This is a genomic window from Chryseobacterium aquifrigidense (genome assembly GCF_006716485.1).
GTDB lineage: Bacteria > Bacteroidota > Bacteroidia > Flavobacteriales > Weeksellaceae > Chryseobacterium > Chryseobacterium vietnamense.
On the sequence record NZ_VFPD01000001.1, the window covers coordinates 3,252,095 to 3,309,765 of the forward strand.

A 57,671-nucleotide genomic window follows, 5' to 3' on the forward strand; every position below is an offset into this window, starting at 1 on the left:
AATCGATCACAAAATAGGTGGACTGGTCATTATTATATTTAAAATATGAGGCACCATTCATGCCTGTTGTCTGCAAAGGTTCTGTTTCTGAACCTGTAAACCTGTAACTCGAAGTAGTGGAAACAGAATTCTGTATCTCTGCTCCGAAATCTAAACGGTTTTCAAAATCTTTAAACTCGTTCTTTAATGTAAAAGTTGAACGCAGCCCTACATTCGGGGAACTTGTAATTCCATATGCTCCTGCTGAAACACTTTCCGTATTGGCATTGTAATAAAACAGGGTTGTATAGTTTCTTAAATTAGAAGTAAGACTTACAGTATTACCCAATCCTATTCTTGTTGATTTTATTTTTGTTCCTGCATTTTTTCTGATATAAGCCGCATTTCCATTATCGATTCCTGCATAGTAATCATCGTATGAAATTTGTCCTGAAGTGTGTTCGTAAGAGTAAGCCTGACTTGCAAAGAAACTTAACTGATCTTTTTTGCTTACTTTCACCGTACCATTTACATTGAAAAAATTTTTCAGTCCTCCTCCATTAGGTCTGTATCCATCTGTTTCAAGATGCCCATATGCAGCACTTACTGAATAATTATCGTCCGCAACATTCAGCTGTGTTCTTGACTGAAAGGTTTTAAACGCGCCGAACATCGCATTTTCTGAAACAGATGCTCCTTTTGTAAAATCCGGACGGGTATAAAAACGAACTGCTCCACCTACACCTCCGCCATACATTGTTGCGGCAGGCCCTTTGATCACCTCAACATTAGTTACATATGCAAAGTCGACATCATCCAGAACCGTAACCCCTTCAGCGTTGGTTAAAGGCATATTATTCCAGTAAGCTTTTACTCCCCAGTTATTAAATTTCTGATCATTCCCGTACCCTCTCAATACCAGTCTCTGACCTCCAAAATTCGTCCGTTTATCTACCTGAAGCCCTGGCATTGTAGATAAGGTCTGATCGATTGCTGCAGGATTATTTCTGTTAAGGTCTTCTTCAGAAAGGGTTTCTACAGATTGGCCGTGTCTCTTAAATTCTGCACGTTCCTGTTTAATTTTTTTTCTGCCAAGGATATTAATTTCATCTATTGATCCTTCCTGATTCTGCTGTGCATGCGCAATAGTACAACCTAACAAAGCTGCCATGCATATATATTTATTCATTGTTCAAAATTTGTGTTACCATTACTATAATATTCATACCTGTTTTGATGTATCATACATTTCAGGAGGCGGAGGATTAATGGATATATAGGATATAATTGCTGATGGAAAATGGTAGCCCGGGTATGTTCTGAAATCTAAATTGTCAGAAACAGAATATTCTTTACGAGAAATAACTGCTAAAAAAAGAGAAATTTTATATCCAATTTTACAATGCAAAGGGAAATCAAAATGCTTGTGTATATCGATATTTCGTACAGCCAGCTTTTCTGAAAAGTCAACAAGAGAATTGATGATGATATCTTTTTTATCTCTGTAACAGAAAATCTTTTTTTCACCATTAATAATCCGTGTTTGGATGATATCATAAGAATATCCGTTAAGAATAAACTCATTCTTTTCTTTCCACCGGACACCTGCAATATCTGCTTCTGAAAAGCATATGGTTTCTGAATTCTTGAATTTATTTCTCGCAATATTGCATTGCGTTTTTCTATAAAACTCTTTTTTCAGACAAACCATGCCGGAATAAATCATATTATTACACAATATGACGACCGTAAAACATAGAAGAATAAAAAACAGTTTTTTGTACAAATGAAAATATTTAAGGGATGAATTCTCCGGAAGATTCAGTTTCCGTAAATTTTGAAATATTTATTTTATACAAGACCTTCGATCCCTGGGCAGTATATTCTACCCAATTGTCTTTTGGATTTAATTTTTGCGGAACAGAGTTTTCCAGAGGTGCTCCAGCCGTCATTTGATCTGCTGTCTTTGTATTTTCATCATTTTTGTAAGGAAGATTTCCTCTTATTACTATTGTGTTGCCTATGATATTTTGAACAAACGGAATGGTATTTCCTTCCACTCTAAATTTTTTTACGGTGATGACACTATTATTTTTATTTTTCAGTTTAACAGTATATACCACTCCTCGTACCCCTGCTCTTCCACCTATCCACTCTGATTTTTCAGCAGAGATCACAGATAGTGTCTTATCCTGATATAAAGAGGATACCGGCATCCCACAGGAAGCCAGCATCCAAAATACTACTACATACAATTGATTATTCATTTTTAATCATTATCACCTCCGGTACGTCCCAGCACCAGGAAGTTACCACTATATACGATTTCACCTTTAGACTCCGCTTTCAAAATATAATTTCCAGGGACAAGATTTTGTCCGAATTCTTCATCAGACTTCACATTTTTCTTACTGTACACCAATCTGCCCGAGCCATCCACGATGCTTATATCCACACTGCTGTATTTGGCAGTGTCAAATCTCAAATGGGAAATTCCTTTTGAAGGGTTCGGATATATAATGTTCAGATCTCTTTTAGATTTGGTTTCAGCTGTTGACAAAGCAGGCAATGTATTTTGAGTGGTCCATGCTCCTCTGCCATAAGTGGAAACTAATACTGTTTTGGTAGTGGGTCTGTAATCCAGATTAGTAATTCTTATATTTCCGATATTCCCTGTTACAGAAGACCATTCAGGAGTTGTTGCCAGGAAATTGGTAGTTCCCCAAACTCCCATTTCTGTTCCTATTATGACTTCATTTGGATTGTCTGGATTTCTTAAAACTGTTCTTACCGGCATATCAGGAAGGTTTCCTTCTTTATTCTGCCAGGTTGTTCCTCCATCTGTAGAATAGAAAACACTGGTGAGGTTATAGTTAGAAAAAGTAATGATTATTTCATTCTCATTCGCGCCAAATTCTATATCAGAAACAGTACCTGCTATGGGTGATGTCAGCAGGGTGGCTGCGTATGCTGTGGTGTTGGCATTTGCTACTTTAAAGATTCTTCCCAGGTTGGTTCCTACAAAAAGAGTGGTGGAAGCAGTTGTATAAGGAGATACTTTCATCCATGAAATCTGCTCTCCAGACTGTGCTGTTCCTACAGTAACCACATTATTAGTGAATGATGTAGCTGTTGCAGAAAGTCCGCTTGTTCTGAAAAGTGTAAGCCCGGAACGATAAGAATAAAAGACATCATTGATCCTATCTAATGCAATTTCATTTGTAAAATGCCCTAAGTTTGCATTGGTACCAGCTATAAGATTATACACATTGCTAGCCAATAAATAATGATTGTTATTAGTATAGCTCGAAATTTCATAAGTATCAAGATCATCATACTCTGTATACATACCATCTCCCCCTGTACCAGCAAACTTGGAAAGAAAGTTATTGGATTGTGGCACACCATAAAGCCACCATGAACCATTATCCTGAGCCCCGGCCAATAATTCTTCATCTACCGGAGTTTTTGTAGGATTAAGCATTGCTGTGTAGAACTGTGTTACATTATACCTGGTATTTCTTGCCGAAAATGCTCCCGCTGTTCCTATATTCGTTTTATCAGGGACAAAGTAAACTCCTCCGTCATTTCCAAACATCATCTCCTTACTGGCATAATTATTAAAGGGGTTGAATACTATTGCATGTTGGTCAGCATGAACTGTAGAAACCTGCAGACTGGCCATATTGTTATTATCGGACCATTTTGAAATCTGGCTCCATGTACCTCCTCCGTTCGTAGATTTATACAGATCAACACCTCCGATATACACTGTATTGTCATCTTGAGGATCTGCTGCGATCACAAGATCATAAAAAGATTGCCCTCTGGTGAAATCATTAGCAGGAATACTGGTATCTGTAGCCGCAGGCAATGTCAAAACAGGTGCTGCATTATTGGTAGCCTGCCATGTTACCCCTCCGTCCGCAGAACGTGCAATTCGGATTGGTTCTGTAGTTGTGGAGCTTCCCTGCATAAAAGCATAGATTTTATTAGGGTCTGTTTTAGAAAGACAAAAATTGACTCTTGCTCCTGCATTTCCTACATTGTATACCTGATTAAAAGTATTTCCGTCTGCAGATTTAAAAATCCTGCCTCCCGAATCTATATTAGAAAATCTTGCAGTTCTGGTAGAAACCCAAACAGAATTATCTGTGCCAATTTCTATTTGCTGAATAGAATATCCTGTTGTACTGGTTGTATTTGTTGTTGTATCTAAAGCCAGTAAATTGGTATTTTTGGTAAATGTAGCCCCTCCATCAGTAGATTTGTATAAACCAGCCTGATTTAATCCCTGCCATCCGGCATTAAAAGAAGGGGTGGCTACATATGTCCCACTTACCCCTGCATATACTTCTGAGACTCCGTTGTTATTTCTTACTTTAACATCATTAATATAAAAATTTCCATTTCCTATTCCATTCGAATAGGTTACCGGTATTGTAAATATCTGTATCCAGGTTGCACCTCCATCCGTTGATTTCCATATTCCGGATCCTTTAGCATCACCTGTTTCAGTTTCCCCTGTACCAACATAAAATACCTGTGGATTATTTGGGTCATAAGTAATACATGAAACCGAAGTATTGGCCCAGAATGTACTGAGAGGCTGCCATTCATTGGTAATTACGGAAGGATCCTGGTTAACCCAAAGCCCACCGGAAATTCCGCCGGCAAATACTCTTTTGCCGGTAGGATCATTAGGGTCATACATAATGGCCCGTGTTCTTCCCCCTACGTCATAAGGACCTCTTTCAATCCACGGCTCATTCACAATTTTACGGCTAGCAGAGCTATTATAACTGGAAATAAAAGACATCGGTTGTGCAGCTTTATATTTCCCCGCGATAATATCCTCATTTACCTTTACAAGGCCTTCAAAATTGGTTCTCCCTGTGACAGGATCCATTGTTCTCTTGTAATCTTCTTCATAATACTCATTAGGGGGTATTCCAGTTGCCTTAGCAGCTTTATGCAGCTGTTTAAGGTTTCTGTCATATTGGGCATATAATTTCTGTAAATGTTTTTGATTGTTTTTGAGCGTATTATGCTGTGCATTCATATAAGTGCAAAGCAATACCGCCGCAACAGGGTAGATTTTCAGTTTCATTTGTTTTTTTTACGAATATACTTAAATAAATATCATAAATTCAAAACAAATCAATAAATACTGTTGATTTAAAAATAAAAACAACAAAATAATATCAAATACCTATTTGTGCGTTTTTTTATTTTTTAATTAAAAGATTGTTTTTTTTAATTAAAAAACAAAAAGCCCCGGATAAATCCGGGGCAATTATATGATTATAAAAGAAATCTTACGCTTGAACGTTGTTTCCTCCTAATACGAAAGGCTCAACTTCTTTGATTTCTCCGAACTGCTGCTCGTAGTTAGCGATGTTCTGTTGAAGAGCGTTTAATACTCTTTTAGCGTGAAGTGGAGCAAGAATTACTCTTGATCTTACTTTAGCTTGCTGAACACCTGGCATCAACTGAATAAAGTCTACTACAAATTCAGATGGAGAGTGGTTTACTAAAGCTAGGTTAGCATAGATACCAGCAGCTACCATTTCGTTTAATTCGATGTTGATGTTTCCGTCTTGTGGATTTTGATTGTTGTCCATTGTTATAAATTATGTTTTTAAAATTCGAAATTTGAGATTGTGAAAATATAAAAATAATTTCAAATCCCAAATTTCAAATCATTAATTTTAGTTAAGGTCTTCGAATTCTTTCTTAGAACCAACAATAACGTTCTGATACTCTTTCAGACCTGTACCTGCAGGGATTCTGTGACCTACAATTACATTTTCTTTAAGACCGTTAAGATCGTCTATCTTACCAGCAACTGCTGCTTCGTTAAGAACTTTAGTTGTTTCCTGGAATGATGCTGCAGACATGAATGACTTAGTCTGAAGGGCAGCTCTTGTAATACCTTGCAGTACAGGAGTTGCAGTAGCAGGAAGAGCTTCTCTTACTTCTACCAATGCTAAATCTTCACGCTTCAACTTAGAGTTTTCGTCTCTTAATTCTCTTGCAGTAATCATCTGACCTGGTTTGAATTCTTTAGAATCCCCAGCATCTACTACTACTTTAAGACCGAATACTCTGTTGTTTTCTTCCAAGAAATCAAACTTGTGCTCAAGAGCTCCTTCAAGGAATTGAGTATCACCTCCATCTACGATAGATACTTTCGTCATCATCTGTCTTACGATAATTTCGAAGTGCTTGTCGTCGATTTTTACCCCCTGTAGACGGTAAACTTCCTGAATTTCGTTTACTAAGTATTCCTGAACAGCTGTTGGACCTTTGATTCTTAAGATATCTTCCGGTGTGATAGAACCGTCAGAAAGTGGAGAACCAGCTCTTACGAAGTCATTCTCCTGAACAAGAATCTGGTTAGAAAGTTTTACTAAGTAAATTTTTCTTTCTCCAGTTTTAGCCTCAACAATAAGTTCACGGTTACCTCTTTTAATTTTTCCGTAAGAAACTACCCCGTCGATTTCAGTAACGACTGCTGGGTTTGAAGGGTTTCTTGCTTCGAATAATTCGGTAACTCTCGGAAGACCTCCGGTGATATCCCCTGCTTTTGCAGATTTTCTTGGGATCTTGATTAAAACTTTACCAGCCTTAATTTTTTCACCATCGTTAACCATTAAGTGGGCTCCTACCGGTAAGTTGTAAGCTTTTTGCTCAACTCCCTTAGAGTCTACTACTTTTAAGGTAGGTACGGCTTTCTTATTTCTAGATTCAGAGATTACTTTCTCTTCGAATCCTGTTTGTTCGTCAATTTCAAGTTGGAATGAAATACCCTGGATGATATCCTCGTATTCTACCTTACCTGAAGTTTCAGCAATGATAACTGCGTTATACGGATCCCATCTACAGATTGTATCTCCTTTCTTCACTTTATCACCTGGTTTCACAGATAAGATAGATCCGTAAGGTACGTTAGCTACCATTAATGGAGTTCTGGACTCATTATCAGCAACTAATCTGAATTCTGTTGAACGAGACACTACAACCTCAGCTGTATTACCGTTTTCATCTTCAGAAGTAATAGTTCTTACTTCATCCATTTCTACGATACCATCTCTTCTTGCAACGATAGATGGGTTTTCTGATACGTTACCTGCAGTACCCCCTTGGTGGAAGGTTCTCAACGTAAGCTGAGTACCTGGTTCCCCAATTGACTGTGCTGCAATTACACCTACCGCTTCACCCATGTGGATCACTTTACCTGTTGCCAAGTTTCTACCGTAACATTTCGCACAGATACCTTTCTTAGCTTCACAAGTTAATGGTGAACGAACCTCCACAGCTTCTAATCCTGCTTCTTCGATTCTCTTCGCCAAAGATTCAATGATCACCTGATCTGCACTTGCAATAAGCTCGTCAGTTTCAGGATCGTAAATATTATGAAGGGATACTCTACCTAAGATTCTTTCAGAGATTCTTTCAACGATCTCGTCATTTTTCTTAAGTGCAGTAACTTCTGTACCTCTCAATGTTCCACAGTCGTCCTCTGTAACGATAACATCCTGTGCAACGTCTACCAATCTTCTCGTTAAGTAACCAGCATCGGCTGTCTTAAGAGCGGTATCCGCAAGACCCTTACGGGCACCGTGGGTAGAGATAAAGTACTCTAGAATCGAAAGACCTTCCTTAAAGTTGGCAAGGATCGGGTTTTCGATGATCTCCGCTCCGGTTGAACCGGCTTTCTGCGGTTTTGCCATCAAACCTCTCATCCCTGATAACTGACGGATCTGTTCTTTAGAACCCCTCGCTCCAGAGTCAAGCATCATATATACAGAGTTGAAACCACCTTGATCAGTTTTCATTCTGCTCATGATCATTTCAGTTAATCCTGCGTTGGTATTTGTCCAAACGTCGATTACCTGGTTATAACGTTCTGTATCGGTAATTAGACCCATGTTATAGTTAGCTCTAATTTCGTCTACAGTTTCGATTGATTGTGCAATCATCTGTTTTTTCTCAACAGGAACTACGATATCCCCTAATGAGAAAGAAAGACCTCCTTTGAATGCGTTTGAATACCCTAGGTCTTTCATTGCATCAAGGAACTTCACAGTGGTAGGGAAATCTGTATCAGCAAGGATCTTACCGATAACGTTTCTCAATGATTTCTTAGTCAGAAGTTCATTGATATATCCTACCTGCTTAGGTACAATCTGGTTGAATAGGATTCTACCTACAGAAGTTTCGATCAGTCTTGTAACGATTTCTCCATCTTCTTTGATAGGAAGTCTACATCTTACTTTAGCATTTAAAGATACTCTTCCTTCAGCATAAGCAATTTCTGCTTCTTCAGGAGAGTAGAATGCAAGACCTTCTCCTTTTACTTTCATGGTCTCAGTAGAGCTTAATTCTTTAGTCATGAAATAAAGACCAAGAACCATGTCTTGAGATGGTACTGTAATAGGAGAACCGTTTGCAGGGTTCAAGATGTTCTGAGAACCTAACATCAATAACTGAGCTTCAAGGATTGCTTCTGGTCCTAACGGCAAGTGTACTGCCATCTGGTCACCATCGAAATCGGCGTTGAAGGCCGTAGTTACCAACGGGTGTAGCTGGATTGCCTTACCTTCGATCATCTTAGGTTGGAAAGCCTGAATACCCAGTCTGTGAAGCGTAGGTGCTCTGTTCAACAGAACAGGGTGACCTTTCATCACGTTTTCAAGGATATCATAAACTACCGGTTCTTTTCTGTCGATAATTCTCTTCGCAGATTTTACTGTTTTTACAATACCTCTTTCAATTAGTTTTCTAATGATGAACGGTTTGTAAAGTTCAGCTGCCATATCTTTAGGAATACCACATTCGTGAAGCTGTAAGTTTGGACCTACAACAATTACCGAACGCGCAGAGTAGTCAACCCTTTTCCCTAGTAGGTTCTGACGGAAACGACCTTGCTTACCTTTCAATGAATCAGAAAGTGATTTCAATGGTCTGTTTGATTCAGATTTTACTGCAGAAGATTTTCTTGTGTTATCGAATAATGAATCTACTGATTCCTGAAGCATACGCTTCTCGTTTCTCAAGATTACTTCAGGAGCTTTGATCTCCAATAATCTCTTCAAACGGTTATTTCTGATAATAACTCTTCTATAAAGGTCATTTAAGTCAGAAGTAGCGAAACGTCCTCCATCCAATGGAACCAATGGTCTTAGTTCTGGTGGGATAACAGGAAGTACACGCATGATCATCCACTCTGGTCTGTTGATCATTCTTGTATTAGCACCTCTTAATGCTTCTACAACGTTCAATCTTTTCAGAGCTTCAGTTCTTCTTTGTTTTGAACCTTCGTTGTGAGCTTTGTGTCTCAAATCGAAAGACAATGCATCAAGATCGATTCTTTTTAACAGATCTTCTACAGCTTCAGCACCCATTCTGGCAATGAATTTGTTTGGATCAGAATCATCAAGATACTGGTTTTCTACAGGAAGAGTTTCCATGATATCAAGGTACTCTTCTTCTGTAAGGAATTCCATATTTTCAAAATCAGAACCGTCTAATTTTTTAGCAATACCCTGCTGAATCACTACATATCTTTCGTAGTAGATGATCATGTCTAATTTCTTAGAAGGAATTCCTAAAAGGTATCCGATTTTGTTTGGTAATGAACGGAAATACCAGATGTGCGCAATTGGAACTACAAGGTTGATGTGCCCGATTCTCTCTCTTCTTACTTTTTTCTCAGTAACTTCTACTCCACAACGGTCACAAACGATCCCTTTGTAACGAATTCTCTTGTATTTACCACAAGCACATTCGTAATCCTTTACAGGACCAAAGATTTTCTCACAGAATAGCCCGTCTCTTTCAGGCTTGTGAGTTCTGTAGTTAATAGTTTCCGGCTTTAAAACCTCCCCTCTTGAGTCTTGTAAAATAGACTCCGGTGAAGCTAAACCGATGGTTATTTTATTAAATCTACTTGATTTATTTTTATTTGACATAATTTTTTTTAGATTTTAGATTTCAGATTTCAGATTTCAGAAGAAATCATCATTCCAAATTCAAGGATTATAAAATTCTTAGAGTGTCATAGTCTGACATCCTGTGTCTGACATCTGATATCTTACTCCTCCAATCTTACGTCTAATCCAAGACCTTGTAACTCGTGAAGTAATACGTTGAATGATTCCGGAATACCTGGTTCAGGCATAGATTCACCTTTTGCAATTGCTTCATAAGTTTTTGCTCTACCAATCACGTCATCCGACTTCACAGTAAGGATCTCTCTCAGGATATTAGATGCACCGAATGCTTCAAGTGCCCAAACCTCCATCTCTCCGAATCTCTGACCTCCGAACTGAGCTTTACCTCCTAACGGCTGCTGAGTAATCAATGAGTAAGGACCAATAGAACGTGCGTGCATCTTATCATCTACCATGTGTCCTAGTTTCAACATGTAAATGATACCTACTGTTGCAGCCTGAGTAAATCTTTCTCCGGTACCACCATCATAAAGGTAAGTGTGACCGAATTTAGGAAGACCTGCTTTCTCAGTGTATTCAGTAATCTGATCAAGAGTTGCTCCGTCAAAGATTGGCGTAGCGAACTTCATACCCAGTTTCTGACCAGCCCATCCAAGAACTGTTTCATAGATCTGACCGATGTTCATACGGGAAGGTACCCCAAGTGGATTCAATACGATATCTACTGGTGTTCCGTCTTCAAGGAATGGCATATCTTCTTCACGAACGATTCTTGAAACGATACCTTTGTTACCGTGACGTCCTGCCATTTTATCTCCTACATTCAGTTTACGTTTCTTAGCGATGTAAACTTTAGCCAGCTTCATGATCCCTGCCGGAAGCTCATCTCCGATTGAAATTGCAAATTTCTCACGGTTTTTAACTCCCTGAATGTCGTTATATTTGATTTTGTAATTGTGAATCAATTGTTTGATCAATTCATTCTTATCAGCGTCTACTGTCCAGTCTGAACCGCTAACGTTTACATAATCTTCAACTGAAGTTAATAGCTTGTGAGTAAATTTCACACCTTTACCGATGATTTCTTCATCAAGGTCATTTTGTACCCCTTGAGATGTTTTACCGCTTACCAGTGTATTTAATTTTTCAATTAACGTATTTCTCAACTCGTCAAACTTAGCCTTGTAAGTGTTTTCAATCTCTTCAAGTTTAAGTTTTTCTTCAGTTCTTTTCTTTTTGTCTTTGATGTTTCTTGAGAACAGTTTCTTGTTGATAACCACTCCTCTTAATGAAGAGTCAGCTTTCAATGAAGCATCTTTCACATCACCAGCTTTATCACCGAAGATTGCTCTAAGAAGTTTTTCTTCTGGAGTCGGGTCAGATTCACCTTTTGGAGTAATTTTACCAATCATGATATCTCCAGGCTTCACTTCAGCACCGATTCTGATCATACCGTTCTCGTCAAGATCTTTAGTAGCTTCTTCAGATACGTTTGGAATATCTGCTGTAAGCTCTTCCATACCTAATTTAGTATCACGAACTTCAAGAGAATATTCATCTACGTGGATTGAAGTAAACCAGTCTTCACGTACAACTTTTTCGTTGATTACGATTGCATCCTCGAAGTTGTATCCTTTCCAAGGCATGAACGCTACCACTAAGTTTCTACCAAGAGCTAATTCTCCTTTTTCAGTAGCATAACCGTCGCAAAGTACCTGTCCTTTTTCCACTACATCACCTACTCTTACGTTTGGTCTTAGGGTAATCGTTGTACTCTGGTTAGTTTTTCTAAACTTAGTAAGGTTGTATGTTTTAGTAGCAGACTCGAATTGTACTAAATCTTCGTCTTCGCTTCTTTCGTATTTGATAACGATTCTGTCAGCATCTACGTACTGTACTGTACCTGTACCTTCAGCGTTAATTAAGATTCTTGAATCTCTTGCAACTTGTTGCTCAAGCCCTGTACCAACGATTGGAGCCTGTGGCTTCAATAGAGGAACGGCCTGACGCATCATGTTGGATCCCATCAATGCACGGTTCGCATCATCATGCTCCAGGAAAGGAATCAATGAAGCGGAAATACCGGAAATCTGGTTAGGTGCAACGTCGATAAGATTAACCTGTGCAGGCTCCACTACCGGGTAGTCACCATCCAATCTTGCAATAATTCTATCCGTTAAGAACTCACCGTTATCACTTAATTCAACGTTTGCCTGAGCAATTACTTTATCTTCTTCATCTTCTGCATTTAAGTAGATAGGATCTGCGTTAAGTTCAATCTTACCATCTTCAACTTTTCTATATGGAGTTTCGATGAAACCTAGTCTGTTGATTTTAGCATAGATCCCCAGAGATGAAATCAAACCGATGTTTGGTCCTTCCGGAGTTTCAATCGGACAAATTCTTCCGTAGTGAGTATGGTGAACGTCTCGAACCTCGAAACCTGCTCTTTCTCTTGATAAACCACCAGGCCCTAGTGCAGATAATCTTCTCTTGTGAGTGATCTCTGATAGAGGGTTGGTTTGGTCCATGAACTGAGAAAGCTGGTTGGTACCAAAGAATGAGTTGATTACCGATGTTAATGTCTTTGCATTGACAAGGTCAAGCGGAGTAAAGATTTCGTTATCTCTAACGTTCATTCTTTCCTTGATTGTTCTTGCAATTCTTGAAAGACCTACTCCAAACTGTCCTGCTAATTGCTCACCAACAGTTTTAATTCTTCTGTTTGATAAGTGGTCAATATCATCAACCTCCGCTTTAGAGTTGACAAGCTCGATTAAGTGTCTTACGATCGCAATGATATCTTCTTTGGTAAGAACCTCAGTGGTAGTTGGAATATTAAGACCTAACTTTTTGTTCAATCTGTAACGTCCTACTTCACCTAATGAATATCTTTGCTCAGAGAAGAATAATTTTTCAATGATTCCTCTTGCAGTTTCCTCATCTGGTGGATCTGCATTTCTTAACTGACGATAAATATACTCTACTGCTTCTTTTTCAGAGTTAGTAGGGTCTTTTTGTAATGTATTCTGGATGATAGAGAATTCATTGCTGTTTTCTTTGTGAATCAGGATTGATTTCACACCAGCATCAAGAATAAGATCTAAATGTTCTTTTTCAAGAATAGTTTCTCTATCCAGGATGATTTCGTTTCTTTCGATAGAAACTACTTCACCTGTATCTTCGTCTACGAAATCTTCGAACCAAGTGTTCAATACTCTCGCAGCCAATGTTCTCCCTTCTACTTTTTTAAGGGCAGCTTTAGAAACTTTCACTTCTTCAGCAAGGTCAAAGATCTGAAGGATATCCTTATCAGATTCATAACCGATCGCTCTTAATAGAGTTGTTAATGGTAATTTTTTCTTACGGTCGATATACGCGTACATTACGCTGTTGATATCTGTTGTAAATTCCATCCAAGATCCTTTGAAAGGAATAATTCTTGAATAGTAAAGTTTGGTTCCGTTTGCGTGGTAAGTTTGTCCGAAGAATACACCAGGTGAACGGTGAAGCTGCGTAACAATAACTCTTTCAGCACCATTGATGATAAAAGAACCACTTGGCGTCATATAAGGAACCGGACCTAAGTATACATCCTGAACCACTGTTTGGAAATCTTCGTGTTCCGGGTCAGTACAGTACAGTTTAAGTCTAGCTTTTAGAGGAACTGAATAAGTAAGTCCTCTTTCCACACACTCATCGATTGAATAACGTGGAGAATCTACCAGGTAGTCTAAGAATTCTAATACGAATTGGTTTCTTGAATCCGTAATTGGGAAATTCTCTTGGAAAGTCTTGTAAAGAGCTTCTGTCTTTCTGGCTTCAGGAAGTGTATCAAGCTGGAAAAATTCTCTGAAAGACTCAATTTGGATATCCAAAAAGTCCGGAGTGATGATTTTTCCTTTCGCTGATGAGAAATTAATTCTCGGATTTCCTTGAGTTGTTGATTTTGTTTTACTCATAAAACTTTTAAGAAAGGGTTAAAAAATATTTTGATTCATTAAAAAATATCAGAAAAGAACAAAAAACAAGATAAAAGTAAAAGGTAAAAGTGTTTTTGGCGCTCACAAAGGACCTTAAGCTCTTTTAAACGTTGTACTTGGTTCTTTCTAACTGCAACACTGGTATATCTTTTCACAGCGTAATGCAAAATATTTTTATTACTTTTGAGGCAGTATTACCGCAGTATTTATATACACGAAATCCCTTCCATGTTTTACACAATGAAAGAGTTGATTTTCAGTATTTTATAAATTTACAAACAATTTTTCGCGCCAAAAGAAGGGCAAAGATACAAAAAGTTATCCACAATAACAAATAAATCATCTCATTTTGAGACTCTTAAAACAAGAGAGGCTGCCCAAATATGAGCAACCCCTCCACAACACAAGCTAATCCTATGATTATTTCACAATAACCTTATAAGATTTATTTTTACTGGTTTCGCTACCAAACAAATATAAATACCTACCTGAGCGACTTCCGGGAACTTATTGATTATTAATAGAATGATCGCTAATAATTTGTTTTTCACTCTAATTTTGTTTCATGTTAATGTATTTTTCTAGAAAAAATTCTCTTACATACTGTATGATTCATAAATAAAATAACAGTTTATACAATTACCTACGATTGCAAAATGTTACCGAATTATGAGCAATTCTGTCCCCTTCCATATGGCAGAACACGTATTATCTCTGGGAAATATATTTCAGGGATTATTGTTTTTAAAAAAGGAAGATTATCTCGGAAAGTTTTTTTATAAAATAAACAATTTTCTTTTTGATCAGCAGACCCGCTATAGACCACTCTCAAATGACAATCTGTTTCAGCATGCAAGTGAACAGAAACATCAGCCAAACAATTCCGCAGATGATTATTAACAGCCGTACAATATGACAATTCAAACTTTGTCTTTATTACAGATACTAGCTTAGTGCTTGGTTTTCCTATAATTGCCAAAAGCTTCAGAATCCTATGGCTACAGAAAAGAAAGTAATTTCTATCCAATTATTGTGTTTTTTCGGTACAAATATAATATTTTTTCAATCAAAACAATACTTTATTAATAAAAATTCACGCAAAACAAACAAATAACAAAATACAACTAAAATATTATGTTAATATTTACGAAATATTTAATCGTAAAAAGATATATCCAAATTAGAAATAATAATATTAAAATACGATTACAAATTAAAAAGCATACTTACAAAGACTTACATACAAAAAAAGCCCGGGCAAATGCCCGGGCTTCTATATTTATAATAAAACTGAAATTATTTCAATTCTACTTCAGCACCAGCTTCTTCTAATTGCTTCTTAAGAGCTTCAGCTTCGTCTTTAGAAACACCTTGCTTAATTGCAGCAGGAGCTCCGTCTACGATATCTTTAGCTTCTTTAAGACCAGCACCAGTTAAATCTTTTACTAATTTAACGATAGCTAATTTAGAAGCACCTGCAGACTTAAGAATTACGTCGAATTCAGTCTTTTCTTCAGCAGCTTCACCAGCAGGACCAGCCATTACTACTGCAGCAGCAGCAGGCTCGATTCCGTACTCATCCTTAAGGATAGCAGCTAATTCGTTTACGTCTTTTACAGTTAGGTTTACTAGCGTTTCAGCTAAATTTTTTAAATCTGACATTGTTGTAATGTTTTTGTTGATTATTTATTTAATTTTTTGAGTGTAATTATTCAGCAGCTGGCGTTTCGTCAGTGCTTTCTGCAGCAGGAGCTTCTGGAGCTTCAGCAGCAGGAGTTTCTTCTACCGCAGGAGCAGCTTCTTCAGCTTGAGCTTCTACAGTTTCAGATTTGTTTTGAAGAGCAGAAACAACTCTCTGGATTGGAGACTGAAGTAATCCGATGATTTCACCGATCATTTCTTCTCTAGACTTGATGTTAGCCAACATATCTAGGTTATTGTCACCAACATAGAAAGTTTCCTGAACAAAAGCAGACTTTAAAGCTGGCTTTTCTTCTTTCTTTCTGAATCCTTGGATCAATTTCGCAGGAGCGTTTGCTGTTTCAGCAATCATTAACGCTGAGTTTCCTTTGAAAGATGGGAACATTTCAGAGTAATCTACTCCTTCAATTTGCTCCATTGCTTTTTGTAAAAGTGTATTTTTTACAACTTTTACTTTGATATTTTGTTTGAAAGCCTGTCTTCTGAAATCTGAAGATTTACCAGCGTTCAAACCTTCTAAATCTGCTACGTATACTACTTTTGCATCCTGAAGCAAATCTTTGATCTCTTGTATTGCTACAACTTTTTGGTCTTTTGTCATTGTCTTAAGGATTATTATTAGTTAACAGATTTAGTATCAATTGCAATACCTGGGCTCATTGTAGAAGACAAATAGATGCTCTTCACATAAGTTCCTTTAGCAGCAGTTGGTTTCATTTTGATCAATGTCTGGATTAATTCCTGAGCATTTTCTTTGATCTTAGCAGCATCGAAAGATACTTTACCAATACCAGCATGGATAATACCATACTTGTCTACTTTGAAATCAATTTTACCTGCTTTTACTTCAGTTACTGCTTTACCAATTTCCATTGTTACAGTTCCTGATTTAGGGTTTGGCATTAAACCTCTTGGACCTAATACTCTACCTAATGGACCTAATTTACCCATTACAGCTGGCATTGTAACGATAACGTCAACATCTGTCCAACCTTCTTTGATTTTTTGTAAATATTCGTCAAGACCTACATAATCAGCACCAGCAGCTTTAGCTTCTGCTTCTTTATCTGGAGTTACAAGAGCTAATACTTTAACATCTTTACCAGTACCGTGAGGAAGAGACACAACACCTCTTACCATTTGGTTTGCTTTTCTAGGGTCTACTCCTAATCTTACAGCGATATCTACAGAAGCATCAAACTTTGTAGTGTTCACTTCTTTTACAAGAGCTGAACCTTCTTCAAGGTTATAGATTCTTCCTTTTTCTACTTTGCTTAAAGCTTCCTTTTGCTTTTTAGTTAATTTTGCCATTTCTTTAGGTTTTAAGCGTTAGTTGGTTTAGTTCCTGTTACTCTTAATCCCATAGATCTAGCAGTACCTGCAACCATAGAAAGAGCAGAGTCCATTGTAAAACAGTTAAGATCCGCCATTTTATCTTCGGCGATTTTCTTTACTTGTTCCCAAGTTACAGAACCTACTTTGTTTCTGTTTGGTTCACCAGAACCTCCCTTGATTTTAGCTGCATCCATTAACTGGATTGCTGCAGGTGGAGTTTTAATAACGAATTCAAAAGATTTGTCTTCGTATACTGTAATTACTACAGGTAAAACTTGCCCTGGCTTATCTTGGGTTCTTCCGTTAAATTGCTTACAAAACTCCATGATGTTCACACCTGCAGAACCCAATGCTGGACCTACTGGTGGAGAAGGGTTAGCTGCGCCACCTTTCACCTGAAGCTTTACCATTTTAAAGACTTTCTTAGCCATTGTTTGTTTTTTAAATTTGAATAATTAATGAGTTTGGAAGCATTTATTATTCAGTAGGTTATGCACTCACATAACAATAAACCTACTTTTTGGACTGCAAAAGTATAAAATATTTTTGAAATAGCAAACGGAAATTGCTGATTTTTAAAAAGTTTTAAAAAAATAAATCAATCCCCATTATTGTATCATTAAAAATTCCTGCCTAAAAACAAAAACGGTTATTTGTATTAAATAACCGTTTCAAAATATTTTAAAAGGAAAGACTGATTAAAAACCGGAAGGTCTGTTAATTGTTTTTGCAGAACCGTCATTTCCACCAAGATCATCATTGATATCGTTTATATTTTGTTTTTCAATTAATCTTCTGTAGGCCATCAGATAAAGGTCAACAGTAAAGTTGTTATATACTCTTGATGGTGTAGTAGAGTTTGTGGCAATAATTCTGCTGTCAGTAAATCTTGCTCTTACGTGCCATGTTCCATTACTTTTGAAGGCAACAACATCAGGTGATCCCTGCTTGTTGTCATTCACTCCGTTATCTCCATAATCAAGCATAACGTTAGTAGTTCCGTCATTCAGTTTGAATGAATAGTTGTGAAGGATAACCAAAAAATTGTTTGCATCAATTTTGGTATCATAATCTGCTATTCCTGTTCCGGATACTCCGGTAAGAGTAAGCTTAAGATAATTGAACAGTCCGCTGCTTTCCAAAGCGGGATCATACAATTGCAAAGCATTCTGAGAAGTTGCTAAAAAGCTACCACCCGTCAACGTAGGTTCTCCCGGATTTCTTAAATACAGAGAATTCGTATAGGTTTTTCCATTAACATCAAGTGTTTCTGTAGGATTAGCGGTATTCACCCCTACTTTTCCTTTCTGGGCATTCAAAACCATCCCAAGGCACATGATTATTGTGATATAAATTTTTCTTTTCATAGTTTTTTTATTGAAGCCCTAAAGGCGTATTGGTTGATACTCCTGAATATCCCGGTGAAGCAGATGCTGAAACAGAACCATTAAAAGTTCCCCAGTCTTTAACTAATGATTTTTCAAAAACATTTAAGGTAAGTGTCCACGTTCCATTGATGGAAGAAACCGTTCCTGCTCCTTTAAAAGCTAAATTAATAGCATGATATTTTTTACCTCCACTGCTTACCTGCGTAATTTCAGTTGAATAGGAACCATAAGATTTTGGATTGGTAGTTGTATTCGCTGCCGAAACCGCTCCTGTAAAAACAGCACCTGTAATTGCCACAACATATTTACTCGCATCTAATCCTGTATTGAGATTTACAACTTCATCCTGTCTCACATTTTTCAATACAACATTATACATATTTACAGGCGCTACATTACGGAGCGATATATCCAGCAGCTTCACCTTACCTACCGGTGAAGTATCTTTTGATCGGGTAAGAAGAAGATAGTTTCCGCTTGCCTTTGTATTTTCAGTATCTATTAAATAAGATTCCACTAATGTTTCCCCTTCAACATCCAATGTTCCTTTAGGTGTTGTAGTATTTATTCCTACTTGTGCATGTAAGCTTAAAGCGGCAAAACCCGTGAAAAGTATTGCAATAATTTTTTTCATAATGTATGTTTTTATTGAATTAATGGAGCTGTTGCTGCACCAGTAGTTGAACCATTAAGGTTTTGTGTTGAATTAAAATCTTTGGCATATGATCTGTCAAACACCAGTAAGTTAAGTGTCCACACTCCTGTAGGGAAAGAATTATCGGGAGAAAATCCCTGGTAATCGGCTTTAAGCTTCCACGTTCCTCCTGACGAGTACGCAAAGATCTGAGGCATTGGAGTAAGCCAGTCTGCAGAATACGTTCTTGTGGGCTGTGTAAATCCAAAAGAAGAAATTACCACCAAAAATTTGCTGGAATTGATCTTTGTATCAAATTGGTTTACCCAATCTTTGTCTGTAGGATCACAGGTAATCTTGAACTGAATAAGGTTAATAGGTGCCGGTGAATTAGGTACAAAAGAATCATTATACGCTGTAATTTTGTTTTCCGGTGCCGGAGATTTAATAATGAAAGTGTAATTCTCATCCGCTTTCAGTTTTTCCAGGGGTTGTTTAAAAACAATTCCTGATGTCTTCATTGTACCATTTACGGTAAGTTCTTTTTCTGGAGTCGCAGTATTGATACCAACCTGCGCACTCACGAGCACAGATGTGCCCACCAGAGTGATCATCGAAATAATTTTTGTCATTGAGTTATGTGTTTATAAAACTTGTGTTTTGAGTGGCTGATCCGAATTTTATTTTTATTTAAACATACAATATTGATACATCTGCAACCAGTGTATGAAATAAATAAAATAAAATTTTGTGGATAAGTTAACAGCTTGGTTGCAAGAAGCATGCCATCTGACGGTGAATTAAATCATTAAGAAGAATCCAATCTATAAAAAGCGTGCATGTTCACGATGAAGTGATAATTTAACAGCCATAAAGTTCTTGATAGAAGTAGTCAGCAGACTAATGAAATCTGCATTTCAGTAAAGGAACTTTAATAAACTTAAAAAAACTCTAACTACAGGGAAAAATATAAAGATTGAATTTCAATATTTCATTATGAGGTAATGGAATTAGACAGCTATTTGTTGAAAAGTAACTGGGAAGCCATTACCATCATCTATCTGAAAAGGATATTAATAAAAAAAGACCGCTTTAAAAGCAGTCTTTCTTATATTTTTATAAGTAATGTATTATACTTTTTCTACTTGCATGTAGCTCAATTCCATTGGAGTTTTTCTACCGAAGATCAATACAGAAACTTCAATTTTCTTTTTGTCTTCAAGAATCTTCTCAACTGTACCATTGAATCCGTTGAAAGGTCCATCGATTACTTTAACGTTTTCACCTACGATATAAGGGATCTCAACATCACTTGCAAATTCTGAAAGTTCATCCATTCTTCCAAGCATTCTGTTTACCTCTGATTTTCTCATTGGAACAGGATCACCACCTTTCGTTAAACTTAAGAAAGAGATAACTCCAGGGATATTTTTAATAACGTGAGGAATCTCTCCCATCAGGTCAGCTTCAATCATCAGGTAGCCAGGATAGTAAGGTCTTTCTTTAGGAACTTTTTTACCGTTTCTAATCTGGATCACCTTTTCCATAGGAATAACCACTTGAGTAACGTACTGCTCAAACCCTAAACGTTTGATTTCTGTCTCAATATAGTTTTTCACTTTATTTTCCTGTCCGCTGATTGCTTTCAGCACATACCATTTCAATTCGCTCATTATGGAAAATACTTAATTATTAATTGAACAAGTTGATTAGCATTCCTATTATGTTGCTGATTGCTTTTGAAAACAATTCATCAACTCCAAAGGTAAATAAAGCCAGAATAACTGTCGCAATAGTCACTACAATTGTAGAAGACTGAAGGTCAGCCCATTTTGGCCATTCAACTTTATGTCTGAATTCGTTATAAGAACCTTTTAAAAAATCGATAAATGAACTCATAATTTATATTTGCACGGGCACAAGGATTCGAACCCTGATCAACGGTTTTGGAGACCGGTATCCTACCATTGGACGATGCCCGTAGTTAAAAAAAGCTCCGTAAAGAGTGTTCCTTACGGAAGCTTTTTTATATTGTTTTAGATGTGAATTAGTCGATGATTTCAGTTACCTGACCTGCACCTACTGTTCTACCACCTTCTCTGATCGCGAATCTAAGACCCTCGTTAAGAGCGATTGGCTGAAGTAATTCAACAGTGATTGTTAAGTTATCACCAGGCATTACCATTTCTACACCTTCTGGTAAGAAGATTTCACCTGTAACGTCAGTAGTTCTTACGTAGAACTGAGGACGGTACTTGTTGTGGAATGGAGTGTGACGTCCACCTTCTTCTTTAGAAAGGATATAAACCTCAGCTTTGAATTTTTTGTGTGGCTTAACTGAATCTTTCTTAGCGATAACCATACCTCTCTTGATGTCAGTTTTTTCAATACCTCTCAACAATAGACCTACGTTATCACCAGCTTCACCTCTGTCTAGGATTTTTCTGAACATCTCAACCCCTGTAATAGTAGAAGTTAATTTTTCATCACCCATACCTACGATATCAACTGGATCACCAGTGTTGATAACACCAGCCTCGATTCTACCAGTTGCTACAGTACCTCTACCTGTAATAGAGAATACGTCTTCGATTGGCATCAAGAATGGCTTATCCTGATCTCTAACAGGCTGCTCGATCCAAGTATCAACTGCATCCATCAATTCTTCAACAGTCTTAACCCACTTCTCGTCTCCGTTAAGAGCACCAAGAGCAGATCCCTGGATTACTGGAGAGTTATCTCCGTCATATTCGTAAGTAGATAATAAATCTCTAAGTTCAAGTTCAACAAGCTCTAAAAGCTCAGCATCATCCACCATATCAACTTTGTTCATGAAAACAACGATTCTTGGTACGTTTACCTGACGGCAAAGTAGGATGTGCTCTCTAGTTTGAGGCATTGGTCCATCAGTTGCAGCACATACTAAGATCGCTCCATCCATCTGAGCAGCACCAGTTACCATGTTCTTAACATAGTCGGCGTGACCTGGACAGTCAACGTGTGCATAGTGTCTGTTTTCAGTTTCGTACTCGATGTGAGCTGTATTAATAGTGATACCTCTTTCTTTTTCTTCTGGAGCAGAGTCAATAGCAGAGAAGTCTTTTTTCTCAGCAAGACCTTTGTTAGCTAATACACTACTGATAGCTGCAGTAAGTGTAGTTTTACCATGGTCAACGTGACCAATAGTACCAATGTTCAAGTGTGGTTTGTTACGATTAAACGTTTCCTTTGCCATGATTTAAAATTATTTATTTATTGTTTTTCAAATTTTCGGTGTGCAAATATAATGAATTTTTAAATACCAAAAACTTTTTATTAAAAAAACTTTCAATATTCTCATCCAGTGAAGGACAAACCTTATATTTCAACGTATTGAGACTGCAAATTTACACATTTTTCCGGATTGAAAAAATCCTTAGAAATGTTTTATTAAAAATAAGAACTATCTCGTTAATTATTAATACAATATACAAGAAAAAAAACTGATCATTCTGCTCGCAAATCCATTCTTACTTTTTTCTCGTACATATAAAAATAACAACTAAAAATTAATATTATGAGAAAACTACTACACATGTTTTGGGCTCTGATAGCCATTACAACCCTGTTTTCGTGTGATAATTCAGATGAAAACATGATGTCAGAAAATATACCTCAGGGTCCGGATCTTATGGTATATGGAATAACTGCCATGAATGAGCTGGTTTATTTTAATTCCAACAATCCAAAAACTTTCACCTCAAAAACAACGGTAACAGGTGTTGCCTCTGGAGAAAAATTGCTGAGCATAGATTTCAGACCTGCTACAGGAGAGTTATATGCTTTATCAAATGCAAGCAAATTATATATTATCAATGTATCCAATGCTTCAGCAAGAATGGTAGGTTCAACAGCATTTACTCCCTCAATATCAGGAGCAATTGCTTCTATTGATTTCAACCCTACTGTTGATAGAATTCGTTTAGTAAGTAATACCGGACAAAATCTGCGTTTACATCCGGAAACGGGAGCTGCTGCATCTACGGATATCAATATTAACGGAACAGGAAACCCTTCCATAACAGGAATAGCCTACACCAACGGTAAAGCAGGGGCTGCCACTACTGTGTTATATGATATTGATCCGATGCTGGGAAAATTATACAAGCAAGATCCTCCCAATAATGGAACTTTAGTAGAGGTTGGAAATCTTGGAACGACTTTTACAGGACAATCTGCTTTTGACATCAAATATGATAACAGTACTGCTCTTTTAGCATTCAATGATAAATTACATATTCTGGATCTGAATAATGGTAAAATAACCTCAATAGGATCACTCCAGCAGGGAATCATTGATATTGCCATTCCTACAGAACCGGTAGCTTATGCCATTGACAATTCAAATAATCTTCAGATTTTCAATCCCAACAATCCTATGCCTGTTTCTAAAACAGTGGCCGGATTACAAAGCGGTGAGAGTATTTTAGGCATAGATTTCCGTCCTGCGAACGGACAATTGTATGCTTTGGGAAGCTCAAGCAGAATCTATACAATTAACTTAGGCACAGGTGCCGCTACTGCTGTGGGAGCATCTCCATTTTCTACCTTGCTTTCAGGCACCGATTTTGGTTTTGACTTCAATCCAACAGTTGACAGGATAAGAGTAGTAAGTAATACAGGACAAAATCTCCGTCTGAATCCTAACGATGGAACAATTGCTGCTGCAGATCTTACACTGAATCCGGGAAGTCCAATGATAAGTGCAGCGGCCTATACCAACAATTTTGCCGGAGCTACCTCAACTACCTTATTTGTGATTGATCATAATACTGATAAATTATATCAGCAAAACCCACCCAATAACGGAACTTTAGTTGAAACAGGTTCTTTGGGAATCAACATTACCAATGCTAATGGTTTTGATATTGGAAGTATGAGCCAAAAGGCTTACTTAATAGCATCTGTAGGTTTATCTACAAAAATTTACTCTATTAATACAATGACAGGAGCAGCCACTTCTGTTTCCGATTATCCCAATACCGTAAAAGCTTTTACACTGGGATTAGGATTTTAAACTCATTCTTTATTTCAATAATCGAGAAGCGCGGAAAACAAAGTTTTCCGCGCTTCTTACTAATATAAATGAAAGATAATTTAAATTTGACTGAGCTTTTTTGCCCTGTTAAAAATCCAGAAAATAATAGGAAAAATAAGCAGGGTAAGTACTGTAGCTGTAATCAGGCCTCCGATAATGACAATGGCCAAAGGTTTCTGAGACTCCGATCCGATTCCTGTAGACAAGGCAGCCGGCATAAGCCCGATGGAGGCCATCAATGCTGTCATGATAACAGGTCTCGTTCTGGATTTCACCCCATTTAATATCGCAGTATCGATATCCATCCCGTCTTTAACATTCTGGTGAAACTCTGTAATGAGGATTACCCCGTTCTGGATGCAAATTCCGAGAAGAGCGATCATTCCTACTCCGGCAGAGATTCCAAAATTGATTCCGGTAACATGCAAAGCGATAATACCTCCAATCAGAGCAAAAGGTACGTTCGCCAATACCAGAAGAGAATCTTTCATATTGCCAAACAGGATAAACAACAGAAAGAAAATCATCAGGATACTCACTGGTACTACCTGTGCCAGCCTGTGTGAAGCACGCTGCTGATTTTCAAACTGACCTGTCCATCCTACGGAATAGCCGTCCGGAAGTTCAATCGTTTCCACTTTTTTCTGGGCATCCGCAATGGTGCTTCCCAAATCTCTGTCACGGATGGAGAATTTGACCCCGATATATCGTTTGATGTTGTCTCTGTAAATAAATGCGGCTCCATTATCCTTAACAATGGTGCTTATTTCTTTTAACGGAATCTTTGCTCCATCCTGTGTAGGAACCATCAAAGCAGCAATATCGTTTTCATTGGTTCTGTACTCCTGTGAATAACGAAGACGGATCGGGAATTTTCTTTCCCCGTCGAACATTTCAGAAGCTGTTTTTCCTCCAAATGCCATTTCCAATACGGCTTGTGCATCCGCAGGCATTACTCCGTACGCAGCCATTTTATCTCTGTCCAGAACCACACTTACTTCCGGCTGACCGATATTTTTAATAATTCCCGGATCTTTTACGCCTTGTACATCTTTAATCTTTAATAAAACTTCATGGGCTAATTTGTCCAGAGTTTCCAGGTTGTCACCGTAGATTTTAATTCCATTCTCGGCTTTAAAACCTGCCACGGCTTCAGCTACGTTATCGGAAATCGGTTGCGAATAGTTGAAGGTAATTCCCTGGTAACTTCTAAGCTTTTTATCTATTTCATTGATCAGTTCATCATAAGTAATCTTACGTTTCCATTCTTCTCTTGGCTTGAGGTTTACGGCAAACTGTACGAAACCAAACCCGTTGGGGTCAGTTCCGTCATTACTTCTTCCCGTCTGTGCAAGAACATCTGTTACTTCAGAGAAGCTCATGATATCTTTCTTTAAAAGGTCAGCTGTTTTCAGAGATTCTTTTAATGAGGAGCTCATCGGCATTTCTGCAGTGATCCACAATGATCCTTCATTCAACTGAGGCAGGAATTCTGTTCCAAGGAATTTACCAGAAAATAAAGTGACCGCTAAGAAGGAAATTGCCACAATCATACTTATTTTTTTATGCCTGAAGGTTAAATTGAAACCTTTCAAAACAATTCTGTCCCAGAAATTAACAAACGGGTTATTTTTTTCCCTTACGTTTTTATTTAAAAGGATATGAGAAAGAACAGGAACTAATGTTAATGTAAATATCAATGCTCCCATTAATGCAAATCCTAATGTAAATGCCAGAGGGGAGAACATTTTCCCTTCCACTTTCTGAAATGAGAAAATAGGAATCAGGGAAGTAATGATGATTAATTTTGAAAAGAAGATGGCTTTTCCCAGTCCTGTTCCCGTTTGCTTAATCCATCCTCCCTTGGCAAGTTTATTAAACTTCTCTGTCCCGTACTTATGCGCTTTATGATCCAGCATTACGAAAAGCCCTTCCACCATGACGACGGCTCCATCTATGATGATCCCGAAGTCTACTGCACCTAACGAAAGCAGGTTGGCGCTCATCCCGGCCAGTTTTAAACATAAAAATGCAAACAGCAAGGATAGAGGAATGATGATGGAAACAATCAGTGTGGTTCTCCAGTCGGCCATAAAAATCAAAACGATTACTGTTACCAGTACAATTCCTTCAATAAGATTATGCATTACGGTATGCGTAGTAAAGTCCATCAGATTGTCACGGTCGTAGAAAGTCACCATTTTCACATCTTTCGGAAGGACTTTTTCGTTAAGTTCTTTAATTTTAGCCTTCACTCCTACCAGCACTTCCCTCGGATTCTCTCCTTTTCTCATGACAACGATTCCTTCCACCGTATCATCATGATGATTCAGGGCAGCCTGTCCTACTCTGGGCATAGAGCTTTCATGAACTTCGGCTACATTTTTTACCAAAACAGGATTTCCACTGTCATTCTGAATGGTAATATTTCCGATATCTGCTACAGATTTCACCAAACCAATTCCTCTTACCACGTAAGCCTGACCGTTTTTTTCAATAACATCTCCTCCTACATTCAGGTTACTTTTGGTGACAGCATCATAGACCTGAAGCGGCGTCAGATTGTATTTATCCAATGCCCTCGGATCGATACTTAATTCAAAGACTTTATCCTGTCCTCCGAAAACATTGATATCCGCAACCCCTGGAACTCCTCTTAGTGCCCTGTCTATCACCCAATTCTGCAGGGTAAGCAATGCACGGGAATCTTTTGTTTTACTTTCCAGCGTATATCTGAAAATCTCACCGGTTGGCCCATAGGGTGGCTGTACTTCGGGATCTACCTCATCAGGAAGGCTAATGGTTCTTAATTGGTTATTGACCTGATTTCTGGCAAAAGTATCATCCACCCCGTCGTCAAACAGAATTTTAACAATAGAAAGCCCAAACATGGTGGTACTTCTTACACTTGTTTTCTTCTGAACCGGGCTCATCGCCAATTCTATTGGTGTAGTGACAAAACGTTCTACTTCTTCTGCACTACGTCCATTCCATTGGGTGATGATGACAATCTGGGTATTGGTTACATCCGGAAAAGCTTCAATAGGCATATTTTTGAAACTTATAAAACCGGAGATGGCTAAAATCGCTACCCAGATAAAGGTAAATGCTTTATTTTTTAATGAAAAAGCGATTATATTTTTTATGAATTTATTCATGATAGATACATTGATGACCTAAAAAAGCCGTTAAAGAAAAAAGTACATATTCCTACTGGTTTCATAAGACTAGCTGTTCAGCGAACGGTAGATCAGCAGCTGATTGTTGGTAATCACTTCTTCTCCTTCTTTCAGACCGTCTGCAATATAGGTGACATCACCTACCTGCTTTAATACTTTGACTTCTCTGATCTTTACATCTGTTCTGGATTTAAAAATCACTACAAAACTTTTATTATCATCAAAAATCACAGCTTTGGATGGAACGGTAAGTGTAGCGTTGCTTTCCAGGCTTGAAACTTTTATCGTGGCTTTACTCTCCGGGATCAAAAGTCCGTTGGCATTGTCCAATACTACTCTTGCCTGCATGGCATTAGTTTGCGGATCAATAATTTTGAATATTTTATCAATTTTTCCGTCAAAAACTTTGTCCGAATATGAAAGAGTGGATACCTGAGCCTTCATCCCCAGGTTTATTTTATCAATATCAGATTCGTTGACATTCATAATTGCCCATACATTGGTGGTATTGGCCACATCAAAAATATTATCGCTTCTGTCACTTCGCAACTGCATATCTTTATTGATACTTTTCTGAACAATATAACCGCTGATAGGTGCTACAACACTGTATATATTTCCGGTCTTCACATTATAAACCGTACTTACTGCTGCCGCTCTCTGCAACTGATCTTCTGCTTTTTGTAACTGGCTTTTAGCTTCCAGGACATCTCTTTCTGTATTAAGCTTTCCTTCATAGAGTTCTTTTGCAACACGAAGGTTATTTTTTGCTACTACAAGATCTGTTTTTGCATCACTTACATCCTTCTGAATTTCTGCAAGCTCAGTACTTCTGATAGTGGCTAAAACCTGTCCTTTTCTTACATAGTCACCCAATTCTACATTAACACTCATTACATTTCCTCCTACCAAAGGGTAAACATCTATATAACTGTTTTTGTCTGCTGAGATTTTTCCGTAAAAGCTGTACTCATCTTCTATATTTCTTTTTTCAACTTTTGCCAGGGAAATAGAATTCAGCATCGTGTTACTGAGCTCGAATCCTTTTTTTACATGAATATTTTTCTCTTCTTCTTTTTTTGAACAGGCTATTAATGAAATAACCATTAATAAAGGGATAATATATGTTTTCATCATTTTAATAGAAGATTTTCGTTTGTACTAGTTGATTAAGCTGTTCTGCCGACTGCATGATTTCATTTTTCATATCATAGATCTGAAGGGCTGTCTCCCTGTAGCTATCCATAAAGTCTGTGAATTCAATCAGGTTGACATTTCCTTTTCTGAAATTGTTCAGCATTCCGTTGTAAACAAGTTCCATATTCTGAAGGTCTGTAGTTTTTACATCCAGAAGCTGATCATATTGTGCCTTCCAGGTTTTGTATGCCGATTGAACTTTAGTTTCCAGAGTCAGTTTTTGAAAATCTGCATTTTTCTGATTCTGCTGGATGGCATAATTTGCTTTTACTACATTTCCCTGATTGGCTTTCCATAATGGCAAAGGAATTCCCAGGGTCAGATTTGCTTCGTTATTAAAAGTTCCTCCTGCCTGATCCCATGCCGCACCGACGGTAACATCCGGTACATTCAATGATTTCTGCCACTGGGCATACAACTTACTGTTATCAATAAGTTTCAAATTATATCGGTAATCTGCGTTATTTTCCAGGGCTTTGCTTTTCAGTTCTTCTTCATCACCGAAAGGCTGTGCTGCAAGAGCTTCTTTAGCTTCGGTTTCAGACATCGTAGGCTCTATCTCTTCTGTAACTCCTGTCAAAACTTTCAGATTCTGTTCAAAATCAAGAATGTTTTTATTAATCTCCAGCTTATCATGATTCAGCTGGATGACTATGCTCTGTAATCTGACAGCATCTTTGAGGGAAACATTTCCTTTGGCCGACTGTACACGGTAAGCATCCAGGAGATCATTCATATACCCCAGTTGTCTGTTGGTATTTTCCAGTTTTAGTTTTTCATAATAAAGATTGAAATAGGCAGAGCGCAGCTGAGATCTTAAATCTACCAGTAATTGTGAAAACTGAAGCTGGGCCAGTTCTTTATTGGATCTGGCAAAAGCAATTTCATTTTTCTTTTTACCGCCCATATAAATCAATTGGGTAATCCCTGCTCCCTTAGAATGTCCTACATCAAAAAATTTTTTGTCCTGCGGATTATAAGCATTAAACTGTCCGCTTAATTGAGGTAATTCCCAGATTTTAGCCTGCAGAATATCTGCATCAGCCATATTGATGTTGTATTGTTCGGCGAGCAGCTGGAGGTTGTTCTTCTGAAAGGCTTCTTCGCATTCCAAAAGAGACATCTGCTGTTGTGCCGCCATGAATGAGGAAACGGCGAGGCACAGCACTGCAATTCTGTTCATTATTTTTCTTTTTAAATTACAAAATTGCTCTGATGCTATTAAAAGAAACTTAAATGACGCTTAAAAAAATATTAAAATAGGCATGAACAGGCTGCTTATACCATAAAACACCAAACAAAATCAGTATTTTTTTCCCCCACCATTGAATTTATATTAAAAATCTCAATCGGGAGTTTAACAAAAAAAGCAACTGTTTTCGTATCAGTTGCTTTTTTTTATTTTTTAAAAAATAATGTAAACTTATTCATGTAATCTTCAGGTGAAGAGTATACAATATCTGCATCATGATATTCCAGAATCCTTTTGACAATTCTGAGCCCCAATCCTGATCCTGCTATATTCTGTGCATTATTTCCTCTGGTGAAAGCTTCAAACAGTTTAGCTTGCTCATTTTCAGAAATAGTATTACCATGAGAAATAACTTCCACAGAAAGGTTATCGTTGGTTTCAGTAATCAAAACATTTACTTCTGTATTATCTGAATACACTGCCGCATTTTTAAACAAGTTGATAAATACAATGACCAATAGTGACTGAATTCCTTTTATAGTCAGAAAAGCATTTTCAAAACTATCTTCATTGATCAGAAAATCCAGCTTAAGTTGTGGATAACTTTTCTCCACCGCTTCGAAAGCTTCAAAGATGACTTCATCAATTCTTACTTCCTCATAAATGCTCTGAATATTTTCTTTATCGAATTTTGTCAGCAGCAGAAGAGAGTTTGTCAGGTCTGATAGTTGATATATATCCCTCTGGATCTGCTTTAAAGAAGATAGTGTTTCCCGAGAATGCTCTTCAAACTTAATAAGATTCTCCAGCTGAAACGCCATTCTGGTGATAGGTGTTCTGATCTCATGCGAAGCACTGGCAGTAAAATCCTTTTGCGACTGAAATACATCATCCAGCCTTCCAATCATGGTATTAAAGGATTTGGCAAGAACACTTACTTCATCATTGGATTGTTCTACCGGGATTTGTTTGGTTAATTTATGAGCAGTAACTTCAGAAATTTCTTTGTTCAGGTCTTCCAGAGGTCGCAGAAACTTTTCCACAAAATAATAGCTGAAGAAACCAATAAGCATGGTACTCATCACATAAGCTGTGATCAAAAGATATTTAAGATACCCCAATTTGGATTTTCCGTTGGTATCAAAAGCACTGGTAAGGATATAATAGTTTTCTCCGTTGATATTCCTGAGTGCCGCATAGATTTCCGGAACAGTTTTTTCCGTATAGATGATCTTCTTTTTATCCAGTTCTTTAAGCATAGCACTATCCCAGATAACATTCCGGTCTTTGATTGTACTGTAGATCAATTCTTTCTTTTCGTTGAAAATTAAAATCTTTTCATTCAAAAGAATGTTATCTGAATTTTCATTAAAGAAAACGGGTGCTTCTTCTTCAAAGTCTTTGGATTTTGAAATGAAATGGGAAGTGAATTCGAGCCTCTGCCTGAATCTTTCTTTAAACTCATCTCTTCTGAAATCGTTAAAAGATAAATAAATGACCGCCATCACCATTCCAAATAGTAATGAAAAGGCGATGCTTATCGTCAAAGCTATCTTTCTTTTTAAAGACATTTACAATGGGCTTAGATAGTATCCAAAACCTGAACGGGTGTGGATCAGTTTTATTTTAAAATCTTTATCAATCTTCTTCCTCAGGAAATTGATATAAACTTCTACAGTGTTGGTATTCGTATTAAAATTGTGTTCCCACACATGTTCTGTAATCTGTTGCTTGGAAACGGTTCTTCCCTGCGCTTCGGCAAGATAAACCAGCAGCTGGAATTCTTTCAAGGTAAGGGTTATTTCATTTCCTCCACGATACACCTTCTGTTCTGTTTTGTTGATAATAAGATCATCAATTCTTAGAATATCCTGATCGGAATTATCAGAAGGCGCTTTTCTCCTTAGCAGCGAATTGATTCTCAGTAAAAGTTCTTCAAACTGGAAGGGCTTTACAAGATAATCATCAGCCAGCCTGGTGAAGGCATCTTTTTTATCAGAGATATCTCCATAGGCAGAAATGATAATGATGGGAGTATTCTTATCAAAAGAACGGATCGTCTGACAGACATCAAGCCCATTTATTTTAGGGACATTAATATCAAGTAAATAAAGATCATACGTACTATTTTTTATCTGGCGGAGAAAGGTTTCCCCGTCATAGATCTTATCACAGTTAAAATTATTTGATTCTAAAAATCTGCAAAGTTCTGCAGACAGAATGAGATCATCTTCCAATAAAAGAATATTCATCAAAAATTTATTTTACACGAATTTAACGAAAATTTTATGATTGTGATTGTAAAGATGAAGTAAAATTCATGACCTATCTTAATTGATCTGTAAAAATTTCAGTTGAAATGTTAAGATGAATCAATGAGTATTTTATCTAATCAGGTGTTTAACGATAATATATCTTTAGGAACAAATTTGGTTGCCTTTATTTTCTAACCTAAAATTTGGGCATAAAAAAATCCCGAAGAAATTCGGGAAAATCGAGAGCCAACTACGGGACTTGAACCCGTGACCTCTTCCTTACCAAGGAAGCACTCTACCGCTGAGCTAAGTCGGCATCAACTAAAAAAATCACACTAAGTAGCGTGATTTTCTGTTGAGCGGAAGACGGGGGTCGAACCCGCGACATTCAGCTTGGAAGGCTGACGCTCTACCAACTGAGCTACTTCCGCAATTTTGTTTCCAAAATTATTGGTAAACGCTGTGCAAAACTAAGAAAACTTATCTAATCTTGCAAGTTTTTTTTATAATATAAAATGTGGGGAGAGCAGGATTCGAACCTACGAAGCCGAAGCAACTGAGTTACAGTCAGTCCCATTTAGCCACTCTGGAATCTCCCCAGATATTTTATATTAAAATGAGCCTCCAGAGGGATTCGAACCCACGACCCCGAGATTACAAATCACGTGCTCTGGCCAACTGAGCTATGGAGGCATTTTAATAAAAACTGAAACTGATCGAGAAACTCTACTCTACACATTTCAGTGTTAAAAAAAATAACTCTTACTGAGGTATTTTTTTGAGCGGAAGACGGGGGTCGAACCCGCGACATTCAGCTTGGAAGGCTGACGCTCTACCAACTGAGCTACTTCCGCAATTTTGTTTCCAAAACTATTGGTAAACGCTGTGCAAAACTAAGAAAACTTATTTAATCTTGCAAGTTTTTTTTATAAAAATATAAAGTGGGGAGAGCAGGATTCGAACCTACGAAGCCGAAGCAACTGAGTTACAGTCAGTCCCATTTAGCCACTCTGGAATCTCCCCAAAAGTTTATATTTTATGAGCCTCCAGAGGGATTCGAACCCACGACCCCGAGATTACAAATCACGTGCTCTGGCCAACTGAGCTATGGAGGCAAATATAAAAAAGAATTCAAAAGATCGCTGTTCCTTTTTTGCGAGTGCAAATATAGAACGGATTTTTTGAATTCTCAAATATTTTATAAACTTTTTTTAACTTTTTTTTCTAAGCCATTTCTTTTTTCTTGATTAGTAGCTTTTTAGCAGTATCAACGCAAAGGTCCAAACTTTCTTCAAAACTGGTGGATGTCTTCTTTACTACGATATCGTCTCCCGGAACAGCCAAAATAATCTCAGCAGTTTTATTCGCTTTATCAGCATTATTTTCAACTTTCAAAAATACCTTACACTCCTGAATCTTGTCATAGAAGGTATCCAATTTGCTTACTTTTTTGTCGATGTGTGATTCTAGTGGTTCGTGTGGAGTTAAACCAATTGATTGTACTGAAATCTTCATAATTCTTCTTTTTTTGATGCTCGAGGGTGAGCCTGATTAAACACTTTTTTCAATTGTTCAATATTAGCATTCGTATAGACTTGAGTACTGGCAAGACTGGAATGCCCTAATATTTTTTTTACTTTGGAGATCTCCGCCCCATTATCCAAAACGTGAGTAGCAAAGCTATGCCGAAGGATGTGAGGACTTTTTTTTTCTTTCGTTGTTATAAGACTAAGGTACTTATTAACTACCACATAAACAAATTTTTCGTTGAGTTTTTTCCCTTTCTTATTCACGAAAAAATATGATTTAAATTCTGTCTGCGGATTTCTTATTTCCAGATAACTTTTAAGGAGTTCAGACAGTTCATCGGAAATGGGAATTACCCTCTCTTTATTCCCTTTTCCTATTACTTTTAATTCATTTTGATATAAGTCAACATTCTCAAATATCAGGCCACAAAGTTCCGCTTTACGCATTCCTGTCTGATAAAGAACTTCCATAATACATTTTTCAAGCACATCATGTACCTGTTCAAAGATTCTTTCATTCAGATCCTGCATTTCCTCTTTAGATATAGGAATCTGTTTTTCAGGGTAAAACTTCAGGGAAGAAATTCCTTCGGTGGGAGAAACTTTAATCTCCCCTATTTTTAAAAGAAAAAGATAAAAACTGCGGAGAGAAGATAATTTTCTATTGATACTTCTTTTGGAAATGTCATTTTCACTCAGTTCAACAATAAAATTTCGGATGATCTTTTTGTCTGCCGTGGCTAAATTGTCAGAAGATTCTGTTCGGAGGAAGAAATGGGAAAAGTCTTCAAGGTCTTTTTTGTAGCTTGTGATGGTATGAGGAGAATATCTTTTTTCGAATTGTAGGTATTCTAAAAACTTTTCCAGCATCATAGGTATAAAAATAAAAATTCACTCCTCAAATATAAGAATTTAAGAAGTGAATTAATATATGGTTAAGAAAAAATCTTAAGCCTGCTCTTCTTTGCTAAGCGCTCTTTGTTTGTAAGCCGCTTTTAGTCTAGCTTGTCTCAAAGTTACAGAAGGCTTAATAAACTGTTGTCTAGATCTTAATTGACGAACAGTTCCTGTTTTATCAAATTTTCTCTTGTATTTTTTTAAAGCTCTGTCGATGGATTCACCATCTTTTACTGGAATTATTAACATATTTTACATCTCATTTTGGATTGCAAAACTAGACAATTTTTATGAGAACACAAAATATATTGCAATAAACAATCACTACTCCACCCTATGACCGTTAAAAAACTCCGTATTAAAGCCTGTTAACAAACAATAAATTTTTATCCACAATGATTGGATATTCAATTCTTAATACCTCGGGTTACTCATTTTATTTCCTAATTTCTATTAAAACCATCTATATTAATGAAATGTAAACAAAAAGCATTATCTTTGCATTCACTTTATTCATGGGGTTGACTGGTTTCGACAGCAAGACCAATGGGTAAGTAAGCATGCAGAGAACCGTAGCGCGATCTCTATAATCCCTTGCTACAAAATTTTAACTGGCAACGAAGAGTTCGCTCTTGCAGCTTAATATCGAAGTATAGTAGATCAAGCGTTTTCCCGAAGATTTCAGTAGGGAAGCAAGATATTCCACAAATGCTCTGTTCTGCGGCGTTTGATCCTGGGATATAGGAATGCGGAAATAAGGCTTTAGAAGCTTTGACTAAAGTTCGAAAAATTCAGAAGATAAGCTGGTAGTTGGGTGTCTATCCTCTGCTTCCAGTCGAAAACCAATGGTAGAATAAGCATGTAGAAAGCTTATGTATTGCTTGTTTGGACGAGGGTTCGAATCCCTCCAACTCCACTTTTTAAGCTAAAGAGAATTTGTAAATTATTGATTTTTAAATAATTACATTTTCTCTTTTTTTGTTTTTGTTCCCCAAATTATTCCCAAACGTTTTATATTGTCTTCTGATTGACGGAATACAATTTAATTATAAATACCAATCTATTATTAACCATAAATGCCGATGAGCAAAGAATCATAGCACATTCAAATCTGCAGGAAACATACAGAATCCTTGATTTCAAATCCTACTTAAACACCCTAATCGGGAAAATTTGAAGAGAAAAAAAATGACTTCAACCCAGCAACAAAATATTATACGACAGGTTTTGTCGCCTTGCAGATATAATTTTTTTCAGGAATTATTTACAAAACAAAAAATCAATAAATTAGCAACTTTAATAAAAATAATTTTGATGAAAAAACTTAATCTTTTAATGCTTTTGGCATTAACCCTCCTTATGTTCGGCTGTAGAACTGAACTTTCAAATGACATTGAAAACAATGCTACTCAATCAGATTTCAGGAAAACTATTAAACTAAAAGAAGCTTTAGCTTTCAAAAATTATCTTACTGAGATAAAAAACAACCCTTCAAATTTTTACAGCAAAAACGAAGATTTTTTCTCTTCATTATCAGATGATGCAACTGTAACAGTAATTACACAAAATAATGTTACTTCATACAGCACGGTAGTAAGACATTTAGAAAGATCATCAGATGTTTTAGTATATAGTGTTGATAATGAAAATAAAAGTATAGGGTTTACAGCAAAATATAAACCTGCTGATTTTAACAAAAAACTATCAGATTGATAATTTCACAGGAACTGTTGAATACACCTCTATGGACGGTAGACCAATGGGAACTAAACAACTCTCGAATGGCACGCCACTTCCTGATAAAGCAATAGGAGCAAAAACATTTGCAAATAAGATAGACTGCTCATTAAGCATTAGGCTTATAGAGGTAAACTGTAATGGTGACAATCATTCTCCGTCTCAGTATGCACAATGTGTTGCAAGTGAAAAGCCTTATTACGTTGTAGAAATTACAGAGGTTTGTCCAAGTGGAGGACAGCCACCAAAAGGATTTCCAAATATGGGATTCTATGATGGTGGTGGTGACAGTGGTGGCAGCACTACATCTAGTGAAATGTCAATCCAGGACAGCTTTAATTATATGTTGAACGAAGCTGGATTTCCAGAACTATCTTCTAATGAGTATACCTATATTCAAAACAACCAATACATAGGTGGGCAATTACTTTCTTATTTCTATAATAATTTAAATCAGAATAATACACAATTGCTACATTGGAGCATTAGCTATTTTAATAGTTTGGGAAGTTTGGGAACAAACACAATTACTATATGGAAAGAATTTGAATCACAGTTAAATTTTGCTCAACAATTTTTTGCAAATAATCCCAACACTTCTTGGGAAAAGTTTGAAAATTGGTTTTTAACAAAGTCTGAAGGACCTGACGGAGAGCCTGTTGATAATCTTGATGATATCCTCAATACCATACAGTATCAGAATAAACAAATGCCAACATATTCTCAATTCGTAGGAGCTTTTCCAAAATTAGAATACCCAGGCTATCCAGGCTATTTTAAGCAAATGCCAGCTTCTCAAATCTACCCCATGGTAGGTGGGAACCTCGAGTATTTATATAATAGCTCAGGTAAGGATATCGGTCCATATAGAAATGCATGTACTGTGAGATTTTCATTAGCAATGAATAGATTAGGATTTTACATACCTAACAATTCACTGAGCAGAAAGGGAGCAGATGAAAATGGAAAACCTCGATATTATTATTTACAAGCAAAAACAGCAGGAGATTTTATGTCAAAAACATTTGGAAGTCCAACTCATATATTAGAAGGTACAGATGCTAATAATCCTGATAAAGTGGCAAAGTTTTTGGAAGGTAAAACTGGAATATATGTTATTGTTAATAATAATTCAACTACTGCTGGATATACAGGACATGTTGATTTAATCCAAAATGGACATATACCTGGGGGAGCAAATGCCAATAATGTTCCTGGCGGGATTAAATCAATCAGAATTTGGGAATTTAAACCTTAAAGTTAATTTAAAAATAAAAAAAATGAAAAAGATATTTTTAAGTCTTATCATCCTGACTTCTTGTGGAGTGCAATCTCAAGAAAATTATTTAGAGGAAAAGAAAGAAGCAATTCAACTTATAAAAAAATTAGATTCTTTATATTTAAGCAAGGATGAAAAAGTAAATTCTTTATTTGCAAATAATATTCAGTGCAGTATTTGTGAGATTGAACATGGATATGATAATCAATACATAATAGAAAACAAAAAATTCGTCCAAAATAATCTTCAAGAAGTAATAAAGTTACTAGATTATGAATTATTGAAAAATTCTAATTCAACTTTTACTAAACAAGGAACTAATTTTGTTTTATCATATTCAACAGCTAATCCCAATAAAAAAACAGAATTTGAAGGGGCATCTGCTATAGTTACATTAAAAAAAGAAAATGGAAATTTAAAAATATCTTCTATAGAAACTATACCCTAAGATTTAATTACAAATTTCTTTTAAGATAATATAAAAGTCTTTAAGCTAAATAAAAAATGGTTGGTTTACCACAGACAGGTAAAGCCAATCATTTTATTTTAAGCAACTTTGAAAAATTCATCACTACTCCATAGTGCTGAATGATTCAATTCATAGCAATATCTGGCGTTCAAGTATATTTTCAAAAATTTCTCTAACTTGCTCCTGCCTTTCAAGAATTCCATACTGCTCTTTTAAATCAGGAACGTTAGATAACAGATAAACTTTCACTTAAATCAAGATATTAATCTCTTAAAAAATTGATCAGTATAATCAAATATAAAGTTCTGCTTCTTCATTCATCATTTACACCAAATATAAACCACTGAAAACGAAAAGACTAAAACCAAACAACCCAAAATAAAAGCTTCTGGTCCACAAAAAAGACTAAAAAAATGTTTTATCGTAAAGAATTTTATATATTTGCACCATCTAACAATTAAAAAAATAATTTACTATGTCAGACATTGCATCAAGAGTAAAAGCTATCATCGCTGATAAGCTTGACGTTGAAGAAACAGAAGTAACTCCTGAAGCTAGCTTCACTAACGATTTAGGAGCTGATTCACTAGATACAGTTGAGTTAATCATGGAATTTGAAAAAGAATTTAACATTCAGATCCCTGATGACCAAGCTGAAAAAATTACTACTGTAGGACACGCTATCGCTTACATCGAAGAAGTAGTAAATAAATAATATTCTTCAACAAAAAAGAAATTAAACAAAGTTTATGGAATTAAAAAGAGTAGTTGTAACCGGATTTGGAGCAATAACACCAATAGGAAATAATGCAAAAGAATACTGGGAAAATCTTGTGAAAGGTGAGAGCGGTGCCGCTCCGATTACTCTTTTTGATGCCACAAACTTTAAAACAAAGTTCGCTTGCGAGGTAAAAAATTTCGATCCGTTACAGCATTTCGATAAGAAAGAGGCTAAAAAAATGGACAGAAATACTCAATTGGGACTTGTTGCTGCACGAGAAGCAGTAGCGCATTCCGGAATTATTGAAGACAATGTAGATAAAAACAGAGTTGGTGTAATCTGGGGTTCTGGAATCGGAGGATTAGAGACTTTTGAAACTGAAGTGTTAGGATGGGCCAATACGGAAATTCCGAGATTTAACCCTTTCTTTATCCCAAAAATGATTGCGGATATCACTCCAGGGCATATCTCAATTGAATACGGTTTCCACGGACCAAACTATACTACTGTATCTGCATGTGCATCTTCAGCAAATGCTATAATTGATTCCAAAATGCTGATCCAATTAGGAAAAGCAGACGTGATTGTGTGCGGAGGCTCTGAAGCAGCCGTTACAGCAAGTGGTGTCGGTGGATTCAACGCAATGATGGCACTTTCTACAAGAAATGACGATCCTAAAACGGCTTCAAGACCTTTTGACAAAGACAGAGATGGATTTGTATTAGGAGAAGGCGCAGGTTGTATCGTTCTTGAAGAATATGAGCACGCTGTAAAACGTGGTGCTACAATTTATGCAGAATTACTGGGAGGAGGTCTGAGTGCTGATGCACATCACATGACTGCTCCACATCCTGAAGGCCTTGGCGCTTATCTGGTAATGAAAAGTTGTTTGGAAGACGCAGGTTTAACTGCTGATGAAGTAGATCATATCAACATGCATGGTACCTCTACTCCATTAGGAGACATCGCAGAATCCAATGCAATTTCGAAATTATTAGGCGAACATGCTTATGACATTCAGATTAATTCTACAAAATCAATGACTGGCCATCTTTTAGGTGCTGCAGGTGTTATTGAAGCTATCGCTGCATTGGGAACTATTATTCATGGTACTGTTCCTCCAACCATCAACCATTTTACTGATGATGAAAATATTGACAGCCGACTAAACTTTACGTTTAATACAGCTGTTAAGAAAGATGTAAAAGTAGCCATGAGCAATACTTTTGGATTTGGCGGGCATAATGCTTGCGTTCTATTTAAGAAAATCTAAATTCAATGAATGGAGTTACAGAAATACTTTTCTAAATTCCTTCTCAAAAAAAGAAAAAGACAATTAACGGAGAGAGAATATTTTCTCAGTACCGAGCTTAGAAAAGTATTGGGTACAGAGGTACAGAATATAGCTCTTTACCGCGAAGCTTTTTCTTTAAAAAATTCTTCTAAAAATCAAGACAGCAATTACGAAAGGCTTGAATTTTTGGGAGATTCTGTTTTGGGTACAATTATTTCTTGTCATTTGTTCCAGACTTATCCTCAGGCTAACGAGGGATATCTGACACAAATGAAATCTAAGATTGTTAATAGGAAAAACCTCAATAAATTAGGAGAAGATCTCAAGCTTACCAGCCTTTTGCAAAAGCAAAACAGCTCATCAGCTTTGGGGGAAAATATCTCTGGAAATTTGTTCGAAGCCTTAATCGGTGCAGTTTATTTAGACTTCCATTATGATGCCTGCAAGAGGATTATTCTGGAAAAATTGCTGACCCCTTCCGAGATCAATAAACTTGAAAACAAAATTGTAAGTTATAAAGGTCTCCTTCTTGAATGGAGTCAAAAGAAGAAGGTCAACATAAAGTACGAAACCTGCGAGGAGATACAGGCTAATAAATCTGTCGTATTCAGGTGCCATGTATGGCTGGGAGAGGAAAAAATTGCTAATGCAACAGAGACTTCCAAGAAGAAAGCAGAGGAAAAAGCAGCACAGAGGGCATTTTATATTTTAAACAAAAAAGAAAATATACTTGGAAATTCAAAAACTTTATGATCTTGATGATATAGAATTTGAAGATATTGCCATAGGATTGGTAAGATTAGCCAAAGATGTACCTGCTCACGAGTTTTTCTACAAAATAAATCAAAAAAACAACCTCAATTTTTCAAGAAAGAAAGATCTTGTCTTTCACGGGGGATATTATGATTATTTTTTCCCAAGATTTGAAGCCTATCATAAGTATACAAAGACTTGTTTTACCTTCATTTCCAATAAATCTTCTGAAAGTAAGCAAAAAAAAATTCAGACAGAACTCTTTACAGAAGAAGAAAACATTAAATTTTTATTAAATAATCAGGTAGATGTGGAATATATTCTGCATAGTTCGGAACAGTTTCCTGATTTTTCCGTAATTTTGCTCCCTGAAAATCTTGTGTTTCCAATTCAAGATTATACATTGAGTTCTGAAGAGGAACTTTATCAAATTATCCAGTATTATGAATAAGTATTTAAAGAAGACAAAAATTATCGCAACACTAGGCCCTGCTTCATCGTCGAAGGAAGTTATGTTAGATTTAATGAAAGCGGGTGTTGATATTTTCAGAATAAATTTTTCACATGCAGATTACGACTTAGTTCGAAAAAATATTGAAATAATTAGAGAGCTAAACAATGAGTATGGTTATTCTGTAGGAATCTTAGGAGATCTTCAGGGTCCTAAGCTGAGAGTGGGAGTTGTAAAGGAAGGATCTTATCTGAATCCAGGTGATATTCTAACTTTCACCAATGAAAAGATGGAGGGAGATTCCACTAAAGTGTACATGACGTACCAACAGTTTCCACAGGATGTAAAAGTAGGGGAAAGAATCCTTATTGATGATGGGAAACTAATGTTGGAGGTTATCGAAACCAATGAAAAGGATACTGTAAAGGCAAAAACTATTCAGGGAGGTCCGTTAAGTTCTAAAAAAGGAGTTAATCTACCTAATACAAATGTTTCTCTTCCTGCATTAACAGAAAAAGATATTCAGGATGCTAATTTCATGCTTGACATGGAAGTTGACTGGATTGCCTTATCATTCGTACGCCATGCTCAGGATATTATCGACTTGAAGGAGCTTATCAAAGCCCATCCAAACGGTAAATTCAAAACTCCGATTATTGCGAAGATTGAAAAACCTGAAGGGGTAAAAAATATTGAGGAAATCCTTCTTGAATGCGACGGATTAATGGTAGCTCGTGGAGATCTTGGAGTAGAAGTTCCAATGGAAGAAGTTCCTGCAATCCAGAAAAACCTGGTAGAAAAAGCAAGATTTTACTCCAAGCCGGTAATCATTGCCACTCAGATGATGGAAACAATGATCAACAGCTTAACGCCAACAAGAGCGGAAGTAAATGACGTAGCCAACTCTGTGTTGGATGGAGCTGATGCTGTGATGCTTTCCGGAGAAACTTCAGTAGGTAGATATCCGGTACAGGTTGTGGAAAACATGGCTAAAATTGTAAAGAATATCGAAACAACTCATTTCTACCAACACAAAAATGAGCCTATCGAGAAAGATTATAACTGTATCGATGAAAGATTCATTACCAACAGGGTTTGTCTTGCAGCAGTAAGAATTGCTAAAACAACCAATGTTTCTGCTATTGTAACACTTACTCACTCCGGGTACACTGCATTCCAGCTTGCAGCCCACAGACCAAATTCTCACATCATCGTATACAGTGGTAACAGAAGAGTTATTACGATGCTGAACCTTCTTTGGGGTGTTCATGCTTATTACTATGATATGAAGAAATCTACGGATGAAACGATCATTCAGGTAAATATGTTAACGCACAACTATGGTTATATCGAGACCGGAGACTTTGTAATCAACATCAATGCTACTCCATCGTATGAAGGTGGAAAAACAAATACATTGAGACTGACTACGGTATAAGCAATAAGCAATAAGCAATAAGCAATAAGCAATAAGCAATAAGCAATAAGCAATAAGCAAAATTACTTTTTGCAAAAGCATAAAAAAATCCCGGAAATTAATTTCCGGGATTTTCATTTTTATATGTGATAATTTGTCATTCTGAACGAAACGGAGTGAAGTGAAGAATCTCTGAGATTCCTCGGTTCCCCGGAATGACATTGTACAGATCTTAGTTACCAACAATGGTCTTTGCCGTTACAAACTCTTTTAAAGCTAATAAGGATAGTTCTGTTCCATATCCGGAAGCTTTTGATCCTCCGAATGGAAAGCGTGGATCAGAGCTCGTCATGCGGTTGATATTAACTGTTCCTGATTCAAGGTTTGCAATGAAGAATAGCTGACGGTCTTTATTTTTAGTCCATACCGAATTGGAAAGCCCGAAAGGAATATCATTGGCCATCTGTAAAGCTTCTTCCTCATTTTTTGCAATCATAACCATACCCAGAGGCCCGAAAAGCTCTTCTTTTAAAATAGGATTTCCTTCCTGAACTCTTATTAAACCAGGTTTAAATTCATTTTCAGAAATTCTTTCCAGAGGAATGATGATTTCAGCACCGTTTTCCAATGCTCTGTTGAACTGCGCTTCCAATTCATCAGCAAGATCTGGTCTTGCCATTCCTGCCAGTTTAGTTTCTTTATCTAATGGATCACCAATTTCATATTTTTTGTATTCTTCAATGAAAACGGGTAAAAATTGGTCTTCAATCTTTTCATCAATGATAAATCTTTTTGCTGCAGTACAGGTTTGTCCGCAGTTTTGAAGTCTGGATTTTGCTCCTGCTTTTGCGGCTGCTTCAAGATCTGCATCATCAAAAATGATAAAAGCATCACTTCCGCCTAATTCAAGTAAAGATTTTTTAATATTTAAACCCGCGATGGAAGCTACTTCTCCTCCGGCTTTTCCACTGCCTGTAAGGCTTACTCCTTTTACAGCATCATGTTCAAGAATTTCCTTTACAGCTTTATGCCCTACTTCAAGATTCTGAAAAATACCTTCCGGAAAACCTGCCTGTAGAAGAACTTCTTCAATGGCATTTCCACTTCCGAAACAAATTGAAGCATGTTTCAAAACAATTGTATTTCCAGCTAAAATGGCAGGCGTAGCAAATCTCAATACCTGCCAGAAAGGAAAGTTCCATGGCATAACCCCTAAGATTACTCCTTTCGGGGCATAATGAACTTCAGAATAAGCAAACTCGGATTCAACTTTTTCTGGTTTTAATATATTTTCAGCAGTGGCATAATAATTCATCATTAAAGCACACTTTTCCACTTCAGCAATAGATTCTGAAATGGGTTTATTCATTTCTGTAGTAATTATTTTCCCAAATTTCTCCGAATTATTCTTTAAAATTTCCGCTGCTTTTGCAATTAACTTCTGCCTTTCCTCAAACGGCACTTTTCTCCACACTGAAAACGCTTTATCTGCTTTAATAAGCTTGCTTTCAATTAATTGTTCCATAATATAAATTTCTTTTTTAAATTCAGCTAATGAATTTATGAGCGCCTTTATTCTAAAAGCACGGTGAAATTAGCAAATTCCATTCCTTAAGGGTCAATAAAATAATGATTTTCTCTATCGGAAGAATATAACTTTATCTTACATCATTAGCCATTCATTCACAAGACATGCTGCAAGCCTTGCTGTTCTGTCCTGGATATCGAAAGAAGGGTTTACTTCCGCCACATCCAGCGCCACCAATTTTTTATTTTTTAAGATATGTCTGTAAAAATGCATAAAGGCTGTATCTGCAAAGATACCATTATATGCTGCAGCAGAAACTCCGGGAGCCACTGATGCATTGAAGACGTCCATGCAAATGGTAAGATAGGCATAATCTACACTCTCCAGCAGTTCATCAATGCGCTGGTAGATGGAGCTAAGATTTTCAAAAAACAGTTCATCTGCCAGGATATATTTCATCCCATACTGATGAGCGGTATCAAAAAGCTTCAACGTATTGGAGTTTCTTTGAATTCCTATATGCAGAGAATTGACAGGACCTTCCTGAGCAATCTGCCAGAATCCTGTTCCTGAGCTTGGTCCTACTCCATCTTCCGGCTGTCGGTTATCAAAATGAGCATCGATATTAATAATACCAATCTTCTGTTCCGGAAAGGCTGTTTTAACGCCTAAATAATGAGCATATGTCACTTCATGACCTCCGCCAAGTACAAGTGACTTTCCGCCTTTTAAAAGAACTTTTGAAACATTTTTGGCAAGATTGTTCTGAGTATTTTCCAGATTGCCATCCTCACAGGTAACATTTCCAAAGTCAAGCATTGAAAAGTCAGGAAGAATTACCGGAAAATTGGACATATTTTTCCTGATCACATCCGGAGCATCTTTCGCTCCCTGACGGCCTTTGTTTCTCCTTACTCCTTCATCTACAGCAAAACCATGCAATGCAAAATCTCCTGCAGCAATATTGTCGTAATTACGTTCTTCTTTAACTCTTTGAAATAATCTGTGATAGAGAAGTTCTTCTCCATCCAATCTGCCTTGCCAAATAGTACTCATTATTCAGTCATTTGCCTATTGCCTGTTCTTCAATCAGGCATTGGAAAACAGCTGACTGAAGAACAAATATGGTTAATTATAATTTTATATCAGATTTCCATCAATATAAACAAGTTCAGCTTTCAAGCTTCCCTGATTATACAGAACATTCTGGAAATTATTAGTTTTGAAAGTGACAAAATCTGCTTTTTTCCCTGCTTCCAATTGTCCTCTGTCTTCAAGATTCAATGCAAAAGCAGCACGGAAGGTCATTCCTGCCAATACTTCAGCGGTTGTAAGCTTTTGAAAGGTTGCTAAAATAGAAGCCTGGGTAATTAAATTTCCCATGGGTGCCGATCCCGGATTCCAGTCACTTGCAATGGCTACTATAGCGCCAGCATCTAATAATTTTCTTGCTGGAGTAAATTTCTCACCTAGCCCTAAGCTTGCACCCGGAAGTGCAGTTGCTACGGTATCAGAATCAGCCAAAAACTGAATATCCTCATCGATTGTTGCTTCCAAATGATCCGCTGACTTCGCTCCCACTTCCACTGCAATTCTTGAGCTTCCCGGGGTAAACTGATCTGCGTGAACGGTAATTTCAAAGCCTAATTCCTTTGCTTTAAGTAAGAATTCTTTACTTTCTTCCGGCTGAAAAGCAGACTTTTCAATAAAGATATCAACTCTGCCCGCCAATTCTTCTTCTTTTACTTTTGGTAAAATTTCGGTGATGATATATTCAAGATATTCGGGATTGCTTCCTTCAAAATCTCTAGGTTTTAAGTGGGCCGAAAGACAGGTAGGAACTAAAGTGGCTTTAGTCTCATTCTGTGCTTTTTTTATTATTCTAAGCATTTTCAGCTCGTTTTCCACATCCAGACCGTACCCGCTCTTCACTTCAATAGTTGTAATTCCCAGATCAACCAAAAAATTGATTCTTTCAACTAATGTTTTTAATAATTCTTCTTCTGAAGCATTTCTTGTATGCTGTACAGAACTCCAGATTCCGCCGCCGCTTTCCGCGATCTCAAGATAAGTTTTCCCTGCATTACGCATGGCAAAATCATTAGCACGGTTTCCTCCGAAACAAATGTGAGTATGTGAATCTACAAAGGCAGGAAGAACAACCTGTTCTCCTTCAATGTGTTCAATTTCTATCGTAGGATTTTCTGTTTTTAAAGTTTCAAAATTTCCAACTTTCCGGATGGTGTTCTGATCTACTACAATTCCTCCGTCTACAATAATTTCCAGCTGCTCATCGGAAAGCTTTCCTCTTAATGGTAAGTTAGCAAGTGTTACCACCTGCTTGAATGGTCCTATTAATTTCATTAGTTTAAAGTTAATGCGATGTTTAGATATATGCTGATCCATTTTATATCAATCTCCTTTTTCCAAACATTCAAAATTTCATTAATTTTTATTAATAATTTCTTCTCTCAAAAATACTTAAAATATCCCAATTATTTAAATCTTAGCTGTTCTCATTTTCAACGCTGGCTCAAACCTCTGTGTCAATCTCAACGTTTTCTCAATCTGCCCTTCAACCTTTGTCTAAATTTGCTATCTTTGAAGTAAATGAAATGAATTAATGCCAGATTTTTTACATCCAGATAAGGAAAACTACTCACGAGAGGAGCTGATGCAGGAAGAACAGATCCGTCCGCAGAGCTTTAAAGATTTTGCGGGACAGAGAAAAACGCTGGAGAACCTTGAGGTTTTTGTTACCGCTGCAAAAAGACGTGGCGGAGCACTGGACCATGTCTTATTACACGGTCCGCCGGGACTGGGTAAAACTACTTTAGCCAATATTATCGCTAATGAGCTTGGGGTAAACTGCAAGGTTACTTCTGGCCCTGTATTGGACAAACCCGGAAGTTTAGCTGGTTTACTAACCAATCTGGAAGAAAATGATGTTCTTTTCATTGATGAAATCCATCGGCTTTCTCCTGTTGTAGAGGAATATCTGTATTCTGCAATGGAAGATTACAAGATCGATATCATGCTGGAAACAGGTCCTAATGCCAGAAGTGTACAGATTGGTCTGAATCCTTTTACTCTTGTAGGTGCTACTACAAGAAGTGGTATGCTTACCAAACCAATGCTTGCGCGATTTGGGATTCAAAGCAGGCTGGAATATTATTCTATTGAACTTTTGTCAACCATTATTCAGAGAAGTGCAAGGGTTTTAGGAGTTGTTATTTATGAAGATGCAGCGATAGAAATTGCAAGAAGAAGCCGGGGAACACCGAGGATTGCCAATGCATTGCTGAGAAGAGTACGTGATTTTGCAGAGATCAAAGGAAATGGTGAGATTGAGATCAAGATTACCAAATATGCTCTGGATTCTTTAAATGTGGATGAATTTGGGTTGGACGAAATGGACAATAAAATTATGCGTGTCATGATTGAAAACTTTAAGGGAAAACCGGTTGGTATTTCTGCTCTGGCTACATCTATTGCTGAAAATCCTGAAACACTGGAAGAGGTTTATGAACCGTTTCTGATCCAGGAAGGATTTATTATCAGAACTCCACGAGGACGGGAAGTTACCGATAAGGCCTACAAACATTTGAATATTACAAGACCTAAAAACCCGGGAGAGCTATTTTAATTCAAAGTTTTGAGTTCAAAGTTCAAAGGTTAAGGTTAAGGTTAAGGTTAAGGTTAATGAGAATTGATTAGTTTATGTTTATACCTAAATTATACAGAAGTGAAGATTATGATTTGATGAGAGAGATTATCAAAGAAAATTCTTTTGCATTACTGATTTCTTTCGTTGATAAGATACGGGCAACTCATTCTATGATGATGCTTAATGAAGATGATCCTGAAAAAGCCTATATTGAAACTCATATTTCAAGAGCTAATCCTCAGGCAAAAACTTTAAAAGATGGTGATGAAGTTCTTTGTGACTTTTTGGGAGCCCATACTTATATTTCCAGCAGCTGGTATGATCATATTAATGTTTCTACCTGGAATTATGAGGCAGTACAGATTCACGGAAAAGTTGAAATAATGAATCATGATGAGCTCTATGCTCATTTGGACAAATTAACGTCCAAATACGAAAGTTTTCAGCAATGTCCGATGATGGTGAAGGATATGGGAAGGGAATTTGTGGAAAAGGAAATGAAGGGGGCCTTTGGAATTAAAATACTTCCTACCGAAATATTTATCAAACAAAAACTTTCCCAGAACAGAAAAGAGACTGATTTTAATAATATTATCAGCCAACTTGAACAATCTGATGATAATGCAAGAAAAATTGCGGAGAAAATGAAATTAATAAAGAAATAATCAAAATATACATATGAAGTTATATCCAATACAATGTGGAAAATTTAAACTGGACGGCGGTGCTATGTTCGGAGTCGTCCCGAAGAGTCTGTGGGAAAAAACGAACCCTGCAGACGAAAAAAACCTGATCGAGCTGGGAACCCGTTCTCTGCTTATTGAAGATGGAAAAAAACTGATCCTGGTAGACTGTGGTCTTGGTAACAAACAGGATGATAAATTCTTTGGTCACTACTCTCTTTGGGGAGATGATACGCTTGATAAAAATCTTAAAAAATATGGCTTTATAAAGGAGGATATTACGGATGTATTCCTTACTCACCTTCACTTTGATCACTGTGGTGGAGCTATAGAATGGAATGACGATAAAACCGGATACAGACCAGCCTTTAAAAATGCCAACTTCTGGACGAATGAAAATCACTGGCAGTGGGCGACAGAGCCTAATGCAAGAGAAAAAGCAAGTTTCCTGAAGGAAAATATTATGCCCATGCAGGAAAGTGGGCAACTTAACTTTCTACCGCTTCCTACTACCGGGAACTACGGTTTTGCACCTGATCTGAAAATGGATGTTATCTTCGTAGACGGACATACCGAAAAACAAATGCTTCCGGTAATCCAGTATCAGGAAAAAACAGTTGTTTTTGCTGCGGATCTTATTCCAACAGCGGGACATATCAACCAGGTATATGTGATGGGTTATGATACAAGACCTCTTTTAACACTGGAAGAAAAAGGAAAATTCCTTAAGCAGTGTGTAGACAACGAATATTTATTGTTCTTTGAACATGACGCCCATAATGAGCTTGCCAGTCTTAAAATGACCGATAAAGGGGTAAGACTTGATGAAACGTTTAGCTTTAATGATGTTTTTGGATATTAATTTTTAATTATGGAAGAATTACATTCAGAAACACAGCAGACAGAACCGGAACCAGCACCCAAGATTATTGGTTTAACAGGAGGAATAGGTTCCGGGAAAACCACAGTAGCGCGCTTTATAGAGGAATTCGGTTTTCCGGTTTATTATTCCGATGACAGAGCGAAAGCTATAGTTAATGAGAGTGAAGATCTGAAAATAAAAATCAAAGAACTTCTTGGTGAAGATGCTTACGATGGAAACGGATTGTATGACAGAAAATTTGTAGCAGATAAGGTTTTTAATAACAGAGATCTGCTTCAGCAGTTGAACGAAATTATTCATCCTGCTGTAAAAATTGATTTTGAAAACTGGCTTAAGAAACAGAGCAAGTATCTAGTTTTTAAAGAAACAGCTTTATTGTTTGAACTAAAGCTTAACAGGCAATGTTATAAATCTCTTCTGGTAACAGCCGAGGATAACATCAGAATCAAAAGAGTAATGGACAGGGATAATAAAACCTACCGTGAGGTAGAAGCTGTCATGGAAAAACAAATGCCTGAAAGGGATAAAATTAAAATGGCAGACTGCATTATCTACAATAATACCAATCTGGAAGAATTAAAAGAAGAAACAGAAAAAGTGATCTTCAATATTGAATAAATAAAAACTCGTTAGAACCTTTTCTAACGAGTTTTTTTCTGCAAAAAATATTTCCTGAAGGGATGGATTCATCCGGGATCTTTTACAAAAAATAAGCCTCCATCTGGAGGCTTATTCTATTTGAAATTTAAATAATTTATTCTTTGATAAATTTCTTTTGGGTAGTAGTACCGTTATCATCAATATCAATTACATAAACACCATTAATCAATCTGCTTACGTTGATCTGGTTGTTAAGTAAGATACCGTCAGCGATAACCTGTCCTGCAGCATTATAGATCTTATATTTAGCTCTCTTGCTAACATTTTTCACAAACAATACTGAGCTTACCGGGTTAGGATAAATCATGACACTTGTCTGATCAATTGGATTAGCAACAGTCGGTTTAGAGATTCTTACCGTGTAATCTTCTACTTCTCCGTTTTTGAAGTCAGCACAGTTTACAGGGATACCATCTCTCGACATGGCTACTCTCATCACTACATACTTATAGTCTGTCATACTTACAAAAGCATCTGCCGGTACGTTGAATTTACCTGAAACAGGGCTGTTTGAATTTGGTGAAGAAGTAAATACTCTTTCGTTGATGTCAAACTCTCCGTTTCTGTTGAAGTCAATCCAAACTGCGATTCCTTCGTTGTAAGTAGTTCCTGTCCATTTTTTCTCAATGATGATCTCATTGTCAGTTGAACCCTGGATCATCTCGATAAATGTTTTAGGAACTCCTGTATAATCTGTATAAGTAGATGCTCCGGATTCATTCTCCATTGTTTTCTTACCGGTAGGCTTCACTGTAACTTTGGAAATATGCTCACCTGTAGAATTTTCAGCTTTCATCTTACAGTAAATTACTGTAGGAGTCGTAAAGTAATATGGAGGAGTGTAATTTCCTGGTGTACCGCTACAGATATTTACTACCTGCATTTCATATTTCGTTAATTCTGTAAGACCTGTCAATACAAGGTTATTAACTAACGATGGTACTTCTGTCCAGCTCGGAATACCTACTTTTCTATATCTAAGAACATATGTTGCTCCCGGGAACGGATCCCACTGGATGGCTGCTGATGTAGGAAGCAATTGAGTAATTGTTAATCCTGGAGGCGGAATCTGGCATATTCTTTCTGTAGTAAATACTTTAGGATTTGAATATGGGTTCAGCGTTGACTCACCGTTACACTGGTTAGCAATCTGTACTTCATAAGTTGTATATGGCTCCAAAGGAGTTGCACTTCCTAATACATAAGTATTCGCAGGAGCTGCCGGTAAGCTGACAATATTCCATGGACCTGTGCTACCTACTTTTCTCCATCTCATTGTATACGTAGAACTTGCTGCAAGCGGAGACCAAGTAATCAATGCTGTTGTTGGAGTAATGTTACTTATCGTTACATTCGGAGGAGTAGGATCACATCTTGTTGTGAATGTCTTGATTGGCGTTGCTGTTCCAACGATATCTCCACAAATAGCTGCTACCTCTACTTCATAAGTAGTAGCTGGCGTCAATCCACTAATTACTAACGGAAGGTTACCTAATTGTGCAGAAGCATATACCTGTGTCCATGCTGATGTTCCCTGAACTCTGTATCTTACCACATAGCTTACTCCTGCTCCTGTGATTGTTACAGTAGCTGTTGTATGTGTTGTTGTAAATGTTGGAGCATTAGGAGTTGCATTGCTACAAGGTCTGATTCTTACTCTATAGTCTTCTACTTCACCATCTACTGCGTTCTGGCACATTACAGGAGCACTTGTACGTTTCAGTACAACTCTCATTGTAGTTGTTAATGGTCCTGTGTAAGCTGTTGAAGGAACTGCAAAAGTAGCAGTAACCGGAGTCGTTGTATTAGCTGGAGAAACTAAAATTCTTTCGGCATCAGTAAACTGTCCGTTTCTGTCAAAGTCGATCCAAGCAGTTACAGCATCGTTACCTGTTGCACCTGTCCAGCCTTTTGCTACAGAGATTTTATTATTCTGAGAATCTACATCTAGTGTAATAAGAGTCTCCGGAGTAGTATAGCTGATATAATTTGTCTGTACCGAAGTATTATTCATTGGCGGAACTCCAAGGTTCGAAGAGGTAACTGTTACATTCGAAATATGATCATTCGTACCGGTACCTGTTATTGGACAATAAGATAATGGAGGTGTTGTGAATGTTACTGTTGGTGAGTAAGATCCTGTAGAACCGTTACAAGTTGTAGAAACCTGAACATCATAATTGGTCTGCTCTGTAAGACCAGTGATTCCATAGAAGTTCTGACCGGCAGGAACTGTAGCTGTTTGCCAAACTCCACTTGGAGAAACTCTCCATCTGATGTTGTAAGTAGCTCCGGTAGTAGCAACCCATGATACCGTTGCTGTAGTAGCACCGATATTGTTCACGGTAATATTTGTTGGAGCAGCTGTAGAACAAGGTTGAGCATCTACAAATTTTACTGCATAATCTTCTACTTCTCCCTGAGTGAATGTACCGCAAGGATTAGCATTATCAAAATATCTCATTACTACACGCATACGGGTAGGAAGTGTTCCTGTATATACGTTACCACTTGCAACGGTAGGTACTGCAAATGTAGCTGTTACCGGAGTAGTTGTATTATAGGTAGTATTAAGAATTCTCTCGCTGGTTTCAAACGTTCCGTTTCTGTTAAAGTCTACCCAGGCTGAAACTCCATATGAAGTAGGAGAACCTGGCCAGTATTTGTTGACAGAAATTTTATTATTTGCTGAACCTCTTTCAAAGATTACTACTCTTGTAGCATCCGCTGTATAATCTTTATAATTGTCAGATCCTGAATTACTCATCATAATAGGAGTATTCGTAGGAGTAACAGTTACATTATTAATATATCCGCTTGTTGCAGTATTACTTGTAGGGCCTGCTGTACAGTAAGTCAGCGCCGGTGTTGTAAAGGTCACCGTTGGTGAGAATGCACCTGTTGCTCCTCCACAAACTGTAGCTACCTGTACATCATATGCAGTCTGCTCCAATAATCCTGTAAGTAGCTGGTTACTGATTAATGGTGTATTTACTGCTATCTGTTGCCATGCTCCGGAAGGAGAAACTCTGTATCTTACGATATAAGTAGCTCCTGTAGTAGATGTCCAAGTAACATTCGCTGAAGAAGGAGTTACGTTATTAACCATGATATTAGATGGCGGTGCTGTAGAACATCCTGCCAAATCGATCAGTTTCACTGCATAGTCTTCAGTTTCACCATAATAATAGGTTCCACAAGCACTAATAGGGCTGTATTCATTTAATACAACACGCATTTTTGTAGTCAGGTTTCCTGTGTATACACCACCTCCATTGGGTACTGTAAATGTAGCGGTAACCGGAGTAGTTGTATTACTTGGTGAAGTAAGCACTCTTTCTGTTGCTTCAAAAACACCATTACGGTTAAAGTCAATCCAAACTCCTGTTAAGAAGCCGTATTGATAGCCAGGCCACGTTTTTGAAACTGAAACGGAAGCAGTACCTCCTCTTACTAAAGTAACCACTCTTGTAGGATCCGTACTGTAATCTGTATAGCCACTCTGACCAGAGTTACTGTACATAGACGGAGCTCCTTGTGCATTAACAGAAACCTGATTGATATATCCATCAACAAAGGTACTTGTAGCACCGGAGTTACAATAAGTAAGTGCAGGAGTTGTAAAGTTGACACTGGAAGAGAATGCTCCCTGTGTACCACCACAGATAGTGGCTACCTGAACTTCATACTGAGTCTGCTCAGTTAATCCGGTAATAACCTGGTTTCCGACCAAAGGAGTTGTCACATTGATTGTAACCCAAGGTCCTCCTGATACAGGTCTGTATCTTACTACATAAGTGGCACCTGCAGAAAGGTACCAGCCTATATTAGCAGAAGTTGTTGTCAGGTTTGAAACTGTAATATTGGTAGGTGGAGCTGTTGAACAGGCTGGAAGCGGGTGGCTTTCCAACTGTATTCTGGGAATATCTGCAAGTCTGTCTTTTGCAGAAGGAGGTGCTGCAGGGTCTGGATTTGCAGTATCTTCATAATAGATGATCCCCCTGTTTGCTCCAGCATTATAAGATCCCCAAGCGGTACCTGGAGAAGATGCATAATCCGGAGTTTTTTCATTGACAGCAACTACCAGATTGTCTGTTCCATTCCATAAAAATGGTGTAGCCAACTGAAGAGTTACCCAGCTTCCGTTAGTTAAGTTAGGCAAAACTCCGTCAAACACCTGAGTCATGGAACTTACCGGAATCCAGCTTGTATTGGAGGCAAAGTTATTCTGGGTTGTGTTTCCCATGTATACCACCCAATCCTTATATACAGCCTGAGAGGCTGCAACGGTGGTGGAATAAAACTTTATAGCCGTGATATAGTTCGACGTACCTATAGCAGTCGTAAGTTCAGCAGCAGTATAAATCTGCTGAGAATAACTATACCCATAATAGGAACGTATGGGGAGATACACTGAGGTACCCGTTCCTGTCCCGATCTGGCCTGCCTGAGCCGAGACTTTGGATACAAAGCCTGTGCAAATCAAACAGAGAAACAGAATTAAAGAGGTAAAGAATTTCTTCATAATGTTTTCATTATAATATTAATCACACAAATCTAATCATTTTTTATTATTAATTTATAAGTACATTTATGTTTTTTTTAGAAAAAAATAACAAATTCATTACTTATGCTCTAAATAAAGAAATCCCCGGGACTTCCCGGGGATTTACTAATATTTAAAGGTTATCTTTATTTTTTGATAAATTTAGATTTGAATTGTTCAATTCCTTTATCATCTATTGTAATAATGTAACCACCTTTAACTAAAGCTGAAACATTAACCTTTCCATTATTGATATTTCCTCTATCTACTAATTGTCCGGCAGCACTATAGATTTTATATGTTGCTTTATCTGAAACTTTAGTAATGTTTAGAACATCAGTTGCAGGGTTTGGATAAATCTGAATACCATTATTTTTAACAGCATTTTCAGAAGTAGCAAGGTTACCTGTTATCACTACGTTATAGTCTTCAACTTCTCCATATTGGAAATTAACATCACATACATATTCTGCAGGTAATGACAGACCAACATTTCCGTTTCCAGTACCAGCACCTACGAAAAATGCTACCACTCTCATTCTTAATGGCTGTCCTTCCACTGCATTACTTGGAATCGTTACGTTTCCGCTTACTACAGTTGATGGCTGTGTTAAAGTCACCGGATAATTCAATACTCTTTCTGAATCACTGAAAACTCCGTCCTTATTAAAGTCAATAAATGCTGCTACAGCGTCATAATCTGCAACATCAGGATTACCTACAGTAACAGACATAGGATAAGTATTTCCTTTTGTTAAGTTAATCTGAAGAGCTGAATTCGTTGTATAGTTTGTATAGGTACTATTTAAAGAAGTATTATTTACGTTGGCAAGGGTTACATTTGCAATATACTCATAGTTTGCATTAGCTGTCGCAGCTGTACAATAAGTAAGTGCTGGTGTACTGAAGTTTACAGAAGTAGAATATGTACCTACTGTTGTTCCACAAACTAAGGCTACCTGAACTTCATAGGTTGTACCATCAATCAGATTACTCAGGTTGATAGAAGGAACCGCTGTATCAGCTTCAGTCCAAACTGTTGTTCCTACTTTTCTGTAACGTACCTTATAAGTTGCTCCGGTATAAGACATCCAAGATACACTTCCTGAAGACACCGTGATGTTACTTACCACAACGTTAGTTGGTGCAGCACTGCTACAAGCAGATAGAGGTGCAATAGTAACAGGTCCTACTGCATAGAAAACATTTCCTATTGAAGAAACTCTTACTTTAATAGTCTGACCATTCAATGAAGAAGGGAAAGTAAAGTTTTCAGATCCGTCGTTAGGTGTTGAAGCAGATAGTACAGTCCAGGTTGTTCCGTTATCTGTAGTATAGTCAATCTTTACGTTTGTAACATTATAAGGTGCTGCATTAGTATTTGCAACAATCCATTGAACCGGAGTTGGGGTATTCACATCAGCATATTGGTTAGCTAATCTGAAAGGACCATTATCTCCTACAACAATAGTCTGAACTTTAAAAGCAGATTGCTGTTGAGCTACATTGGAATTATTATCTCTTACAGTTAATGCAAAATTTGTAGTTCTTGCAGTAGTAGATACCGCTTCCCAGGTATTGTTTGCATTATTTAGTACTCCGTTCATTACAGATGTAAATTTCGGGAAGTATCTTGTAGGGCTTGTACTTGGAGCAGCAGATCTGAATGAAGCTCCCGAGATTGTATTTCCTAAATTATACTTATCAATAGAAACTGCAGCATCATCTACTTCTTCCCAGGAATACGTCATTGGATCATTTTCAGGATCTGTAGCAGTTCCTGTTAATGCAAAAGCAGTTCCTTTAGGTATCGTATATGTTGGCAGATCAGTAATTACCGGTGGATTATTGGTAACGGTAGTTTCTACATCACAGGTTTTTGCAATTAAGTTAGCCTGAACCTGACCGATACTTGCTTTATGGAAATAAGGATCAGAGTTAGCCTGAATATCTGTATCAGGACCCGTAATACCAGCATATCCCATAATGGTAGATCCAGAACCAGGTTCCATATTTACCCCGCTTCCTTCAAGATTATGAGAGAAAGTATGGTTAGCTCCTAACTGGTGACCCATTTCGTGAGCTACATAGTCGATATCAAAGCTATCTCCTGATGGAATTCCGTTTGCCGGAGAAGTAAATCCTGAACCTTTTCCTTTAGGAACTGAAGATGTAGGATTAATACATACACATCCGATACATCCTGCGTTTCCTCCGCCTCCGGATTTTCCGAATAAGTGTCCGATATCATAGTTTTCATTTCCAACATTGGCCGTCAAAGCTGCTTGCAGCTGTGTGTTCCAGGCTCCCTGTGATCCCGTTGCAGCAGCTGCATATGGATCGTTATTCGGATCAATATAAATTACACCCGGAAAATTCTGTAAATTCAAATGCAATGCAAAATCTTTCTCAAAAACTCCATTTACTCTGGTTAGGGTATTATTGATAGCAACAAGAGCAGGAGCTCTTTTCTCATCATCTGTAGCAGTAGCAGGCACGTTTGCAAGTGTCATAAAGTATTGTGTATACTCACCTGTAACAGACATTGCCAGTCTCATTGTTCTGTATTTCTTATCAGAACTTTTGTTAAAAGTTGTTGGCTGATTAGTGAACGACTGTCCGTTTTTTAATAAAGCATCTATTTCCTTCTTAGCAGCAGGAGATTCTTCTGTAGAACACAGGAAACCATTCTTATCCTTTTTTGTTTTAGGATGAACAGCGTACACGGTTTTGTCTGTTGATGCCGGATCAATAAATTCATATTTATCTCCATGGATAATCATTGACTGAAAATCATTAGGAGCGATACTGAATCTTAAGTATTTGGTAGGGTCATCTACACTTGTTCCAACATAAGATCCTAATTCATACTTATCTGCCAGTTCTTTTACAACTACTGGAAAACTGTATACATTAAACCTTTCAATCTTCCCACTCATGGTAGGAAGAGAAATTACTACAGGAGTGGCATTTGTTCCCATTTCCTGTGCATTCTTCAGCTGAGATCTCAGTAAGTTCAGGTCCAATTTATAGTACCCGTTACCTCTTACATTAGATTGATCTACTCTAAATCCTGTACTTCTTTTGTTATCGCCTCCTTTTTTAAGAGAAGTGGGTGTCCATTGCCCGAACACTGCCCCTCCTATAAAAGTAAACATTAAAGCAGTAAATACTCTTTTCATAAATTAAAACACAATTATAATTTCCGCCAAATATAACTATTTTACAACTCACAGAGATAAAATAACTTAATATTTTTTAATATTATACATTCAACA

44 protein-coding genes, 8 tRNA genes and 1 other RNA gene (1 of these 53 cut by a window edge) are annotated in these 57,671 nt (G+C 37.2%); 15 read left to right on the forward strand and 38 right to left on the reverse strand.

Features of this window, described 5'->3' with window-relative positions; genetic code table 11:
- The 7 genes from FB551_RS14530 to rpoB all read right to left on the reverse strand — a co-directional run.
- Window positions 1-1,168 carry the 5' portion of a TonB-dependent receptor gene (locus FB551_RS14530; protein WP_142017991.1) on the reverse strand. Its footprint begins 980 nt before the window's first position, so the window shows 1,168 of its 2,148 coding nt (coding positions 1-1,168); the start codon lies at window positions 1,166-1,168; its stop codon lies off the left edge, out of view.
- 33 nt (window positions 1,169-1,201) lie between these two features.
- Complete coding sequence (locus FB551_RS14535) at window positions 1,202-1,705, reverse strand: hypothetical protein (RefSeq protein WP_142017992.1); 504 nt, start codon at window positions 1,703-1,705, stop codon at window positions 1,202-1,204.
- 70 nt (window positions 1,706-1,775) lie between these two features.
- On the reverse strand, window positions 1,776-2,246 hold the full coding sequence (locus tag FB551_RS14540; protein ID WP_142017993.1) for a hypothetical protein: 471 nt from the start codon (window positions 2,244-2,246) through the stop codon (window positions 1,776-1,778).
- 2 nt (window positions 2,247-2,248) lie between these two features.
- Window positions 2,249-5,089 (reverse strand): T9SS type A sorting domain-containing protein, encoded by a 2,841-nt coding sequence (locus FB551_RS14545; RefSeq protein ID WP_226798700.1) that lies wholly within the window; start codon window positions 5,087-5,089, stop codon window positions 2,249-2,251.
- Window positions 5,090-5,297: 208 nt separating this feature from the next.
- Window positions 5,298-5,603, reverse strand: a complete 306-nt coding sequence (locus tag FB551_RS14550; RefSeq protein ID WP_002976436.1) for a DUF3467 domain-containing protein — start codon at window positions 5,601-5,603, stop codon at window positions 5,298-5,300.
- An 87-nt stretch (window positions 5,604-5,690) separates the two neighbouring features.
- Window positions 5,691-9,956, reverse strand: coding sequence for a DNA-directed RNA polymerase subunit beta' (gene rpoC, locus FB551_RS14555; protein ID WP_047435388.1), 4,266 nt, complete (start codon window positions 9,954-9,956; stop codon window positions 5,691-5,693).
- A gap of 122 nt (window positions 9,957-10,078) precedes the next feature.
- Window positions 10,079-13,900, reverse strand: coding sequence for a DNA-directed RNA polymerase subunit beta (gene rpoB / locus FB551_RS14560; RefSeq protein WP_047435391.1), 3,822 nt, complete (start codon window positions 13,898-13,900; stop codon window positions 10,079-10,081).
- Between the two features lie 690 nt (window positions 13,901-14,590).
- On the opposite strand from rpoB, the gene FB551_RS14565 reads away from it, so the two are divergent.
- Complete coding sequence (locus FB551_RS14565) at window positions 14,591-14,821, forward strand: hypothetical protein (RefSeq protein WP_047435393.1); 231 nt, start codon at window positions 14,591-14,593, stop codon at window positions 14,819-14,821.
- A 396-nt stretch (window positions 14,822-15,217) separates the two neighbouring features.
- Here FB551_RS14565 and rplL read toward each other — a convergent pair whose 3' ends face one another.
- From rplL to tuf, 11 genes are all read right to left on the reverse strand, one after another.
- A complete protein-coding gene (gene rplL / locus FB551_RS14570) occupies window positions 15,218-15,583 on the reverse strand; it encodes a 50S ribosomal protein L7/L12 (RefSeq protein ID WP_034693192.1) in 366 nt (121 codons plus the stop codon).
- Between the two features lie 46 nt (window positions 15,584-15,629).
- Window positions 15,630-16,223 carry a 50S ribosomal protein L10 gene (rplJ, locus tag FB551_RS14575; protein ID WP_047435396.1) on the reverse strand — a complete coding sequence of 198 codons (594 nt, stop codon included), beginning with the start codon at window positions 16,221-16,223 and terminating at the stop codon, window positions 15,630-15,632.
- 17 nt (window positions 16,224-16,240) lie between these two features.
- Window positions 16,241-16,933 carry a 50S ribosomal protein L1 gene (gene rplA / locus FB551_RS14580; protein WP_002976422.1) on the reverse strand — a complete coding sequence of 231 codons (693 nt, stop codon included), beginning with the start codon at window positions 16,931-16,933 and terminating at the stop codon, window positions 16,241-16,243.
- 11 nt (window positions 16,934-16,944) lie between these two features.
- A complete protein-coding gene (gene rplK / locus FB551_RS14585; RefSeq protein WP_047435399.1) occupies window positions 16,945-17,388 on the reverse strand; it encodes a 50S ribosomal protein L11 in 444 nt (147 codons plus the stop codon).
- Between the two features lie 267 nt (window positions 17,389-17,655).
- Window positions 17,656-18,324, reverse strand: coding sequence for a hypothetical protein (locus tag FB551_RS14590; protein ID WP_142017994.1), 669 nt, complete (start codon window positions 18,322-18,324; stop codon window positions 17,656-17,658).
- 7 nt (window positions 18,325-18,331) lie between these two features.
- Window positions 18,332-18,979: a hypothetical protein gene (locus tag FB551_RS14595; protein WP_142017995.1), complete on the reverse strand. Its 648-nt coding sequence runs from the start codon at window positions 18,977-18,979 to the stop codon at window positions 18,332-18,334.
- A gap of 11 nt (window positions 18,980-18,990) precedes the next feature.
- Window positions 18,991-19,611, reverse strand: a complete 621-nt coding sequence (locus FB551_RS14600; protein ID WP_047435407.1) for a hypothetical protein — start codon at window positions 19,609-19,611, stop codon at window positions 18,991-18,993.
- A gap of 498 nt (window positions 19,612-20,109) precedes the next feature.
- Entirely contained in the window at window positions 20,110-20,652 is a 543-nt protein-coding gene (gene nusG, locus FB551_RS14605) for a transcription termination/antitermination protein NusG (protein ID WP_047435411.1), read from the reverse strand.
- 19 nt (window positions 20,653-20,671) lie between these two features.
- Entirely contained in the window at window positions 20,672-20,878 is a 207-nt protein-coding gene (gene secE / locus FB551_RS14610; protein WP_039369543.1) for a preprotein translocase subunit SecE, read from the reverse strand.
- 12 nt (window positions 20,879-20,890) lie between these two features.
- Window positions 20,891-20,961 (reverse strand) — tRNA-Trp (locus FB551_RS14615).
- A gap of 65 nt (window positions 20,962-21,026) precedes the next feature.
- Window positions 21,027-22,214 (reverse strand): elongation factor Tu, encoded by a 1,188-nt coding sequence (gene tuf / locus FB551_RS14620; RefSeq protein WP_034693176.1) that lies wholly within the window; start codon window positions 22,212-22,214, stop codon window positions 21,027-21,029.
- A 321-nt stretch (window positions 22,215-22,535) separates the two neighbouring features.
- On the opposite strand from tuf, the gene FB551_RS14625 reads away from it, so the two are divergent.
- Window positions 22,536-24,035 (forward strand): DUF4394 domain-containing protein, encoded by a 1,500-nt coding sequence (locus FB551_RS14625; RefSeq protein ID WP_142017996.1) that lies wholly within the window; start codon window positions 22,536-22,538, stop codon window positions 24,033-24,035.
- A gap of 80 nt (window positions 24,036-24,115) precedes the next feature.
- Here the strand turns inward: FB551_RS14625 and FB551_RS14630 are convergent, their stop codons facing one another.
- From FB551_RS14630 to rpsU, 15 genes are all read right to left on the reverse strand, one after another.
- Window positions 24,116-27,214, reverse strand: coding sequence for an efflux RND transporter permease subunit (locus FB551_RS14630; protein WP_142017997.1), 3,099 nt, complete (start codon window positions 27,212-27,214; stop codon window positions 24,116-24,118).
- Between the two features lie 69 nt (window positions 27,215-27,283).
- The gene (locus FB551_RS14635; protein ID WP_142018121.1) at window positions 27,284-28,369 is read right to left on the reverse strand and encodes an efflux RND transporter periplasmic adaptor subunit; all 1,086 of its coding nucleotides are present in this window, start codon (window positions 28,367-28,369) and stop codon (window positions 27,284-27,286) included.
- Window positions 28,370-28,373: 4 nt separating this feature from the next.
- Window positions 28,374-29,615, reverse strand: coding sequence for a TolC family protein (locus FB551_RS14640; RefSeq protein WP_082002038.1), 1,242 nt, complete (start codon window positions 29,613-29,615; stop codon window positions 28,374-28,376).
- 215 nt (window positions 29,616-29,830) lie between these two features.
- Window positions 29,831-31,195: an ATP-binding protein gene (locus tag FB551_RS14645; protein WP_142017998.1), complete on the reverse strand. Its 1,365-nt coding sequence runs from the start codon at window positions 31,193-31,195 to the stop codon at window positions 29,831-29,833.
- Window positions 31,196-31,876, reverse strand: coding sequence for a response regulator transcription factor (locus FB551_RS14650; RefSeq protein ID WP_047435426.1), 681 nt, complete (start codon window positions 31,874-31,876; stop codon window positions 31,196-31,198).
- A gap of 247 nt (window positions 31,877-32,123) precedes the next feature.
- A tRNA-Thr gene (locus FB551_RS14655) sits at window positions 32,124-32,195 on the reverse strand.
- A gap of 42 nt (window positions 32,196-32,237) precedes the next feature.
- Window positions 32,238-32,310: transfer RNA gene (locus FB551_RS14660), tRNA-Gly, on the reverse strand.
- A gap of 87 nt (window positions 32,311-32,397) precedes the next feature.
- Window positions 32,398-32,478 (reverse strand) — tRNA-Tyr (locus FB551_RS14665).
- 20 nt (window positions 32,479-32,498) lie between these two features.
- Window positions 32,499-32,572 (reverse strand) — tRNA-Thr (locus tag FB551_RS14670).
- Window positions 32,573-32,660: 88 nt separating this feature from the next.
- Window positions 32,661-32,733, reverse strand: a tRNA-Gly gene (locus tag FB551_RS14675).
- A gap of 88 nt (window positions 32,734-32,821) precedes the next feature.
- Window positions 32,822-32,902 (reverse strand) — tRNA-Tyr (locus FB551_RS14680).
- 18 nt (window positions 32,903-32,920) lie between these two features.
- A tRNA-Thr gene (locus FB551_RS14685) sits at window positions 32,921-32,994 on the reverse strand.
- A gap of 109 nt (window positions 32,995-33,103) precedes the next feature.
- The gene (locus FB551_RS14690) at window positions 33,104-33,394 is read right to left on the reverse strand and encodes an HPF/RaiA family ribosome-associated protein (protein ID WP_047435429.1); all 291 of its coding nucleotides are present in this window, start codon (window positions 33,392-33,394) and stop codon (window positions 33,104-33,106) included.
- Window positions 33,391-34,278 (reverse strand): tyrosine-type recombinase/integrase, encoded by an 888-nt coding sequence (locus FB551_RS14695; RefSeq protein ID WP_047435431.1) that lies wholly within the window; start codon window positions 34,276-34,278, stop codon window positions 33,391-33,393. The genes FB551_RS14690 and FB551_RS14695 overlap by 4 nt, the downstream gene beginning before the upstream one ends.
- Window positions 34,279-34,356: 78 nt before the next feature.
- Complete coding sequence (gene rpsU, locus FB551_RS14700; protein ID WP_034693154.1) at window positions 34,357-34,554, reverse strand: 30S ribosomal protein S21; 198 nt, start codon at window positions 34,552-34,554, stop codon at window positions 34,357-34,359.
- A 268-nt stretch (window positions 34,555-34,822) separates the two neighbouring features.
- Here rpsU and ssrA point away from each other — a divergent pair.
- From ssrA to pyk, 9 genes are all read left to right on the forward strand, one after another.
- Window positions 34,823-35,224, forward strand: a transfer-messenger RNA (tmRNA) gene (gene ssrA, locus FB551_RS14705).
- 395 nt (window positions 35,225-35,619) lie between these two features.
- Entirely contained in the window at window positions 35,620-36,018 is a 399-nt protein-coding gene (locus FB551_RS14710) for a hypothetical protein (protein WP_142017999.1), read from the forward strand.
- A 31-nt stretch (window positions 36,019-36,049) separates the two neighbouring features.
- Complete coding sequence (locus FB551_RS14715) at window positions 36,050-37,300, forward strand: T6SS effector amidase Tae4 family protein (RefSeq protein ID WP_142018000.1); 1,251 nt, start codon at window positions 36,050-36,052, stop codon at window positions 37,298-37,300.
- Window positions 37,301-37,322: 22 nt separating this feature from the next.
- A complete protein-coding gene (locus FB551_RS14720; RefSeq protein ID WP_142018001.1) occupies window positions 37,323-37,769 on the forward strand; it encodes a hypothetical protein in 447 nt (148 codons plus the stop codon).
- 496 nt (window positions 37,770-38,265) lie between these two features.
- Window positions 38,266-38,505: an acyl carrier protein gene (locus FB551_RS14725; RefSeq protein WP_002976354.1), complete on the forward strand. Its 240-nt coding sequence runs from the start codon at window positions 38,266-38,268 to the stop codon at window positions 38,503-38,505.
- Window positions 38,506-38,539: 34 nt separating this feature from the next.
- Window positions 38,540-39,784 carry a beta-ketoacyl-ACP synthase II gene (fabF, locus tag FB551_RS14730; RefSeq protein ID WP_034693118.1) on the forward strand — a complete coding sequence of 415 codons (1,245 nt, stop codon included), beginning with the start codon at window positions 38,540-38,542 and terminating at the stop codon, window positions 39,782-39,784.
- A 9-nt stretch (window positions 39,785-39,793) separates the two neighbouring features.
- The gene (gene rnc, locus FB551_RS14735) at window positions 39,794-40,558 is read left to right on the forward strand and encodes a ribonuclease III (RefSeq protein WP_047435446.1); all 765 of its coding nucleotides are present in this window, start codon (window positions 39,794-39,796) and stop codon (window positions 40,556-40,558) included.
- Window positions 40,536-41,009, forward strand: coding sequence for an IPExxxVDY family protein (locus FB551_RS14740; protein WP_047435448.1), 474 nt, complete (start codon window positions 40,536-40,538; stop codon window positions 41,007-41,009). Before rnc ends, FB551_RS14740 begins: the two co-directional genes overlap by 23 nt.
- Window positions 41,002-42,447, forward strand: a complete 1,446-nt coding sequence (gene pyk / locus FB551_RS14745) for a pyruvate kinase (protein WP_047435450.1) — start codon at window positions 41,002-41,004, stop codon at window positions 42,445-42,447. Before FB551_RS14740 ends, pyk begins: the two co-directional genes overlap by 8 nt.
- Window positions 42,448-42,658: 211 nt before the next feature.
- Here the strand turns inward: pyk and FB551_RS14755 are convergent, their stop codons facing one another.
- The 3 genes from FB551_RS14755 to hutI form a co-directional block, all read right to left on the reverse strand.
- Window positions 42,659-43,951, reverse strand: a complete 1,293-nt coding sequence (locus FB551_RS14755) for an aldehyde dehydrogenase family protein (protein WP_047435452.1) — start codon at window positions 43,949-43,951, stop codon at window positions 42,659-42,661.
- A gap of 138 nt (window positions 43,952-44,089) precedes the next feature.
- Window positions 44,090-45,010, reverse strand: a complete 921-nt coding sequence (gene hutG, locus FB551_RS14760; RefSeq protein WP_142018003.1) for a formimidoylglutamase — start codon at window positions 45,008-45,010, stop codon at window positions 44,090-44,092.
- An 84-nt stretch (window positions 45,011-45,094) separates the two neighbouring features.
- A complete protein-coding gene (gene hutI, locus FB551_RS14765; RefSeq protein WP_142018004.1) occupies window positions 45,095-46,318 on the reverse strand; it encodes an imidazolonepropionase in 1,224 nt (407 codons plus the stop codon).
- A gap of 259 nt (window positions 46,319-46,577) precedes the next feature.
- On the opposite strand from hutI, the gene ruvB reads away from it, so the two are divergent.
- From ruvB to coaE, 4 genes are all read left to right on the forward strand, one after another.
- Window positions 46,578-47,600, forward strand: coding sequence for a Holliday junction branch migration DNA helicase RuvB (ruvB, locus tag FB551_RS14770; protein WP_047435462.1), 1,023 nt, complete (start codon window positions 46,578-46,580; stop codon window positions 47,598-47,600).
- A gap of 74 nt (window positions 47,601-47,674) precedes the next feature.
- Window positions 47,675-48,286 (forward strand): FMN-binding negative transcriptional regulator, encoded by a 612-nt coding sequence (locus tag FB551_RS14775; RefSeq protein ID WP_142018005.1) that lies wholly within the window; start codon window positions 47,675-47,677, stop codon window positions 48,284-48,286.
- 13 nt (window positions 48,287-48,299) lie between these two features.
- Entirely contained in the window at window positions 48,300-49,166 is an 867-nt protein-coding gene (locus FB551_RS14780; protein ID WP_047435469.1) for an MBL fold metallo-hydrolase, read from the forward strand.
- 9 nt (window positions 49,167-49,175) lie between these two features.
- Window positions 49,176-49,805, forward strand: coding sequence for a dephospho-CoA kinase (gene coaE / locus FB551_RS14785; protein WP_047435472.1), 630 nt, complete (start codon window positions 49,176-49,178; stop codon window positions 49,803-49,805).
- 136 nt (window positions 49,806-49,941) lie between these two features.
- On the opposite strand, the gene FB551_RS14790 is transcribed toward coaE, so the two are convergent.
- Window positions 49,942-54,372, reverse strand: a complete 4,431-nt coding sequence (locus tag FB551_RS14790; RefSeq protein WP_142018006.1) for a GEVED domain-containing protein — start codon at window positions 54,370-54,372, stop codon at window positions 49,942-49,944.
- A 167-nt stretch (window positions 54,373-54,539) separates the two neighbouring features.
- Window positions 54,540-57,575, reverse strand: a complete 3,036-nt coding sequence (locus tag FB551_RS14795; protein WP_142018007.1) for a reprolysin-like metallopeptidase — start codon at window positions 57,573-57,575, stop codon at window positions 54,540-54,542.
- Window positions 57,576-57,671 lie beyond the last annotated feature (96 nt).

Coding starts and splice junctions, on each gene's coding strand:
- FB551_RS14550 (WP_002976436.1), bottom strand. CDS start 5,603: ATGGACAACAATCAAAATCCACAAGACGGAAACATCAACATCGAATTA.
- fabF (WP_034693118.1), top strand. CDS start 38,540: ATGGAATTAAAAAGAGTAGTTGTAACCGGATTTGGAGCAATAACACCA.
- rpoC (WP_047435388.1), bottom strand. CDS start 9,956: ATGTCAAATAAAAATAAATCAAGTAGATTTAATAAAATAACCATCGGT.
- pyk (WP_047435450.1), top strand. CDS start 41,002: ATGAATAAGTATTTAAAGAAGACAAAAATTATCGCAACACTAGGCCCT.
- FB551_RS14695 (WP_047435431.1), bottom strand. CDS start 34,278: ATGCTGGAAAAGTTTTTAGAATACCTACAATTCGAAAAAAGATATTCT.
- FB551_RS14635 (WP_142018121.1), bottom strand. CDS start 28,369: ATGAAAACATATATTATCCCTTTATTAATGGTTATTTCATTAATAGCC.
- FB551_RS14725 (WP_002976354.1), top strand. CDS start 38,266: ATGTCAGACATTGCATCAAGAGTAAAAGCTATCATCGCTGATAAGCTT.
- nusG (WP_047435411.1), bottom strand. CDS start 20,652: ATGAGCGAATTGAAATGGTATGTGCTGAAAGCAATCAGCGGACAGGAA.
- hutG (WP_142018003.1), bottom strand. CDS start 45,010: ATGAGTACTATTTGGCAAGGCAGATTGGATGGAGAAGAACTTCTCTAT.
- secE (WP_039369543.1), bottom strand. CDS start 20,878: ATGAGTTCATTTATCGATTTTTTAAAAGGTTCTTATAACGAATTCAGA.
- FB551_RS14790 (WP_142018006.1), bottom strand. CDS start 54,372: ATGAAGAAATTCTTTACCTCTTTAATTCTGTTTCTCTGTTTGATTTGC.
- rpsU (WP_034693154.1), bottom strand. CDS start 34,554: ATGTTAATAATTCCAGTAAAAGATGGTGAATCCATCGACAGAGCTTTA.
- FB551_RS14720 (WP_142018001.1), top strand. CDS start 37,323: ATGAAAAAGATATTTTTAAGTCTTATCATCCTGACTTCTTGTGGAGTG.
- FB551_RS14755 (WP_047435452.1), bottom strand. CDS start 43,951: ATGGAACAATTAATTGAAAGCAAGCTTATTAAAGCAGATAAAGCGTTT.
- tuf (WP_034693176.1), bottom strand. CDS start 22,214: ATGGCAAAGGAAACGTTTAATCGTAACAAACCACACTTGAACATTGGT.
- FB551_RS14795 (WP_142018007.1), bottom strand. CDS start 57,575: ATGAAAAGAGTATTTACTGCTTTAATGTTTACTTTTATAGGAGGGGCA.
- FB551_RS14595 (WP_142017995.1), bottom strand. CDS start 18,979: ATGAAAAAAATTATTGCAATACTTTTCACGGGTTTTGCCGCTTTAAGC.
- rplL (WP_034693192.1), bottom strand. CDS start 15,583: ATGTCAGATTTAAAAAATTTAGCTGAAACGCTAGTAAACCTAACTGTA.
- coaE (WP_047435472.1), top strand. CDS start 49,176: ATGGAAGAATTACATTCAGAAACACAGCAGACAGAACCGGAACCAGCA.
- rplK (WP_047435399.1), bottom strand. CDS start 17,388: ATGGCTAAGAAAGTCTTTAAAATGGTAAAGCTTCAGGTGAAAGGTGGC.
- rplJ (WP_047435396.1), bottom strand. CDS start 16,223: ATGACAAAAGACCAAAAAGTTGTAGCAATACAAGAGATCAAAGATTTG.
- FB551_RS14640 (WP_082002038.1), bottom strand. CDS start 29,615: ATGAACAGAATTGCAGTGCTGTGCCTCGCCGTTTCCTCATTCATGGCG.
- FB551_RS14780 (WP_047435469.1), top strand. CDS start 48,300: ATGAAGTTATATCCAATACAATGTGGAAAATTTAAACTGGACGGCGGT.
- FB551_RS14775 (WP_142018005.1), top strand. CDS start 47,675: ATGTTTATACCTAAATTATACAGAAGTGAAGATTATGATTTGATGAGA.
- FB551_RS14540 (WP_142017993.1), bottom strand. CDS start 2,246: ATGAATAATCAATTGTATGTAGTAGTATTTTGGATGCTGGCTTCCTGT.
- FB551_RS14590 (WP_142017994.1), bottom strand. CDS start 18,324: ATGAAAAGAAAAATTTATATCACAATAATCATGTGCCTTGGGATGGTT.
- FB551_RS14600 (WP_047435407.1), bottom strand. CDS start 19,611: ATGACAAAAATTATTTCGATGATCACTCTGGTGGGCACATCTGTGCTC.
- ruvB (WP_047435462.1), top strand. CDS start 46,578: ATGCCAGATTTTTTACATCCAGATAAGGAAAACTACTCACGAGAGGAG.
- FB551_RS14535 (WP_142017992.1), bottom strand. CDS start 1,705: ATGATTTATTCCGGCATGGTTTGTCTGAAAAAAGAGTTTTATAGAAAA.
- FB551_RS14545 (WP_226798700.1), bottom strand. CDS start 5,089: ATGAAACTGAAAATCTACCCTGTTGCGGCGGTATTGCTTTGCACTTAT.
- FB551_RS14625 (WP_142017996.1), top strand. CDS start 22,536: ATGAGAAAACTACTACACATGTTTTGGGCTCTGATAGCCATTACAACC.
- FB551_RS14645 (WP_142017998.1), bottom strand. CDS start 31,195: ATGTCTTTAAAAAGAAAGATAGCTTTGACGATAAGCATCGCCTTTTCA.
- FB551_RS14710 (WP_142017999.1), top strand. CDS start 35,620: ATGAAAAAACTTAATCTTTTAATGCTTTTGGCATTAACCCTCCTTATG.
- rpoB (WP_047435391.1), bottom strand. CDS start 13,900: ATGAGTAAAACAAAATCAACAACTCAAGGAAATCCGAGAATTAATTTC.
- FB551_RS14630 (WP_142017997.1), bottom strand. CDS start 27,214: ATGAATAAATTCATAAAAAATATAATCGCTTTTTCATTAAAAAATAAA.
- FB551_RS14690 (WP_047435429.1), bottom strand. CDS start 33,394: ATGAAGATTTCAGTACAATCAATTGGTTTAACTCCACACGAACCACTA.
- FB551_RS14565 (WP_047435393.1), top strand. CDS start 14,591: ATGAGCAATTCTGTCCCCTTCCATATGGCAGAACACGTATTATCTCTG.
- rplA (WP_002976422.1), bottom strand. CDS start 16,933: ATGGCAAAATTAACTAAAAAGCAAAAGGAAGCTTTAAGCAAAGTAGAA.
- rnc (WP_047435446.1), top strand. CDS start 39,794: ATGGAGTTACAGAAATACTTTTCTAAATTCCTTCTCAAAAAAAGAAAA.
- FB551_RS14650 (WP_047435426.1), bottom strand. CDS start 31,876: ATGAATATTCTTTTATTGGAAGATGATCTCATTCTGTCTGCAGAACTT.
- FB551_RS14715 (WP_142018000.1), top strand. CDS start 36,050: ATGGACGGTAGACCAATGGGAACTAAACAACTCTCGAATGGCACGCCA.
- hutI (WP_142018004.1), bottom strand. CDS start 46,318: ATGAAATTAATAGGACCATTCAAGCAGGTGGTAACACTTGCTAACTTA.